This window comes from Shewanella metallivivens (genome assembly GCF_028750675.1).
GTDB lineage: Bacteria > Pseudomonadota > Gammaproteobacteria > Enterobacterales > Shewanellaceae > Shewanella > Shewanella metallivivens.
In genome coordinates, this window is the sequence record NZ_JAQQPZ010000003.1 from 1 (window position 1) to 57,671 (window position 57,671).

Genomic DNA, 57,671 nt, shown 5'->3' on the forward strand with positions numbered 1-57,671 from the left:
ATGCCTTACGCACCACACGAGAACAGCAGTGGTAGTAAGGTGTATCTTCCAGGCTAACGATTGTCTGTCTTGGTCTAGCCATCTTTAATTACCGTTTGTGAAAGGTAAATAAAGCGTAGTTGAGTGTTTATTATTTAGCCAGATAGAATGGGTGGCCATGATATTTTATAGAATGGGTGGCCATAATATTTTATCTTTAATTACCGTTTGTGAAAGGTAAATAAAGCGTAGTTGAGTGTTTATTATTTAGCCAGCTAGAATGGGTGGCCATGATATTGCTTGGAGTGGGTGGCCATGTTCTAGCTCTATGTTCTAGCTCTTGGGATAAGGACGCGGCTTCGCGCGGCCTATCCTTATTTGTTAGGAATATTATTCACTACAGCGGCACAAATTTGGGCTGTTGCTTCCGCATGCATTGCAAATAAAGCTAAAGGGCTTCTTCGTGGAAATTGAAGACATGTTTTTGGACTCTTCATTTTCCCTCCTTGATCTGGCTGCAGCTCGCTTCTGCAATAATTCTTCACGTGCTTTTGACCATTTGGCCCAAATAACTTCAGCTTCGGTTTTGGGTTGCTTTTCGCAACGTACAGATTTTAGGAATTCGGATTGTTTAGCTGTAATTGGGCTAATTCTTGAATTCGCAAGTGCATCTAACCATGCGCCATACTTGTTCAGATAAGATCTCTCACGTTCCGTAAATAAGTATCCAAGATGCGCCATATCTTCTGGTGGCTTTCCGATCAATGCTTTATGTTTAGATTTTTCCGACATTAGTTATTTCCAAATATATTCCTAACGCCCAAAGCAGCGGCGCGCGTTAGCGCGTCCAGCCCGTAGGGCGATGCTGCCTTTGCTTGTTATGTTTTTACTCGCTAAGCCCATTAAGAAAACCCTCTGGATCGTTCACGTACTTAGCTGCATTTGATTTAAGAATGTACTGTTTGAGCTCGAACACATTTGGGTTAAGGATTACCTTTTGCCCTGGAACAAACAACACACAATTTAGTGAAGTGGCTGCCTCACAGAGAGCAGACATAATACTTATGATGTTTTCTCTAAGGTCGAGCCTAAACCCAATTGAAAGTATTTCGCCTTCTTCGTGCCACACACTTATATCGTGCACTTTATCATTTCCCCAGAGCGATAAATCTTCATCCTTTGAATCTACTTTTGGCAATATAGGTGAGAATATAGTATCGAGGTCTTTAGTGGGCTGGTTCTCGATCCAAGCGCAAGTTGTATCGAAGCCATCCTCACCATAGAGAGATTCAACCTCAAAATTATTCTCTTCAGCCCACTTGGCAGGGACGAACTCAATAGGAACTTGCCAAACTGCCACCTAACTCTCCTGAAACATAAACAGCTTATTGAACGGCCAAATAAATTTAAATTCGGCAGCTTAAGTTATTGATTAATATCATCCTACATTTGCTATCTTACTGAAGTAAAGCAATTAATTTTGTTTAACAGACAAAAACAAACCAAGCTTGCGCGTAAAGTAGAATTCACTTTCACTTGACGAAAAATTAAAGATAACAATATCAGACAATTACAATTTCTTTATTTTTAAAACGATACAACTAAAGACCAATTTTTAATCATTCTTTAGCGTAAATCGATGAGAAACCATTATACCTGTACATAAAATTAGTACATGCCACATAAAAGTATTCATGCTGATGTTTTTTTAACACTTTTGATTTTTTCGCATGTGATGCTTGGAGTTAATATTCCCCCTTTGTGCGAGGTGATTCTGCCGCATCCATGAGCTGATATTTCTCTTCACATCTTTGCCGCTACACAGCCAGCAACGAAGATATTAAGCCTTAAGTTTAAGCGCGGCTGTGACCGTCCATGACATGGACGTCATGGCCGAGCTTACAAGGATGTACTTGCAGCGTGTTACAAAAGCGTTTGAACTTGAGGTGATTCAGCCGCATCCATGAGCCAATATTTTTCAACACTTTAGCGTCAATTCACAGTCAGCAACGCAGAGATAGAGCGTCGAGAGCAAGCGCGGCTGTGACCGTCCATGACATGGACGTCATGGCCGAGCTTACAAGGATGTACTTGCAGCGTGTTACAAAAGCGTTTGAACTTGAGGTGATTCAGCCGCATCCATGAGCCAATATTTTTCAACACTTTAGCGTCAATACACAGTCAGCAACGCAGAGATAGAGCGTCGAGAGCAAGCGCGGCTGTGACCGTCCATGACATGGACGTCATGGCCGAGCTTACAAGGATGTACTGGCAGCGTGTCGCAGAAGCGTTTGAACTTGAGGTGATTCAGCCGTATCCATGCGAGCTAGCGATATATTAAAAAGTGTCTTTAATACGCCAGTATAAAATTCTGGCGCAGTAACACTCCCTACACTATCGGTTGAAACGCGGTTAGCGAATCGAGCATAGTGGCATTACCTAACCCTTGCATTGGGGCTACGGAGGTAAATTGGCCTTGTTCGCCGTGTAATGCCATGTAATTAAGCAGTACCGTTTCCACTAATAAATTCACGTTATTGGCCGACGGGGCTGACGCGGTATCAACTGACGCATCAGAGCGCATAAAGCCAATTTGTTGTTTTTGCACCATTTGGTCGTCATTGCCGCCCATTAATTGGGGTTTTCCAGAAGGGTTATACACCAAAAAGAATGAGGCTCCGGTTGAAGAGTTATCACCCGTCCACTCGCCTTTACCACGGCCTTCTATTGAGTCATCAATACGGCCATTACTTGAAACTGAGCCATCACTGAACACATACAACATTAACGGCATATTGCGGCGCGACGCATACTCTAAGCATGCTCCCATACAGCGCCCTGCACGTAGGTCGCGTAACTCACCGGTTGCCCGCTCGCCAGTGTGATAATCAAACCCACCCATAGTGACCGTACCAGCGCCAGAAAAGCCGTTCACTACTAGCTTCATAATCGACGCCGTTTTTTGAAACTCTGACTCTGAGTCAAACTCGTTAATGCCAAATATGCCACCTGGGCCCACAATATCAGGGTCAAGTAACGGATTTAACGTTGATGGGTCGCCAAAGCGATCCGCTAAATCAGCGCTTTTAACATAGCCACAATTGACTAAATCTTTAATCACATCATCACGAGTCACCTGAGTATTTACCGCCGCCATTTTTTGTGCACTGATGCGCTGAATACTCTCCATTACCGCCACAGCATCACGTTGCGACAATAAACTGAATAAATCACCCACATCCACTAAGCCGGTCACATCTGATGGGCGGTCAATTTTCGTTGGACGTTTACTCAAATCAATAAAACTGGTGGGTGCCATTGAGTTGCCGCCCGAATCGGAGTTACGCGACCCGACCAACGGCATTAACGAACCATTCGCACCTGCCGCCGCAATGGCATACATTGGGTTATGCGGGTTGTTGCCGGTGTCGTTGTCTGAGCGATTGGGGATCACGGCGCCGTTTATGCGCGATGCAGTGTCGGGAGACACTTTTTCTAAAATACCGCGTAAAAATGCCGAGTCAGAATGAAATGCTAGGCCTAAATCGGTATTGATAAAATCAGACATCCCAGCATTAGGATTAGCAATCGATGGCGCCATATCACCGGGTAAGCCTAACTTGTTGTAACCCGCTGTAGATAAAAAGTCTTGCTGACCACCCGCGCCGCCAACTAATACATTTGAGCCGGCAATGTTAGCGCCGCCAGCCAAATCAAAACTAATAAACGGAATTTTACCTGCACCTTGAACGCTAATACCGCAAGAGCCCCTTAATGCTTCAAGATCTGGCGACAAAGCAGCATGCGCATTGTTAGGATTAGCAAACATGCTAAACATAGATAATCCCGCAACGGCGGCACCACCCTTGTATAACCCCGTTGAAATAAACTCACGCCTTGTCATGGGTTTACGATGATCAGCAAACAACAATGGACTGTCTGGATGAAAGTGCTTTGGCTTAGGCATTGTTGGATCCTTGTTGTATCAGTTTTACATTGTTATCTGCTGTTAAGCGCAATAGTGTCAGTCTTGGTTGTATACAGATTAATGGATTTATCATCTGCCCCCCTATTGCACTAACATAACAGCGCTGGCCAATACCGCTGCGCAGCTTGATTTGGCTATGGTGCGAGTGCGCTCGGCATTACAGGTCCCACTGCACACCGACAAACCAGTCACCAGACTATCTAACTCTGCATACACATCGCTTTGATTAGGTTGATTACCCAAAGATAACGGCATTAATTGATTAATTAATGGATTAAGTAAGTTACCCCTTTGCGCAGCACTTAATGCCACACCTGGCTCAACAGTAAAATCTACATCAGGGAACCAATTACTGCGTATGGTGTTATCTTCAATTGCCGTGTCACAGTAAGCAATCGCTAATTGGGTAATGCCCATCTGCTGCGCTGAAATAAAGGTTTCAATGTTCTCAATGCTGGGTAATTGACGTTTAACCAGCTCATAGGTGTCAAACACCTTACTTGATTGCTGAGCCACTCCGGTTAGTACGCTCATACTGTGATTAATTTCAGCGAAATTACGCACACCCACTTGAGCTGATTCTGTCGTGGCAGGCACCTCGGTTGGGGGAACAAATACCCCAGGTAACACTACATTACTGTGCTCGCCTAGTTGTTCAAAGCTTAAAAAAAACTCATCCTGACTTGCGCCTTTTTCAAGTGCAATAATGGTACCTAATGAAGAGATTGAAAACGGCTCTGCAATCGCTTGTCCCGCAGAAATAGACAGGTCAAGATTGACATAAGATTGACCCTGAGGGCTTTCTTTGCCATTGATGCCAATACGTAAGCCTTTTACCTCAAAACTGTCGCTCACTGGTGTGCCATCAATATTCACAATTGCAGCATTGCTGAATAGATAACTGTAATTATCAAATTGGCTTACCTCAAACATCACATAGGTATTAGGTAAATCGATGAGATGACTTATCGAAAACAGTAAAAAGAACTTTTCACCAACACCAACCTCATAGTTTTGCTGCACTTGTTCGGACGCTAATACGCGATTATAAATAGCAAGTAACCTAATATCACCTTGCCACACATGTTGGTTTGACGCTTCTCGGCCTAAAATTAATGCAAAACTGTCGTCCCAGTTTGCTAATGGCGCAATGTCCTCATCAACCACATCAATCAACTGACCATTGACATAAATACTGCGGCCGTTAGTGGCGTTATAGGTCATGACCACGTGTTGCAAAGTTGCTTGCAGCACTTCATCTGCATCTGGGGTGCTTAACGCCGGTTCGCCATTGCTGCTTGATGCGTCAGTTCTGAGCATAAAGTCATAATTATATTGGGTTTGTCCTAAGGTAAAATTACGAGCATCATCACCTGCTGAATACGTGACAATACGGGCAGGTCCCTCTTGAGTCACATTATTAGGGGTTACCCAGGCTTCAATCGAAAACTCACCGGTTGCAGTAATTAAGTCATGGATTTTTTTGCTGTTTGCAGTACTCGCCTGTGCTTTACCATTGGTAAACGACAATCCCCAACTTCCTAGCCAGTCTACATCGCCGCTGAGGGTTAAATTAGCAGCAGGCGAAATACCAGAGGTATCGTAAGCTATTGTGCCCTCACCTGTTTTAAATTGATAAAGGGCAATCACGTCGGTTTCAAAACGGCCGCCACTTGAGGCGGTAATGCCGTCGGTTAAGCGTAATGATTTAGACACCACCATATCTGGCGAGATTTCATCAAGCTCAATGCCTTCACTGAGCGCAATAATGGCATCACGCATTTCAATGCTGTTATCGACACAATTATCCCAGCAATTATGAAATTCAGAACCCAAACGTACAACAAGCCTAGATTGTGCTGGCTCATCTAAATTAATCACCCCTTTTGCTGCCTCGTAAGCCTGATCAATATCATTACTGGCAAAAAACGGCGACTGCGCAGCTGGCGCACTTTCGTTATGGCAAGACACACAATATTGATTCACGATTGGGTAAACGTGTTGGCTAAAGAGGCTACTGTCATCCGGAAAGTTTTTACTCGCACCAGGATCGCGGATCACCGGGGCAGTTAACTCAATGGTATTGGCAGTGCTGACACGTTCATCGGCCCACAATTTTATCCATTGGGTCATGGTTTCGCCGCAGGCTGAATCACTGGCAAGCCAACAATTATGGCCTCCAGCAACTTTAGTCACTAAGCGCGATGCTTTAGGATCGGTTAAATCAACCAACGGGTTGGTGGCGGCATAAGCATCGTTAACATCATTACGACTGGCAAAATACGGGGCTTGATTACCTTCTGTGTGGCAGGCTCCGCATTTATCTTGAGTTGATATGTTGTCCCATAACGACGTCTTGTATTTTTGAATGTCTGCGGTCGCGGCTGCAGGTCCGGTATAAACATCTGAGGTAGGGGTTTGCACCGCAGGTGGATTCTCTTCGACATCACCGCCGCCGCAAGCAGTCAATCCAACAAATAATGAGACAATAGCAAGGCGCTTAATCAATACATACTCCATGTCTATTCTCCCATACAGTAGTTGCCAACTTCAGCGAACACTCGCTTAAGTTGATACGCATTCTGCTTAAAAGAAGCGGTTGTTGCGTTAATTTGTGCAATGTCGGCTTGGCTTTCTGCATCACGCAAACAGACTGACTTAAAGACTTTTTTTACCTGGCATTGTGCAAACGCATTGCTGTTAGCCAGCTCTTGCCCTAAGGACTTTGCACCACTTCCTTGACCTGGCAAACCACTGTCCCAGCCCAGTTTTTGATTGGGGCCTTCACGCCAGTAGTTTTGCCAATCATCGTTTGGGGTCACAAAGCCATAGGGGAAACTGCTAGCATTAATGTGGTACTTACCTTGAACGCGAGTGCCGGTATCAGGATCGGTCTGGCCACTGGTGTTATAAACAATCGCGCCATTTTCACCGCTAGGATCTTGATCCAAATTAAACTCATACTGATAGTAAGCAAAGGCTTGGGCTAATGGGTCCATGCCGCTGTGACAACTTGAACAATTATTTATAAACAAGCGGCTGTCGCCACCCGGGCTGCGACTAACATCTTGGCGTATTCTATCCGTTGGACGAGTATTATCTTTTAGCGGCTCAAGATCTGTGCATAAATGGTTCATTAAGGTAAAGCGGAACATCGCGCGGTTTGTGCCTAAATAAAAAAACTCTTTTGCAGCCGCTCTGCTGGTTAACACGCCAGCGGTGGCAGATGAAGGCAACCCATTTAAACTCGATTGCGTGGTGCGTTCAAGCCCCTCTTTTAAATCAATAAACTGATCTTCTAAGGCTTGATAATGGTCGTTATTATTTCGATTATAAGCCGGTAAATTCAGGCTGTTTTTGCCCACATACACCATATCAGCCTGCAAGATTTCTCTAAAATCAACATCGTCTCTCACGGCCCCAATCACAGTGGCAGAATAGTCATTTAATGGCGCAAAAATATCTTGGTCAATATTGGTCCACGGCGTAGCAAATAGTTTCAGTGTGGTGGAGTAAAACGCAGGAGTTTCCATTGCCAAGTAAGCGGCTTCAATGGGTTTACCGTCATCGAGTAATGTCGCCATGCTTTGCAAGGTTGTTTCCGACGCGACAACACCGGCAATGCGGTCATGTAATTGTTTAGCTTGCTCTAAACTACCTGCAACCACATTGGCAGAGAGTAGGCTTAATGCCCCAACTGCCGATAGATTGATAAAATGCTTAACCTGCATGGTTTTTCCCAAATAAGATAATAAGCGCTGGCTTGTTACCGTACGAAGTCGATCCTTCATACTGTCTCCTTTTTCACACTGACTTCTTAGCCATATACTTGCTCTGGCGTAGATAGGCGCTCAGTTTTTGAACGTCAGATAACTTTAGCCGACGCTATTGAACACACTTGTCGTGAGTATTTTTTAAGCAATTGTTATCGCGAATGTTGCTGATTAAATCATTCAATGCGCCACATTAAAAGTTTTTATTTTGTTAATTTTTTTGACACTCTCAGCCAATTGATTGACGTCAAAAAAGTGCCTAAAACCGTCAAAAAAAAGTATTGAAACAATTTGCATAAAAGTCTTGAAACACTGAGCCTACAAGGCAATAATGTCAAGTGCAATCCGGTTTCACTAAGATATTTACAGTAGTCATTACAATAATAATAACCGTAAAGGAAAACAAATGAGGCCGACTTGGGGCTATAACATAATCGTGCTGACAGTAACTACATTGTTAATGGGGTGTAACACTGAAACAGCAATAAAAGATGAACAGCCTGATCCCGTTCTTGTTGAATATCCGGTAGCCTATATCGAGCGAAACTTAACTGCTGTCGAACAATCACCCGCACAATTTACTCCCCTCAACCCAGCTTTTTTTAATCCTGGTGCGCAACTATTAATTAAACGAAATGCCTTTGCCGACTCTCCTGCCACTAACTTAACAGCCAACTTATTTGGTGAAGATCAGCTTATTGATATTCGCGATCTTTCCGTTTCAGACGACGGCCAACAAATGTTAATGGCCATCCGCGCCCCAGAAATTGACAATGCAGACGATGATGAGCAACCCAAATGGAATATTTGGCGTTATCGCGTTGCAGATGAAACGCTAGAACGCGTCATAAGCAGTGATGTCACCGCAGAACAAGCCGATGACTTAATGCCAAGCTTTTTGCCTGACGGCAGAATTATTTTTGCCTCAACACGGCAGCGTTTATCACGTGCCATTTTACTCGATGAGGGTAAACCACAATATACCGCATTGGACGAAAACCGCGACAATGAAACCTTCAACATCCACGTTATGGATCCCGATGGCAGCGCCATCACACAGCTTACGTTCAATTTAAGCCACGACTTTTATCCACTGGTACTGCAAAGCGGTAAAATTTTATACAGCCGTTGGGACAGAATGGGGGCTAATCACGGGGTTAATTTATACCGCATGAACCCAGATGGCAGTGACAATGAGTTAGTATTTGGCTGGCATTCGCATCAACTCAGTTTAGATGGCCAAAACGAATCCATTGATTTTATCAAGCCGCAACAGTTACCTAGTGGTGAGATTTTGATGTTGTTAGCCTCGCAAGACGACAGTGTTATCCAAAAACGCCCCGTGCTGATTAATATTGATGACTATATTGATGCAGAGCAAGCCACTGCCACATCTGCAGCGCAAGCAAGTGCCATTACTGACGTTGAACTCGCCGACTTTAGCTTTTCATTTTCAACAGAACTTGCTCAAACGGGTCGGTTAAATCATCTATTTCCCCTCCCCGACACCAGTCAACGATACTTAATGAGTTGGGATTTATGCCGAGTGGTGATCAACGATATGGTCCGTGCTTGCGGTCAGTTAACCGCTGAGCAACTGGCCGATGAAAACCTGATTCAAGCTGATCCGTTATACGAATTATGGCTACTCGATAACGCCGAAAACACCCAACAGTTAGTTGCCACAACCGCTCAAGGAACCGTATTAACTGAGTCAGTAGTATTGCAACCAAGCTCGCAGCCTAAAACCTTTATTGCCGATAAAGTGGTCGGTAATGAGCTCGACTCGCAGCTTAGCCAAGAGTTAGCTGGCTCAATCCATATTCGCAGCGTGTATGACTTTGACGGGATCGACAGCACCGCCAATGCCGGTGGGATCAGTCAGTTAAGTGACCCATCACAAACACCTGCCGCTAATTTACCCGCACGTTTTTTACGCATTGTGCGTGGCGTGCCGATGCCGCCTGATGAGGTGCGCGACATTCCAAACACGGATTTTGGCCGCAGCAATAATCAACTTATGCGCGAGATTATTGGTTATAGCCCTATTCAACCCGATGGTTCAATTAAAATTAAAGTCCCAGCCAACGTGCCGTTAGCCATTAGCGTGTTAGATGCAGATGGCCAACGTATCGGCGGTCGTCATCGTCAATGGATAACATTAATCCCAGGTGAAACCTTAGAATGTATCGGCTGTCATACCTCAAACAGTCAGTTGCCTCACGGGCGATTAGACGCACAAGCAGACAGCATTAACCCTGGCGCGACCGGCGGTTTTGCTTACCCTAATGCCAGCAGCAACATCATTCCAGAGCAAGGGCAAACCATGGCCGAAGCCGATGAAATGGTCAATGGCCTTGCAGAGCTAACTGCAAGCATAAAATACACCGACATTTGGACAAACCCAGTGTTGTCTGCTGTAAATCCAAGTATCGAATACAGTTACAATAACTTAGCTACACCGGCACCCAATGGCAGTGAATGCTTTAACGATTGGACAGCTTACTGCCGCATACAAATCAATTATGTCGAGCACATTCAGCCATTGTGGGATTTAACCCGACCTGTTATTGATGCAGCAACCCAAACGGTTATTGCCGATAACACCTGTACCAGTTGCCACAATATTGTTGATGCCGACGGCGCAGCCCAGGTGCCAGCAGGGCAATTATCGTTAATGAATTCGGCGTCTAGCGATGAGCCAGCCCATTTAACCTCATACCGCGAGCTGCTGTTTAACGATGTAGAACAAGAAGAAGTCGACGGTATTTTAATCGACAGATTAATTGAAGTGCTCGATGCTGACGGCAACGTGGTGTATCAGGTTGACAGTAATGGCGAGCTAATTCTCGACGCAGATGGTAACCCTATTCCAGTGTTAACCACGGTCAATGTACCCGCTATTTTGTCGACTAACGGTGCAAACGCAAGCAGCACATTTTTTGAGGTGATGAACAACACCACACACCAAAATATGTTGTCGGCAGATGAGCTCAAATTACTCAACGAATGGTTAGACATTGGCGCTCAATATTACAACACGCCATTTTACTCACAGGACTAACAAAGCAAACGCCAACGTCTGGGTTGGCGCAATAAACTTTGCGATAGGGAATTATGCTGACATACATACGCAACACTTGCCTGCTACTGACATTATTGTGCCTAAGCCCAATAGTGCAGGCTAACGACAACCTGAGTTTACGTATCGACGTTCCTTTTGTTGAGCTGCATTCAGGGCCGAGTGCGGGTTATCCTGTGGTAGCAATCATTGAAAAAAACGAGATGGTTAGCGTATTGCTTAAACGCACCTCTTGGCTAAAAGTAAAAGACAAACGCGGCGTTGAAGGCTGGTTTCATGAAGATAATTTATTAGGCTTATCCCAAAACGATCAAGCCATTAGCACCACACAAATCACAGAACAAGACGTGATTAACCGTCACTTTGAAGCAGGGGTCATGTATGGCGACCTAGAAGGGGCAAACTTTTATAACTTGTTTGCCGGTTATGCCTTTACGCCTGTTTTTAGTGCTGAACTCTCAGCGGGTAAAGCTTTGGGCAGCATTTCTGACAGTGATGTACTTGAAGTCATGTTACTTAGTCACCCCATTCCCGACTTAACCGTAGTGCCTTACATCGGTGTTGGTGCAGGAGTCATTAATACCGAACCGCATAGTGTGTTAGCCGACACTGAATCACGTCGTAGCACACTCATGAGCGCTGCTGCAGGCGTTAAATACCACCTTGCCCGTAATTTTATATTACGCGCCGAATACAAACTCTCGTTAGCCTTAACCGACCGAGATGAAAATGAAGAGATCCAAACATGGAAAATAGGATTCAGCGTATTTTTTTAATGCCGTTATTCACCGCCAGTACATTGGCGTTGACCGCATTAACCCCAAGCTCAGCTGCCTTTGCCGCTGATGATACAGCTAGCACGGTTAAAGCCGATGTTGAGCGCCGCGATGTGCTTGACGACCTGCTCGACACAGAAAATTTTGAAGTGGGTATTCAAGGCGGCATCATGTCGATTGAAGATTTTGAGTCTAGCTCATGGCTTAGTGCGCATCTTGGGTATCACATCAGCGAACATTTTTATGTTAAAGCTCGCTACGCCCAAGCTAAAGCGGGCAAAACCAGTTTTGAAAAACTGGCCAATGCTGCACCGCTGCTAACCGATGACGAGCGCGAGTTAACGTATTACGGCTTAAACATTGGCTATAACTTGCTGCCTGGTGAAATCTTTTTCAGTAAAGACACAGTGTTTAATAGCGTGTTTTCAATTGAACTCGGTGGCGGGAACACCGACTTTGCCGGTGACGAGCAATTTACCGTTAACTTAACGGCCAACTATCGGGTGTTTTTAACGGACTGGATAGCATGGGATTTAAGCATGAGTGATTACCTATTTAATACCGAGGTCACTGGTGAATCTAAAACCACACACAATCTAAGCTTTGCCACCGGTGTGTCGTTTTATTTTTAAGTTTTACTGATTTCAAATCAGTACTTATAAGAAAAACCAATAAGGAAATACAATGTTGTTCAGTCGATTTAGCGGTAAAAGTCTTATTGCCTTAGGGGCATTGTTATTGTCGATGCAAATCGTGTCGATGCAAGCTCAAGCCCTCACAATTGGCGACGCGGCACCCGACTTCACCTTAAAAAATCAGCAAGGCACTAACCTTAATTTAGCTGAACAACGTGGTGAGATAGTCTTAATCAACTTTTGGGCATCTTGGTGCGGCCCTTGCCGTAAAGAAATGCCGGTACTGCAGAAGCTACAAGACAAGTATCAAGACCTAGGCGTGCAAGTGTGGGGCGTCAATGTTGAGCAAGAAAACCAGGCCGGTAAAGATTTTTTAGCCGATCTTGATTTAAGCTTCTCAATCTTTTTTGACCAAACCAACTCCTTGTCTAAAACCTATCAGGTTGAAGCCATGCCGACGACGGTGATGATTGATCGCAATGGCAAGGTTCGCTTTGTGTTTCAAGGTTATCAAGATGGTTACGAGCAAAAATACGCCGCAGCCATTAAACAGCTGATCAGAGAGTAAATCGATGCTGACATTCACAGTACCCACTCGCATTATCGCATTAACGCTTAAAGCTATCGCCCTACTCAGCCTTGTTGGCCTAAGTGGTTGCTCTAGCATGGGCATTGAACCCTGGGTTAAACCCTATGAGCGACAAAACCTGGCCGACCCGATTATGCGCCTGAATCGTCATCCAAGCGCGAGCATGCATGTGGCTCACGTACTTGAAGGCCGTGAATCGGCTCGTGGCGCAGAAGGCACCGGAGGGGGTGGTTGTGGTTGTAACTAAATGGCTTAATAACAGCGTTAAACTCTTCGCGACATTATGTTTAGCAATGAGTGGCTTAACGGCGCAAGCAGCGGTGCTAGATCCTGACCGCGCCGATGTGTTGTATCACAGCTACGAAGGTGGCGGCATGACCATTGATGGTCCGTCAGTCATGCTGCGAAAAAAGGCTTCTGAATCGGTGGCGATTACCGCTTACTATTATCTAGACAGTATCTCATCTGCGTCAGTCGATGTGATCAGTACCGCCAGCCCGTACAGCGAAAAACGCCACGAAGGCCAAATCGGAATTGAATACTTACACGACAAAACCTTAATGTCGCTTAATTTACGTCAAAGTAATGAAGACGATTATTTAGCCCAGTCATTTAGCATTAATGTGTCTCAAGACACCTTTGGCGACTTAACCAACCTTAATTTGGGGCTATCTTACGGCGATAACGAAATTAAACGCAATGGTGATGACATTTTTGAAGAACAAAGCGAGCAATATCGTATTCGTGCTGGTATCAATCAAATTTTAACTCGTAACCTCACCGCCAGCCTCAACGTTGAAGCCATTGCCGACAGTGGTTATTTAAATAATCCTTATCGTACTGTGCGTTATCTCGACAACAGCATTCCATCTGGAGTGGGATACCAAGCCGAAGTCTACCCAGAAACTCGCAATTCGTTTGCGGCAAAATTATCAGCCAGTTACTTTTTACCTTACCGCGCCGCGCTGTTTTTTCACTATCGCCATTTTAACGACAGTTGGGAAATCACCGCCAGCGATGTTGAAGTAGGTTACCGACATCCTATTGGTGACAGTTTAGAACTAGAGCTAAAAGTGCGTTACTACCAGCAAACTCAGGCGGAGTTTTACAGCGATTTATTCCCTTATCGTGACGCGCAAAATTATATGGCGCGCGACAAAGAGTTAAGTGACTTTAGCGACATTACCTATGGTTTAGGGATCACCTATATGCTGCCCGCGTCGATGTCATTTGGCGATATCCGCTCAGAGGCATCCTTACAATGGGATTATATTGACTTTCAATACAATAACTTTAGGAACCCTAATGCTGAAGGCGGAGTCGGTAATGAACCGTTTTATGGCTTCTCAGCCAATGTGGTTCGCGCCTTTATTAGCGTGTACTTTTAATGTGTGTATTTAACGTTATCGATAAAATATTGCTCCTACGACGCAATTACCAAGGCCTTACCCCTATGACTACAGTGCATAAATGTTATGCTTTTTCATCCCGTCTATTTGCCGCTACCCTGCTGCTTGCTGGCTTATTGTGCATGCCTGTTCACGCAGAAGATACCACCAAAGGCACGCTGGCATCTGAACTTGAAGACATTAAAAGTCAGGTATTAAAGCTCAATCGTGATTTGTTTATTTTGGAAGAAGATTTACTGTTTCCAGCTAGCACTCAAATTGCCGTGTTTGTGTCGGTTGATGTTGGGCGTTTTCTTAAGCTTGACAGTGTAGAACTTAAAATTGACGACAATAATGTGAGCGGTTTTTTGTATACCGAGCGTCAACGTAAAGCATTAGAACAAGGCGGCATTCAACGTATTTATCTGGGTAATATCAAAACTGGCCCGCACCTGCTAACTGCTGTTTTTACCGGTAACGATGCTGAAGGTCGCACAGTACAGCGCGCCATAACCCATAACTTTGATAAAACCGATGAAACCGTGATGATTGAACTTAAAGTAGAAGACAGTGAATCAAGCTATCGTGCTGATATCAAAGTCGAACAGTGGGCGTTGTAAATCATAATGGCCGTTATCTTTCAATCCGTGGCTCAACGAGCTCTCAGTTTTGGCCAACGTTTGCGCCCTATGAGCGCTACTGCGCTACTCACTTGCGCATTAACCTTGTTTGCCCAGCCTGCAGCCCATGCAGCAGAGCAAACAGAGGGGATCACTGCAGTAAAAACTGACTTAGAAGATAAATTCTATCGCCAAGCATTATACTTTTATTTTACCGGTGATTACGGCGCCGCATTAAGGCAAATTAGCCTTAACCGTCAACGTCAGGGGATAAATTCTGATCGTAGCCAACTGTTTGAAGCAGGGCTGCAAGTGGCTATTGGTTTACACGAGCAAGCCACACAAACCTTGGCACAATTTGAACAAAACCAAACAAACAGCAATCGCAGCCAAGCGACATCGGCCACATCACCGCAAGAATTATTGCTAATTGCCTTACTGCAATTAACCGAGCAACAAATTGATCAAGGCGACAACGTCAGCGCCCAGCTCACCTTAGGCAAAATCACTGCCGTTTTGCCTGAATATGTTGAGCAATACCATATATTAAGCCAATTAGCTTATTGGCCAGCGACAGCACCATTGACGGCACAAGTACAAAACTCAGCCATTGAAGAAGACGTAACACAGACTAATTCCTCTGCAGCCTACATCGCCTTAAACCAAGCATTACTTTACATGGAGCAACAACAATACAGCGCAGCTCAACCCATTTTAATTGAGCTTAAAAACCAGCAATGGCAAGCTCCAGAGATTAATTTTTGGCAAAAGCTGTTTAACCCATTTGCACAGCCCGATATTTTTGACGAAAACAACGAGCTCACCCCACAAGTACAAGATGCATTATTGCAACAGCAAGCGGTTAACGACTACGCCAAATTATTACTGGCGCAACTCTATGTTGCCAATCAGCAATATGATTTAGCCTACAGGGAGTTAGTTGATTTTCCCCAGCAAAGCCCTTATGCCGAATCGGCGCTCTTTTTGTTTGCTTATTCGGCCCAGCAGCAACAGCAATATGACATGTCGTTCAAATTGTTAACGCTATTGCAGCAACAATACCCCTATTCAAATTTAGCCTGGCAAGCCGCATTGCTCAGCGCCAAACAAGTGAGCGAGCAGCAATCGTTAGCACAAGCCTTAACCTTATATCAGCAAGCTGAGCAGTTGTATTTACAAAAAATTGCCGAGATAAAACAATTCGCTGGCTCCTTCAACGACAGCAAAAACATCATGGACTTTGCGACTAAGGCTGAAGATGAGCAACACCTGTTATTAACACCAAAGTCAGATGTGCTCGCGCTCATGTTAACCCAGCGCTTTAACACCGATGCCCCTTGGCTTAAAAAAGCCTTACAAGATCCTTTATTGGCAACCGACTATCAAACCCTGCTAAGCCTTGAGTTACTCAGTGACAATGTCAAAACCCAGCAAGCAAATAGCCAATGGCTTAAAGACACATTAACGTTAAACAATCAACGCCAGGCTAAAGTGATAGCACAACAAAAGCAGTTGGCTTACCGCGAAACAATTCAAAGCTTAACGGCGCAAAAACAGCGTATCGCGAATATTATCGCCCAAGCAGAAATCGAACAAAACCCACAGGTGTTTGCCAACCCAACGCAGCAACAATGGTTAAATCGTATCGATGCAAGCCAGTCCACGCTGAATAAATTAGTATCACAACGTCATATCGATGATGAACAACAGCGACTCAATAGAGTAAAAGGTGTGTTGCAATGGCAGTTACAAAGCACATTTCCACAACAGCTTTGGCAACATAAACAAAATCTTAAGCAATTATCTGAACAACTCGAGCTACTTGAGCTGCAAGCTAGTCGTTTTAGTGATTTATCCACGAACCCGCGCTTACTGTCTGCCTTTGACGAGCGCCAACAGCAAACACAAATCGACATCAACAAGATGACTCATAATATCGAAGCGTTGAGTCTCAAAACCAGCCGTGAAATCCGTGGCAAGATCAGTATCTTTACCCAGCAACAGCAATATACATTACAGCAATTATTACTGACGACACGTCATCAAATGGCCAATGTATTAGAGCAAATGTCGCAAGCAGGAAATACATCGACCCCAGCAGCTCTTGGTGTTGATACCGCTTCACAAGGAGCGCGCTAATGTCTGCCTCATCATATGCATCAAGCGTGTTGATTATCGTCAGTGGCATGCTGTTATCGGGTTGTTTTAGTAGTGGGAAAACTGATTATAACCAACAGGCCAAACGGGCCAGTTTGAGTGATTTAGCCAATAAAACGAGCAGCGAACAAGTCGCCGCCGTCGAAATGAGCCAACAGCAACGAAGCGCCGCTTTGGCCGGTATTTATCAACAATTATTGACCTTAGAACCCGATCCAGAAGTGCGCACGCATGTGGAATATCGTCTGGCGCAAATTAATACAGAATCCTTTGAAGCCCAATCTTATGCAGACTTAGGTGATGAGTTAACCGACCCAACACAAGCCGACAGTCAGGTAGTGGCCCAGCTCAGTAAAAATGATGCCGCATTACAACAATTGATTGAGCAATACCAACAGCTACTCCAACGCTATCCGCAGCGCGCTGAAAATGAACATTTACGCTACCAATTAGCTAAAGCGTTCGACTTACATGGCAATCTAGACGCTAGCTTGGCGCAGGTTGAATTACTATTAAGCCAATACCCACAAACCGATTATCTGGCTGAACTGAACTTTAGGCGCGGTGAGATTTACTACAATTTGCAAAATTACACTGCGGCTATTCAAGCTTATAAACAAGTATTAACAGCCAACAATAATCACAAATATCAGCTCAATAGTTTGTATATGCTCGGTTGGTCTGAATTTAAGCTCAACCGACTGGCCAATGCAGATAACGCTTTTTTACAAGTGTTTGAAGCACTGGTAGCTAACCAACAAAACACCCCACAAGTGGCCAGTTTAACCGCTGATGATTTTGCTTTTGAAAAGCTGGGCAGTCGCGCGCAAAACCTCGCCATTGATACGCAACGAGTACTGAGTATTTCATTAAGCCAGCAACTGCAATCACAGTCATTGGTGGCATTGGTTAATGACAATCAATCACTGCCCTATATTGGCTTATATCAACATGTGTTATTTGCCAACTTAGCCACCTTTTTACTCGACAAGAAGCTCAATCATGATGCTGAGCTCACCTATCAAGCTTACATAGATTTGGCCCCAGACAATATTTGGGCGGCGCGCTTTTCACTGGACTTGCTCGACCTGTTCCAGCAGCAGGGTAAATTTGCCGCCATGCATCAGCTCAAAAATGATTATGTCAACCAATACGGCTTAAACAGCGCGTTTTGGCTAAATGCTTCAACGGCACACCAAAGTGAATTACTACCGAATTTACTGAGCTTTAGTGACGAGCACAGCCGCCGTTTATATGCCAACGCACAAACCTTGCAAGGCAATGAGCGCATTAACGCCTTTGCCCACGCAGCCACTGCATTACACACTTATTTGCAACTGGCTCAATTACCCCTGGCTAAGCCATTACTCAGCAAAGATATTATTCACGACCAGTATCTTTTTGCTGACGCTAACTTTGAAGCAAAGCAATATCAAGCAGCCCTAGACAGCTATTACGTCATTGCGTATGACCCAACAGAAGCCGAAGTAACAATAGCCTTAAGCCAAATCCAGCAACAGTCGGCCTACGCCACAACCGTGACCATTCGTGAACTGATAACACAGCAAAGCCCCAATGCAACTGAGGTTGTCACACCATTGGTTAGCAAACGCAATCAATTAGATAAACAATTTATTAAGCAATATCCGCAAGATGAACGCGCCTTGCAATTGGCCAGTAATGCGGCGCAATATTCATTTGACAGCCAAGACTACGTTAGCTTGAAATACTTTACCGATTTTGTCTTGCAAGCTCACGGTATAACGCCTCTGACGGAAAACACTAGCACTGTACAAACAGCGAGCCCCTTATCAGACATTGCCCGTAAACAAGTTCAGTTTGTTAGCCAACTGTACGCCAATAGCCTGTATCAACAAGAACAATATGCACAAGCAGAAGACGCTTATGGGCTCGCGCTGCAATACACAAACAGCAGCACAACGGCCTGGAGTGAAATGCGCAACTTATTGGCCTCGAGTATTTACTTTCAGGCTCAATCCCTTAAACAAACTGAGCCTCTATTAGCGGTTAATCAGTTATTGCGCGTCGCTCAGGTGGTGCCAGAATCACAATATGCAGTAAACGCAGAACTGGATGCCGCTAACCTATTACTAGAACAACAGCGCTGGCAACAAGCCATTGATGTGTTAAAACCGTTTCAAAAACAATATCCAAACCATGAGTTTAGCGCGGCAATCCCGGCAAAATTAGCCCAATCATACGAAGCGTTAGGCCAGTGGGATTTAGCAGCCGAACAATTATTGATTATTGTCGCCAACGAACAACCAGGCCCATTAAAGCGTGAAGCACAATACACCGCAGCCGAATATTATTTAAAAGCAGGCGATCGCAACAACGCCCTCACCACATTCAGAAGTTATGCAAAAACCTACCCACAACCATTTGATGTGGCACAGGAAGTGCGCTTTAAAATGAGTGAGTTTTATCGCCAAAGCGGTGAGGCCAACAAACAGTATTACTGGTTTAGGCAAATACTCAGCTTTGATCGCCAGCAATGGCAAAGTGATGCCAACGCCATTCAAGCCCGCCAGGTCGAAATCGCCTCAATTGCCGCCTTTGCGTTAGGCGAAGCAGAGCAACGTAGCTTTGCGGCCATTAAGCTTAATGCGCCACTACAAAAAAGCTTAAAGCGTAAACAAGACGCCATGAAAAAAGCCATTGCTTATTATCAACAAGTACTCAATTTTCAATTAGCTAAATATGTGCCGCATGCCACTTATAATCTGGCAGAAATGTATCGCCAACTGGCTGCCGACATGATGAACTCTCAGCGCCCGAGTGACTTAGATGAGTTAGCTTTAGAAGAATACGAAATCTTACTTGAAGAGCTAGCTTATCCGTTTGAAGAAAAAGCCATCGACATCCACATGAGTAACACCCAGCGGGCGTGGGAAGATATTGTTGATCAATGGGTTGATAAAAGCTTTATTCGCCTGGCAGAGATGTCACCTGCCCTGTACCAAAAATCAGAATTAACACACGAGGTTATCGATGCGATTCATTAAATCATTATCAACCTCACCCATTAAGCAAAGTGCATTTATCGCCTTTTTCTGTGTGACGTTGTTAGCCAGTTGCAGCACAGCGCCAAATAGCAATGATGCAAATACGCCAAACCTTGCAGAGTCATCGGATACAGCCGAAAAAAACATTGTCGACATGGTTAATATCACTCACAAAGACGCCAATCATACTTTAACCGCTATTGCCGATAAGCAAGATCAGCGCAACGTGTACCTTGAACAAGCACCGCAACGCTTAGCTGAAGTCCCTGCCGCGGTATTAGCACAATATCAACAAGCCATTAATGCCATGAAAAATCAGCAATGGCAAAACGCTAACAGTCTATTTGATCATGTCATCGCAGCGCAGCCACAATTGTCGGGGGCTTACGTCAATAAAGCCATCATAGCGATTAACCAACAAGCTTTTGAGCAAGCAGATACACTATTAGACCAAGCCATTAAGGCTAATAGCAGTAACCCATATGCGCATCAAATTAAGGCGAACCTTGCTAGGCAACAAGGTCAATATGCCCAAGCCGAACAAGGCTACTTAACCGCACTAGCATTGTGGCCACAGTACCCTCAGGCTCAAATCAATTTAGCCATATTATTAGAGCTTTATCGCGGTAAGTTATTACAAGCAAGGCAGTTTTATTTGGCTTTCTTAGCCAATCAGCCCGATGATGAGCAAGCAAAACGCTGGCTTGCTGGTGTGGAAATTAAAATTCAACGAGCTGGGTTAACCCTCCCCGAAAACAGCAATGGAGCAGGCTAAGATGAACACAATAAAAGTGCTGCAACTCATTGCGGTTACATGGTGTTGGGCGGCGGCTATTCAATCAAGTTTTGCCAATGAAGCCGACAAGCCAAACACAACGGCAGTCAACAACAAGCCTGTGGTGATCGAAAGCCAGGTAACAGGCTCACAAGAGCAACCTAAAGTGCTGTATATCATGCCGTGGCAAGGGATCACCAATCCGATAGACATTAATAACAAAGACATGCGGCTTACCCTGCCTGAATTTAAACCCATTAACCCCAAAGCATTTAGGCAACAGGTGAGAGACTTTGCCAATAGCAATCAACAGACAGAGTAACCTCAATAAAATAAATACAGATAAATATCAGCATACACTCACAACCTGAGCCACAAGAACATTGTCCCCATGCAGCCATAAACATCTGGTGACAAACAACAAAAATAGAAGGAACATCACATGAGTTTTACCGACCATATCATTGCGTTTTTACAAAATGGCGGCCCATTTATCTACCCTATCGCATTAGTGCTAGTGGTTGGCTTGGCCATTACCATTGAACGCTGGTTATATTTAAGCTCAGCGCATCGCACTAACCAAAAAGCCTTTTCGTTGATTAAAAGTGCCCTCAAAACCGGCGACATCAATACCATTAGCCAACATGCACAAAATCATAAAGCGCCAGTGTTTGATGTATTGCAGTCAGGTATTGCCCGTATATCAAGTGCCAGTCGCCGCGAAGATGTTGAATACGCCATGGAAGAAACCGTAATGGAATACATGCTGCGCCTTGAAAAACGCACTCCCTTTATTGCCACACTGGCCAATATCGCAACGTTACTCGGGCTACTTGGTACCATCATGGGCCTCATTGCCGCTTTCTCGGCCGTAGCCAGCGCCGACCCAGCTGAAAAAGCCAACTTATTGTCATCGAGTATTTCGGTGGCAATGAACACCACCGCATTTGGTTTGATCACCGCTATCCCACTGATTTTATTTCACTCGAGCCTGCAAACTAAAACTGCCACCATTGTTGACTCAATTGAAATGGCAGGCATCAAATTGCTTAATTCGTTGTCATTTAACCAGCAAACGGATAACAACCGAGGCTAATGAGTATGAGACGCCACCGTCGCCCCAATACCCAAGATGCAGAACTGGATATCACCTCATTCATGAACTTGATGATTGTGCTAGTGCCAGTGTTACTGCTGAGTTTGGTGTTCTCACAAGTGCGTATTTTAAATCTGCAATTGCCAGTTTTGTCTGAGGCGGAGCAAGCCCAAGATGAGCAAGAACCTAAAATACTCGAACTTGTGATCACCCCTGCTCGCCTGGAATTAAATTACCCAGCAGGCATGTCGCTAAAACGCTTTGAAGTCACAGACGCAGGTTACGACTTTGCTGCACTGTCGGTGTACCTGCAAGACTTAAAGCTGACCTTTCAGCAGCAAGGTATCGATAAAAACGACATCGTATTACTGCTCGACCCAGCCATCGACTATCAAACCATAGTGTCGGCCATGGACACAGTGCGTTCGTTCAAAGCTGTGGTTGCGGCTAATTTAGTTGATGCTGAGTTGTTTCCAATGATCTCGCTTGGTGATGCTCCCGCGGCCAGCGACTCAGAGCCACAGGCCGCTATTGGACAAGCAGTAGGAGCCAAGCAATGATGAAGCAATCGGCCAGAAGCCGCAGATTAGTAAAACATCACAAACGCTTAAAGGCGGGTAGCAAGCTTAACCTTGTCGCCTTAATGGACATTTTCACGATTTTGGTGTTTTTCTTAATTGTGAACCAGTCTGAAGTGCGCGTATTGCAAAATATTGAAAAGATCAGCTTGCCGGTCTCTGTCGCTGACACCTTGCCCGTTGAAAACCTGGTCATCACCGTCATCGCCGACACTGTGTTAGTACAAGAGCGGGCGATTTGGCAAAAAAGTGAAAATGGACAAGGGTTAACTGAACAAGAAAACCCTGAGTTTATTAACACCTTAACCACCGAGCTAACCTATCAAGCCAGTAAACGTACCAAGCTGACGGAAACCGAACAACAAAACGGCCGAGCTGTCACTATTATTGGCGATGCAGCAACACCTTATGTGGTGTTAAAACAAATAATGGCCGCCTGTGCAGCAACGGGATACCGTGATATTTCGTTAGCGGTTGAACAACAAGCAAAGCAAGCTAATGGTGAGGGCTAATATGACAACAGCAACCTTTCACCCGCATCAAACTACTCATAGCTTTAATGATTTAGGCGACTTATTTAAACCCAGCAAACAAGACAAACTGTTTAAACTGATTTTGTGGGCCTTGCTGTTGGTTTATTTGGTGTTTGCCGTTGTGGTGCCCATGCTTGAACAAGTTGAACTGCCACGTGAAGTGAAAGAGCAGGTACCGCCGCAATTGGCCAAAATCATCTTGCAAGAAAAGCAGCTACCGCCACCAGTCAAACCTGACGTGAAGCCTCCAGAGCCGGAACCTCTGCCTGAGCCAGAACCCACTCCGCCAGAAGACAAGGTGGTAGAAAAGCCGATAGAGCCAGTGGTAAAACCTCAAGTGGTGCAACCCACAACCCGTGAGGCCGCCAAAGAAAAAGCCAGCACATCAGGCTTAGCCGCCATGAAAGATGAGCTATTTTCGATGCGCGACGCTTTTGATGTTACCCCAACGGCGCAGCGTAAGCTTGAGCAAACCACAAGCCAAGAGGTTAAAGTAAAACGTGACCTACTCGCCGGCGCGGCCAATAAACAAACCGACAGTTTGGCAAAATCAACCATAAGCCAAACAGTGTCATCTGGCTCACTTAGCGGTAACGAAACCCAGCAAATTCGCCTCGCAAAAGAAGAAGTGTTAGCCAGCCAAGGCGCAGCAGCAGAAAAGGCCAGTCAGGCAAGTCATGCTGGTCAACGTTCAGAAGCGGCACTGAGGAGAACATTAGAGGCTAATAAGTCGCGGCTTTATTCGCTCTACAATCGTGCGCTTAGAAAAGATCCGTTCTTAAAAGGTAAAGTGATGTTTGAAATTGTCATTCAACCTAATGGCAGTATTAGCAAGGTGACCATTAAATCAAGTGAGTTAAATGATGCAAAATTAGAGCGTCAATTAACCTTGGTGCTCCGTTCAATCACCTTCCCAGCTGAAAAAGTGGCGGTCATGACCACCATTTGGGCCATTGACTTTTTCCCAAGCTAAATGAGCATAAAACGTATACCAATCAGAATAAATAAGCGATCAGAGATTGCGTCGGAAAAATCGCTTAGCACAAGGCTGAAATTGCAGCGAGCGAGTTGTTCTAACGTCAACATGTCTAACGAGGTGATAAGCGATGTTAACCAGTAAGCATGATCACATTTTTTGTGCTGATTGCTATTAACAGCAGCAATAAAAGACCTGCTGTTAATAGCAGTGCTCATCACGAGCCAGCGCAATCATGTAGCAACCAGCTGCTGATTTGCCATCAATAAGGACAGAAAAGAGCGACCCAGTGCCAAGCTGTTTTAACGCCAAAAGGTCAATATATGGCCTTTAAATGCTTCTGGTAAATAGTCTGTGTGTAACGGTTTTTGTTGGGCAGCGCTAAAACCTAATGCAATCATTCTGGTCGACAGCTTATTTTTTTTGCCTCGGCCGGGGTCTACTAAAATCACTTCACAAGTATCATTTGCATGGGCATTAATAAAATTAGCTAACAACTCAACATGCTCATCTTCGTAGAGTAAATCGCTGCCAATAATTAAATCAAACAAACCTAAATGATCTTGACTACTGGCCCAATCAGCTTGTTCATAACTAATCGGTTTATCTTGATTGAGCTCAGTATTACGCAATAAAAACTTACCCACTTCTGGATGGTAGTCTGTCGCTGTTATGTCGGCATGCCTTTTATTCAATAACAAACTGCTCAGAGCCATGCCGCAGCCGATTTCAAGAATGCGTTTATTTCCAGTGTGGTACCCTCCAATATGATGAGCAAGCACCAAACTAGACGGCCAAACAACACCAAAAAGCGGCCAGGTAGCTGATGAAATGCCCAGTTTTTCAGCTACACCATCTGGATCAGAAAACTCTTGCTTATCGCGCAAAGTGCATAGATGAATATCAATTTTACCAAACTCAACCGTTTGGTAGCTTAAACGTAAATGTGTCATTGGGAGGCCTTGTTGTCATGCTCGGCCAAGTATCTGCAATAAGTGACAAAACGTAAGACTAACCAAGCTATAGTAATCTGACCAAAAGACAATCTATTTATATAATATCCCGCCAATTATAGAGTCACTAAATAAGTGCACTAAGGCACTTGCATCATCACTCAATCATTCTGTCACATTCTTTTTAGTCTCGGGTGATTGTATCGAAGTGAAACCTCAGGTAACCTGCTTGTTCTTAATACACATAAATGGATATTTTGCTAATTTGAGCAAGTCTCGAGAGCCAACGTCCCATTAGATTATTTGGAACCCCTGTCTAGATGACAAAAAAGATAAATTCACATCAAGAACCCAATCATAGTGGGGTTCGGCCACGTCCCAAAACGGTAAAACACCGTAATGCGACCACAACGCCACAGATGCGCCAATTTATTCAGCAATCCGAATATAGCGTGAGCCAATTAGCTAAAATCCTTAATATCAGTGAAGCCACTGTGCGTAAATGGCGTAAACGTGACTCAATTGATAATACGCCCAACACCCCGCATAAACTCAACACCACCCTAACGCCAATGCAAGAATATGTCGTGGTCGGTTTGCGTTATCAACTCAAAATGCCGCTAGACAGGCTGTTAAGCATTACTCAAAAATTTATTAACCCTAATGTGTCCCGCTCAGGCCTTGCCCGATGCTTAAAACGTCACGGCGTATCTAAACTCGACGAAGTAGATAGCGCATTTGTACCTGAGCGTTATTTCAATCAATTGCCCATTACCCAGGGCACTGACGTAGTGACCTATGCCGTCAACCCACAAACTCTGGCAGACACCTTAGCCATACCCAGTGTCGATAATGTGGTGCAAGTTGAGTCATTAAGCATTCCCAAGCAATACAGTCCAAAACAAGCTTATTCTGTATTGCTGGGCCTTGATGCAGACACAGACTGGGTCTACTTAGACATTTATCAAGACAGCCATACCCAAGCGAGCAATCGTTATATGGCTTATGTACTTAAGCACGGCCCGTTTCATTTACGAAAATTATTAGTACGTAACTATCACACTTTTCTTGCTCGTTTTCCCGGAGTAAGTCAGTCAGCTGCCAATGCGGCTGAATCCCAACATCAGATAGCTGAACCTCAGTTATCAAACGGAGACTCAAATGAGCCAATCCAGTCATCAAGATAAACGCCTCAACAAGCGCTTAAAAGACATGCCTGTCGCCATCGTCGGTATGGCGAGCATATTTGCCAATTCGCGTTACCTGAATAAATTTTGGGATTTAATCAGCGAAAAAATCGATGCCATTGTCGATATTCCAGACAGTCACTGGAACGCAGACGATTACTACGATGCCGATAAATCTGCGCCCGATAAAAGCTATTGTAAGCGTGGCGGTTTTTTACCTGAAGTTGATTTCAATCCGATGGAATTTGGCCTGCCGCCTAATATTTTAGAATTAACCGACACCTCGCAATTATTGTCATTGGTCGTTGCCAAAGAAGTGTTAGCCGACGCAGGCGTTGATGCACAATACGATACCGACCGCATCGGTATCACCCTTGGTGTGGGCGGCGGCCAAAAAATTAACCACAGTTTAAGCAGTCGCTTGCAATACCCAGTACTAAAAAAAGTATTCAAAAACAGCGGGATTAGTGACGCAGACAGCGAAATGCTGATTAAAAAGTTTCAAGACCAATACATCCACTGGGAAGAGAATTCATTCCCGGGGTCGCTTGGTAACGTGATTGCTGGACGTATTGCTAACCGTTTTGACCTAGGCGGCATGAACTGTGTTGTCGATGCCGCTTGTGCAGGCTCACTTGCTGCCATGCGTATGGCGATTACCGAACTGGTTGAAGGGCGCAGTGACATGATGATCACTGGCGGTGTGTGTACCGACAACTCGCCGTCAATGTACATGAGCTTTTCAAAAACCCCAGCGTTTACCACTAACGACACTATTCAACCTTTTGATATCGACTCAAAAGGCATGATGATCGGCGAAGGTATTGGCATGATCGCCATAAAGCGCCTTGACGATGCTGAACGTGATGGCGATAAAATTTATGCGGTAATTAAAGGTATTGGCTCATCATCTGACGGTAAATTTAAGAGCATTTATGCACCAAGGCCAGAAGGCCAGGCTAAAGCATTAAAACGCGCTTACGACGACGCAGGCTTTGCGCCGCACACCGTCGGCCTTATTGAAGCACACGGTACAGGCACCGCAGCAGGTGATGTGGCTGAGTTTAACGGCTTAAAGTCAGTATTTGCTGAAGATAATGACGCCCAACAGCATATTGCACTTGGCTCGGTCAAGTCTCAAGTCGGTCACACTAAGTCTACCGCTGGCACAGCCGGAGTCATTAAAGTGGCCTTGGCGTTGCACCACAAAGTATTGCCACCAACGATTAACGTCAGCAAACCACACCCTAAGCTGGGCATCAGTGATTCACCGTTTTATCTTAATACCGAAACGCGTCCTTGGTTACCTCGCACTGACGACACCCCACGCAGAGCAGGTATCAGCTCGTTTGGCTTTGGTGGCACTAACTTCCACATTGTATTAGAAGAATATCGCCAAGATCATGCCCGCAATGACAAATATCGTCAACGCACGGTGCCGCAAAGCTTGCTGATAAGTGCAGATAACAAGGCTGAACTGCAAGGTAAACTGACTCAATTGCAAACAGAGATTAATGCGATTGATATCAGCCAGGCGAACGCCCAAGAGTTGGCACTGCAAAAACTTGGGCAACGTTTTGCTATTGCTCAAGTTGCGCCAACATCGGCCCGATTAGGCTTAGTTGTGGCCTCAATTGCCGACCTAACTGTGCAGCTCACTCAAGCCCTTAACCAGTTAACCAACAATGATGCCGATAACTGGCAATTACCCTCTGGCGCAAGTTATCGCAGTGCAAGTTTAGGCGATAACAATACCGCACCTAAGGTGGCAGCCTTATTTGCAGGCCAAGGGGCACAATACGTTAACATGGCGACTGAGCTTGCGTGTTTTTACCCTGAAATGCGCCAGCAGTTAATGCAGGCAGACAAGGTGTTTGCCCAGCATAAACAAACGCCATTGTCGCAAATTATGTACCCTATTCCGGCTTTTGAAGCTCAAGACATCGCCGCACAACAAGCGGCACTAACTAATACCGCTTATGCCCAAAGCGCCATTGGTGCCGTCAGCATGGGCCAATATGCACTATTCACTCAAGCTGGTTTTAGCCCTGACATGGTCGCCGGCCACAGTTTTGGTGAGCTATCGGCCTTGTGTGCAGCGGGGGTGATTAGCCAAGCTGATTATTATCAATTGGCCTTTGCTCGCGGTCAGGCCATGGCAGCCACACCCGCCGATCAAGACCCAGGCACCATGTACGCTATTATTGTGCCGCCACAAGCAACTGAGCAAGGTGTAAACCAGCTTGAAAGCTGCATTAGTGCCTTTGATGGCGTAAAAGTGGCTAACTACAATGCGCCAACGCAATTAGTGATTGCTGGCCCAACAGAAGCTTGCGCAGAGGCAGCTAAAGCCGTTACAGCTGAGTTAGGGTTTAAAGCCATTGCGTTGCCGGTATCAGGCGCATTCCATACACCATTAGTGGGCCATGCTCAGCAGCCTTTTGCCAAGGCCATTAGCAAGGTTAAATTTGCTAAGCCTAAAGTGGCGTTGTTCGCCAACGGTACTGGCAAGCTTCACCCAGGTAATGGCAAAGCCATTCAAACCGCCTTTAGCGAGCATATGCTGCAGTCGGTACGCTTTAGTGAGCAATTGGTTGCCATGTATGACGCTGGCGCCCGAGTATTTGTTGAGTTTGGACCAAAAAATATTTTACAAAAACTGGTTGAGGCAACGTTAGGTAACAAACCAGAAACTGTCAGTGTTGTTAGCCTAAACCCTAACCCTAAAGGCAGCAGTGATACTCAATTACGCCAAGCAGCAATCCAATTAGCAGTATTAGGTTTACCACTGTCTGAGGTGGATCCTTATCAAGCACCTATAGCAGAGCTGGCCAACGTGTCGCCAATGAACGTTAAGCTGACAGCACAAAACTACATCAGCCCTGCCACCCAAAGTAAAATGCAAAAATCATTACAACAAGGCCAAGTAACCAGTAAGACGGTGGAAGTGCCTGTTGAGAAAATTGTGGAAAAAATAGTGGAAAAACAAGTGATCAAAACCGAATATGTTGAAGTGGCGAGTACGCCTACGGCATCTGCGCAAGCGCCTATTGCTCAAGCGACTGTTGCACAGCCAGCACACGCTAGTCAAACAAGCGCACAAGCTAATAACGCCGTCAGCAATGACAATTTAAGTGCTTTTTTTGCCGCCCAGCAACAAGCCGCGACGTTGCATCAGCAGTTTTTAGCCATTCCTCAACAATATGGCGATACGTTTAATAGCTTGATGACAGCCCAGGCGCAAATGGCATCATCTGGAGTTGCGATCCCAGAAAGCTTGCAACGTTCGATGGAGTTATTCCACCAGCATCAGGCGCAAACACTGCAAAGCCACACCCAATTTTTAACGCTACAGGCGCAAACGAGTCAGGCAGCATTGGCGATGTTACAAGGACAAGCATCTGCAACCCCTGCAACGACGCTTACCAATACCCTTGCAGCTCAACAGATGGTAGCAGCGCCACAAACACCCGTGATGACTCAAGCTGCGCCAGCGACTGTCACGCCAGCACCGACACCAGCGCCAGCTGCTTCAGTGCCTATTGCTCAGGTCGCTCAACCTACAGCAGTTAGCAGTGCATCAACAGGTTTATCAGCAGAAACCGTGCAGCTAACCATGATGACAGTAGTAGCCGATAAAACCGGTTACCCAACCGAAATGCTCGAGCTCACCATGGACATGGAAGCCGATTTAGGTATCGATTCAATCAAGCGCGTGGAGATTTTAGGCACAGTGCAAGATGAATTGCCGGGCTTACCTGAACTCAGCCCAGAAGATTTAGCTGAATGTCGCACCCTAGGCGAGATTGTTGATTACATGCAATCAACCCTATCAGCTTCAACTGTGTCAGCAGCGCCAGTGACTGCACTTGTCCAAGCGTCTAATCAAACATCAGCGCCAACATCATTGCCAACATCAGGCTTAAGCGCACAAACTGTGCTCAATACCATGATGACAGTAGTGGCCGATAAAACCGGTTACCCAGCCGAAATGCTCGAGCTCACCATGGACATGGAAGCCGATTTAGGTATCGATTCAATCAAGCGCGTGGAGATTTTAGGCACAGTGCAAGATGAATTGCCGGGCTTGCCTGAACTCAGCCCAGAAGATTTAGCTGAATGTCGCACCCTAGGCGAGATTGTTGATTACATCCAATCAACCCTATCAGCTTCAACTGCGTCAGCAGCGCCAGTGACTGCACCTGTCCAAGCGTCTAATCAAACATCAGCGCCAACATCATTGCCAACATCAGGCTTAAGCGCACAAACTGTGCTCAATACCATGATGACAGTAGTGGCCGATAAAACCGGTTACCCAACCGAAATGCTCGAGCTCACCATGGACATGGAAGCCGATTTAGGTATCGATTCAATCAAGCGCGTGGAGATTTTAGGCACAGTACAAGATGAATTGCCGGGCTTACCTGAACTTAGCCCAGAAGATTTAGCTGAATGTCGCACATTGGGCGAGATTGTAGATTACATGCAATCAACCTTGTCAGCTTCAACTGCGTCAGCAGCGCAAGCAAAAGAAGCAGCACCTGTCCAAGCGTCTAATCAAACATCAGCGCCAACATCAGGCTTAAGCGCACAAACTGTGCTCAATACCATGATGGCAGTAGTAGCCGATAAAACCGGTTACCCAGCAGAAATGCTCGAGCTCACCATGGACATGGAAGCTGATTTAGGTATCGATTCAATCAAGCGCGTCGAGATTTTAGGCACTGTACAAGATGAATTGCCGGGCTTACCTGAACTCAACCCAGAAGATTTAGCTGAGTGTCGCACCCTAGGCGAGATTGTTGATTACATGCAATCTACCTTATCAGCTTCAACTGCGCCAACAGCGCAAGCAACAGAAGCAGCACCTGTCCAAGCGTCTAATCAAACATCAGTGCCAACATCAGGCTTAAGCACACAAACTGTGCTCAATACCATGATGGCAGTCGTGGCCGATAAAACCGGTTACCCAGCCGAAATGCTCGAGCTCACCATGGACATGGAAGCTGATTTAGGTATCGATTCAATCAAGCGCGTGGAGATTTTAGGCACAGTGCAAGATGAAATGCCGGGCTTACCTGAACTCAATCCAGAGGATTTAGCCGAGTGCCGCACATTGGGCGAAATCGTCAGCTATATGCAAGGTCAACTCAGCATGCCCGCTGCGAGCATCACTACTGCGCCAACGCCAAACCCTTTCGACACATCAGCATTACCACCACACAGTGGGGTCGCGCTAAAAAAGTTGCCAGCGGCGGATAAACTAGAAGCATGTTATTCAACAGACAGCTGCATTGTCATCACAGATGACGGTCATAATGCCGGTGTACTTGCTGAAAAACTCCATGCCAAAGGCTTAACCGTCGCTGTTATTCGTAATCCAGACACCATCAGCGTTGCTCACTCACCATTAAGCAGCGACATTAGCAGTTATACACTTAGCAGCATTGATGATGCCGAAATCGCCAAGGTCATTAAGGCAATTACTGCAACGCACCCTATTGCGGGCTTTGTGCATTTACAACCGCAGTTTAACGCAAACAGCAAAGATTTAGTCAGTTGCAATGTGGCAGCAAAAGCCGCTGTTGATAACGCCTTTTTGTGGGCGAAACATCTGCATGCTGAATTTTCAAAACCACTGCAATCACGCTTAAGCTACGTTACCGTAAGCCGTATTGATGGTGGCTTTGGCTACCTTAATAGCGCAGCACTCAGCAAAGCAGAATTAAACCAAGCAGCCTTGTCTGGGCTAACCAAAACACTAAGCCATGAATGGCCAAATGTATTTTGCCGCGCGCTTGATATCGCCAATGACATTGACGCCAAAACCTTTGCCAATGCCATTATTGCTGAGCTGTTTGATGTTAATGCTGCTGCGCCCAATGCTAAACGGCTTACCGAAGTGGGCATAAGCCCGCAAGGGCGCGCAACATTGGTTGCAGCAAAAACCGACACCTCGCACTACCCTGCTGCAGTGTTAACCCAACAAGACACACTATTAGTCACTGGTGGTGCAAAAGGTGTCACGTTTGAATGTGCACTCACCTTAGCCAAGCAATGCCAATCGCACTTTGTACTTGCCGGTCGCAGTCAGCACCTAGGTAAAGACATGCCAGCTTGGGCCCAAGGCAAACAAGCCTCAGAGCTTAAAGCTGCCGCCATTAGTTACATTCAATCCCAAGGCGAAAAGCCCACACCAAAGCAAATTGATGCCTTAGTGTGGCCAGTACAAAGTAGCTTAGAGATTGACCGAGCCTTAAGCGCATTTACTGAAGTGGGCGCCAGTGCCCAATATGTGGCAATGGATGTTAGCAACCCAGATGCCGTTAAAGCCGCACTTACAGCATTAACTGATACTAACGGTAAAAACCGAGTCATTAATGGCGTCATTCATGGCGCGGGGGTATTGGCAGATAAACACATTCAAGACAAAACATTGGATGAACTAAATCGGGTGTATAGCACCAAGGTGACTGGCGTAGCAAGTATCATTAACGCACTTGATCCACAGCACATCAAGTTAGTCGCCATGTTCTCATCGGCGGCTGGGTTTTATGGCAACACAGGTCAAAGCGACTATGCGATGTCGAATGAAATTCTCAATAAAACCGCATTAAAATTGGCCGCCCAATTACCGCAAGCCAAAGTCATGAGCTTTAACTGGGGCCCGTGGGATGGTGGCATGGTGAGCTCAGCGCTGAAAAAGATGTTTGTTGAACGTGGTGTATACGTAATTCCACTGCAAGCAGGCGCTAACTTATTTGCTCATAGCTTATTAAGCCCGCAAAGCGTGCAGATGCTAATTGGTTCAGACATGCAAGGCTCGGCCACACAGGACACAACTGCAAAAAAGCCTAATGCGAACACTTTGCCACACGCAGAGGGTTCGCTGACGTTTTCTGCGCCTTATTGGGCTGCTGACACCCAAACCGTGACGGTGACTCGGGTACTGCAACCAAGTGAGCTTGTATTTGTAAACGATCACCGCATTGCCGGCAACCCAGTGTTGCCAACAGTGTGTGCGATTCAGTGGATGCGTGAAACCGCGCAAACCTTGTGCCATGTGCCAGTGAGTATTGCTGACTATAAATTGCTTAAAGGGATTATTTTTGACACCGATCAATCCCACTTACTGCAACTGCAACTCACCCAAACTGGCGCGGGCTTGAACGCGCTAATCTCAAGCAGGGCGTTAAATGAGCCAGACGCAGCGATGAAGCCGCAATATCAGGCAAAATTAGTCGTCAATGACGCGCTAACGCCCACCGCTGTTGCTCAGTCATCGTTACCGGCAACCGTGCTGCAAAAGCTCGCGCAGATACCCGCAATACACGCTGGCAACACCTTGTATCAAAACGGCACCTTGTTCCATGGGCCGCGTTTGCAGGGTATTAAGCAAGTATTGAGCTTTGATGATGAGCAACTGGTGTGTCAGGTTAAGTTAGCGCAAATTAACCCTAACGACTGCCCAGGCTTTGCACCGTCGGCAGTGTCCGGTGGTAGCCAAATATTTGCCGAAGACTTGCTATTGCAGGCCATGTTGGTTTGGGCAAGGCTTAAATACGATGCCGCCAGTTTGCCATCATCAATGGGGCAATTTATCACTGTGGCACCATTTGCTAGCGGCGATCAGGGCTACATTCAACTTGAGGTGATAAAACACAGCGGCAGAATGCTCGTGGCCAATGTGAGCTTGTACCATCAAGATGGACGTTTAAGCTGTCAAATGCGTGAGGCTAAAATCACCATTAGCAAAACGCTGAATCAGGCCTTTATTAATCAGCATGAGAATCAACATGAGAATCAACATGAGAATCTGCCTGCAAACCAGCACAGCAAGGACAGTGTGTGACCCTTTCAGTCAATGCGATGTCCGCAGACCAACAAGCAGCGTTAACAGCTGATCTCAAACAGCAACAAGCCAAGCCAATGCGCTTGGCCTTGTTGTTGGCTGCGCCTAATACCAAACCAGCAAACTATTTATCCCTCTCAAAACTGGCGGTAGAGGATCAAGCGATAGGCACTCAGACGTTAGAAGCTGTGCTGATCAACGCGGCAAGCCTGCTTGGCAATCAGCAGTGCGATATTGTAAGTTTGGGCAATAAACTGTGGATTATGCAGGCAATCACTGCGGCTAAAAACGGCTTACATGCTCATGCTTATTTAAACGCAATAGGCTGTGGTGACAACAGCGAACAAGCGATTAATCAGGCACTGGCTCATGCCAAAAGACAACATACTCAACCTCAAGTGGTAGAGTTAACTCAGGCTAATAATGCACTCAATGCACTCATCGCACTGATTAACGACATTACCTGTAGACGTATACCCAACAGTCAAGACTATTGGTTTACACCAGCCCACCAAAGTCGCGTGGCCAGCTTGTGTTACCCAAGTAACATCGGTGTACTCGCACTCGTGTTCACTCAGGGCAGTCAATTACTGAGTGCTAAACCATTATTGGCCGCAAACCGCTTAATGTTGCCACTATCAGCACAAAATATTGCCCAGTTACACACACGATTAACGTCCCTTTGCGACGCATTAAGCAAGCCATGCGATGAGCTAGGCCTGCTTAAATTTATCCACCAACAATGGCAACAATACCAATCGCAAGCGCCTTATGCCTTGGTATTAATGGCGACAAGTCAAAGCGGTTTACAGCAAGAAGCATCTGCCATGCTTGAGGCACTTGATACTCAACAAACTCAAAACGCCTCAACGCTTAACAACACAAACTTTCACTACAAAACACCTGTAGGCAGTTGCTTTACCGCTTCACCATTAGGTGCCAAAGGGCTCAGTTTTGTCTACCCAGGTGTCGGCACGGTTTATCCGCAGATGTTTAGCCAGCTCGGTCATGTGTTCCCTCACGTTTTTGCTAAGTTAGAGGCTGAGGGCAACCTCCCCGCAATGCTGCAAACTCAAGCCATTTATGCCACGCAAGAAAAAACCAATAGCCACATGAGCCTGAGCGAGCTTGCCATTGCCGGTGTGGGCGCAAGTTATATGCTCAGTAAAATATTGCAGGATGAATTTGCCATTACCCCAGCATTCGCCCTTGGGTACTCAATGGGCGAAGCCGCCATGTGGGCCAGTTTAGGGGTATGGCATGCACCACACCACTTAATTAACGCCACCCAAAACAGCAGTATTTTTAATCAAGACATTGCTGGCGAACTGCGTTGTGTCAGACAAGCCTGGCAATTAACCAATGATCAACCCATAGTGTGGAACAGCTTTGTGACCCGCGCCTCGGTTGCCGAAATCAGGCCGCATTTAGCCAATTACCCACGTGTTCATATTGCCATTATTCAGGGCGACAGCTTAGTGTTAGCTGGCTGCGAAGAAAGCATTAAAGCCTTACTAAAACAAGCCGGCAAACGCGGTATTGCCGCCAATCGAGTCACTGCAATGCATACCCCAGCAGCACTTAATATTGTTGACGATGTAAAACAGTTTTACTTACAGCCTCTAGCCGCAGCCTTGCCGACAGCCACTCAGTTTTTATCGGCCGCCCAAACACAGCCCGTTGAATTAACATCCCATGCTATTGCCAAGTCAATTGCCGACACCTTTTGCCATCCACTGGATTTTAGCCAGCTTATCAAGCAGTCGATTAGTCAAGGGAGTCGCTTATTTGTTGAGGTCGGTGCCGACAGGCAAACCGCCACCTTAATCGATAAAATTATTGGCCAACAAACAAGCCAGGTGCCAGCGCAGGCATTAGCCGTTAATGCTAAAGGCGCTGACGACATCAGCAGTTTATTAAAATGTTTAGCCCAGTTAATGACCCACAGAGTGCCGATGTCATTAACCCCGTTTATTCAAAGTCTACAAGACGTAATTAACGACACATTATTCATCGATACCAAGCATTCACCTCTTGGTTTTAGTGACACTTTATCAGAAGGAGAACCTCATTGAGTTCTCAAGCTACTCCCAAAATAGCCATTGTAGGCTTAGCCAATCAATACCCTGATGCCGATACTCCAGCAAGGTTTTGGCAAAATTTAATTGATAAAAAAGACTCTCGTAGCCAAATTAGTGCGCACAAACTCAATGCATCCCCAAGCGACTATATTGGTGTTCAAGGGCAGTCTGACCGTTTTTATTGTGATAAAGGCGGCTATATTCAAAATTTTAGCTTTAATCCCAATGGTTACCGTATCAACAGCAGTGCCTTTGAAGGCCTAGACGACAGCTTTTTATGGGCTACCGATACCGCACGTAATGCCTTAGCCGATGCCGGGATTAACGACCTTAACCACCCCTGTTTGCAGCGCACCGGCATTGTCATGGGCACCTTGTCGTTCCCAACGGCAAAGTCAAACCAATTGTTTGTGCCGCTGTACCACAGCGTGGTCGAAAAAGCCTTACAAACCAAATTACAGCAACCTCATTTTGTGCTGCAAGATTTTGGCTTGTCGCCCCAAACAGAGCAATACAATTGGCGCAATGGCGCAGTGGCTCACAATGCCTCTAAGCTAGTGGCTGATGCCCTAGGGCTTGGCGGCGCGCAATTAAGCCTAGACGCAGCTTGCGCAAGTTCAGTTTACGCATTAAAACTCGCCTGTGATTATTTGCACACGGGCAAAGCCGACATCATGCTGGCTGGCGCAGTTTCGGGCGCAGATCCCTTTTTTATCAATATGGGATTTTCAATTTTTCATGCCTATCCAGACCATGGCATTTCTGCACCGTTTGACAGCAACAGTAAAGGCTTGTTTGCCGGTGAAGGCGCTGGTGTATTAGTGCTTAAGCGCCTTGAAGATGCCCAGCGCGATGGCGACCATATCTATGCCCTCGTAAGCGGCATTGGTTTATCAAACGACGGTAAGGGCCAGTTTGTGCTCAGCCCCAACAGCAAAGGCCAAGTACAAGCCTTTGAGCGAGCCTACCGCGAAGCTGCGGCATTTGACTCAAGCATTACCCCTGCCAGCATTGAAGTGATTGAATGCCATGCCACAGGAACACCATTAGGCGACAAAGTTGAATTAACCTCAATGGAGCGTTTTTTTGAAGGCAAACTCAATGGCAGTGCCACACCGTTAATTGGCTCGGCTAAATCAAACCTCGGGCATTTGCTTACTGCTGCGGGCATGCCTGGTATCATGAAAATGATTTTTGCCATGCGCGAAGGTGTACTACCACCGAGTATTAATATCAGCGCACCTATCACCTCACCTAATGGTTTATTTGGTCAGGCAACCTTGCCAAGCGAGGTGCAACCTTGGCCAGATAAAGCAGGTAACAATTCACGCCATGCGGGTGTATCAGTATTTGGCTTTGGTGGCTGTAACGCGCATTTGCTATTAGAGTCCTACTCTGACACAGCGGTAACATCGTCAACGCCAACGCAATTAGTTAACGCCAGTGAGCAACCCATGCACATTACCGGCATGGCAGCTCATTTTGGCCAATGCAGTAGCATTAATCAGCTGGCTGAGCGTATTCGCGCCAAGCAACACTTGTTTACACCATTGCCCACTCAACGCTGGAAAGGCATTAACAAGCATCCAGAGTTGTTGGCCAAATACGGTTTAGAGCAAGTGCCACAAGGGGCTTACATTGATCAATTCGATTTTGACTTTTTACGCTTTAAAGTGCCGCCTAATGAAGACGATCGATTAATTTCGCAGCAGCTGTTATTAATAAAAGTCGCCGACGAAGCCATTGTAAACGCCAAACTTAATCCAGGCAGTAAAGTGGCCGTGTTAGTGGCCATGGAAACCGAACTTGAGCTACATCAATTTCGTGGCCGCGTGAACTTACACAGCCAGCTTGCGCAAAGCCTAGCCGCCCAGGGTATTGAGCTCAGTGACGATGAATACCAAGCCCTAGAAGCCATCGCCATGGACAGCGTGCTCGATGCGGCCAAACTAAACCAATACACCAGCTTTATTGGTAATATTATGGCGTCGCGGATTTCGTCATTGTGGGACTTTAACGGCCCCGCCTTTACGATTTCGGCCGCTGAACAATCGGTTAATCGCTGTATTGATGTGGCGCAAAACTTATTTGCCATGGGCTCACTGCAAGAGCCTCTCGATGCAGTCATTATTGCTGCGGTTGATTTGTCTGGCAGTATTGAAAACGGTTTGCTTAACAGTGCTAATCTTAAATTAGCAGGCTTACAAACCAATAACGTTCAAATTGGTGAAGGTGCTGGCGCCATTGTATTACAGCAAACGCACCTCAACGACAGCTACGCCAGTATTAATAGCGTGCAGTTTGCTAAGCAAGAACAGGTCACACTAAAGCAAGCCTGCGATATCAATGAACTCAATATTGCTCCGCTTTGCCAACAGTCAGATTTGGGGCAGCAGTTAACTCGCCAATTGGCTCAACTTGCTGACGCCAGCAGCATATCAAGCGTACAACCTTTGCTTGGGCACACGTTTGCCGCCTCTGGCATGGCAAGTTTGCTCAATGCACTTATCCAAAGCCAGCAACTACAACAAGCTGACATCAGTGCGCAGGTGATCAGCGCCAGTGAAAACCAATACTCTCGCATTGGTTTATCGCTTAATACCTTACAGCAACAGGCCCTTGCTAACCGCTTAACCCAGCCGCTTACAGAGCAACTGACAAAAAGCGCCAAGCTGAGTTTAATTAAACAAGTGAGTTTAGGTGGCCGCGATATCTATCAACATATTGTCGACACGCCAGTTGCCGCCATCGACAAAATGATTAACCAATGCGCGTCGATTAAGCGCGAAACCGTGCAACAAGCCCCAACAAACATGAATATAAACGAGCCGACTATGCCCGCAAGCCATTTTGCACCAATCCCTGGCACGCCGGGGCAAACACCAAACAACACTCATTCGACTCAAGCAATTAGCCAGGCAATTCCACCTGCACACTTAACGGCTTTTGAGCAAAACCAATGGCTGGCACAACAAGCCCACCTCGCGTTTTTAGCCAGCCGTGAGGCAGGCTTAAAAGTCGCCGATAACTTGTTAAAATCACAACTTGCCTCAATAACGTCAGTTGCAACAGCGCAAAAAATAGCACCCGCGTTAACTGCCAAAGTGCCCGCTGAGCATTACGTTAAACCACAATCGGTACTGGCAGAACGTAAACCTAACTATGCGCAAGTTCCGACTTATATAGCCCCCACTCCGGCAGATAAACCCTGTATTTGGAACTATGCCGATTTAGTGGAATATGCCGAAGGCGATATCGCCAAGGTGTTTGGCCCAGACTACGCCATTATCGACAGCTACTCGCGGCGCGTGCGCTTACCCACCACCGACTATTTACTGGTGTCGCGAGTCACCAAACTTGATGCAACCATAAATCAATACAAACCTTGCTCAATGACCACAGAGTACGACATCCCGGTTGATGCACCGTATCTGGTTGATGGTCAAATCCCTTGGGCAGTTGCAGTTGAGTCGGGCCAGTGCGATTTAATGTTAATTAGCTATTTAGGCATCGATTTTGAAAACAAAGGCCAGCGGGTGTATCGTTTGCTTGATTGCACGCTTACCTTCTTAGGCGATTTACCACGCGGCGGCGATACCTTGCGCTATGACATTAAAATCAACAACTTTGCCCGCAATGGCGACACCTTATTGTTTTTCTTCTCGTACGAATGCTTTGTCGGCGACAAGATGATTTTAAAAATGGATGGCGGTTGTGCGGGCTTCTTTACCGACAAAGAATTAGCCGATGGTAAAGGGGTTATCCAAACAGAAGATGAAATTAAGCTGCGTCAGCAAGTGCTTAACAACCCAAATAAACCGACGTTTACTCCTTTGCTACACTGTCAGCAAACAGCGTTTGATTATGGCCAAATTCATCATTTATTAACCGGCGATATTGGCAGCTGCTTTGGCGGCGCACACGTGAGCCACCAGCTGCAAACGGGCATGCAAAAGTCGCTGTGTTTTGCCTCAGAAAAGTTCTTAATGATCGAGCGCGTAAGCAACTTACAAACCCATGGCGGCACCTGGGGCCTAGGATTAGTTGAAGGCCACAAACAATTAGCGCCAGACCATTGGTACTTCCCGTGTCATTTTAAAGACGATCAGGTGATGGCTGGCTCATTAATGGCTGAAGGCTGTGGCCAATTATTGCAGTTCTTTATGTTGCACATTGGTATGCATACCTTAGTTGAAAACGGCCGTTTCCAGCCGCTCGAAAATGCCTCACAAAAAGTACGTTGCCGTGGCCAGGTATTACCACAACACGGTGAATTAACTTACCGGATGGAAGTCACCGAAATCGGTACTTCGCCGCGGCCATACGCCAAAGCCAATATTGATATTTTGCTCAATGGCAAAGTGGTGGTCGACTTCCAAAACCTTGGGGTGATGATAAAAGAAGAAGCCCAATGCACTCGCTATTTAAGTCATTCGAGCACGAATGCCAACACAGGCTCGAGTATCAAGCCAACTAAAGTGTCTGGCACCGACGTCAATAACGCTGTCAGCCAGCAAGATGCCGCCCCGTTAATGGCGAAAATTGCCGACACCAGCGCGCCAACCAACAAAGGGGTTATTCCGCTTAAACACGTTGAAGCGCCGCAAGTCAGTGCTGATTCTAAATACGCAAACCGCGTGCCTGATACCCTGCCATTTACGCCGTATCACATGTTTGAGTTTGCCACTGGCGATATCGAAAAGTGCTTTGGGCCAGACTTTAGCATCTATAAAGGCTTAATCCCACCGCGCACCCCATGCGGTGATTTACAGCTGACCACTCGGGTAATCAACATTAACGGTAAACGCGGCGAGCTGAAAAAACCGTCATCCTGTGTGGCTGAATACGAAGTGCCCGCAAATGCATGGTATTTTGCTAAAAACAGCCACCCAGCGGTGATGCCTTATTCGGTGTTAATGGAAATATCATTGCAACCTAATGGTTTTATTTCAGGCTATATGGGCACTACACTAGGCTTCCCTGGGCAGGAGTTGTTTTTCCGTAACCTAGATGGTCACGGCACCTTGTTACGCCATGTGGATTTACGCGGCAAAACCATTGTTAATGACTCACGCTTATTATCTACCGTGATTGCAGGCAGCAATATTATTCAAAACTTTACCTTTGATTTAAGTGTCGATGGCGAGCCGTTTTACACTGGCGGCGCTGTATTTGGCTACTTTAAAGCTGACGCGCTTAAAAACCAGCTTGGCATTGATAACGGTAAAATCACTCAGCCCTGGCATGTCGACAACAATGTTGCCGCCGACACCATTGTCAATTTACTCGATAAGCAATCGCGGCTGTTTAATGCGCCAGTGCACCAACCACATTACCGCTTAGCCGGTGGCCAACTTAACTTTATCGACACCGCTGAAATCGTTAACAATGGCGGTAAATACCAACAAGGCTATTTGGCGGCCTCGCGCACCATTGACCCAAGTGATTGGTTTTTCCAATTCCATTTCCATCAAGATCCGGTAATGCCGGGTTCATTAGGCGTTGAAGCTATCATCGAGTTAATGCAAACTTACGCGATTACTAACGACTTGGGAGCGGGTTTTGCCAATCCTAAATTCGGCCAACTATTGTCTGACATAAAATGGAAATACCGTGGCCAAATTAACCCACTGAACAAACAAATGTCGTTAGATGTGCACATCAGTGCCGTCAAAGACGAAAACGGCAAACGCATCATTGTTGGTGACGCCAATTTAAGTAAAGATGGTTTACGCATTTACGAAGTAAAAGACATCGCTATTTGTATTGAAGAAGCCTAGCTTTTCAAGGAAAACATAATGACAACCCAATTAAAAAACGAAAAGCTTTCTCCATGGCCTTGGCAAGTGAGCCAGCAGCACGTTAGTTTTGACCCAACTGGGATCAACAAAAAGCTTAAAGACTTGTCGCAAGCCTGTTATGTGGTCAATGATGCTCAGCAAGGTTTAGGCGTTGCACAGCAAGCACAAGTGATGACAGATACCATCACCAATGCTCACGCCCTGCCCGTTAGCGCCTTTGCCCCAGCCCTTGGCACCCAAAGTTTAGGTGACAGTAATTTTCGCCGTGTGCATGGGGTTAAATACGCCTATTATGCTGGAGCCATGGCCAATGGTATTGCCTCTGAAGAGCTGGTTATCGCATTAGGTCAGGCGGGTATTTTATGCTCCTTTGGCGCCGCGGGACTCATTCCCTCGCGCGTTGAGCAAGCCATTAAGCGCATTCAAGCTGCCCTGCCAAATGGGCCCTATGCGTTTAACTTAATCCATAGCCCAAGTGAACCCGCGCTTGAGCGCGGTAGCGTTGAGCTATTTTTAAAACACAAAGTACGCACCGTTGAAGCCTCAGCCTTTTTGGGCTTAACACCGCAAATTGTCTATTACCGCGCAGCAGGGTTAAGCCGTGATGTTCAAGGTGATATTCAAATAGACAACAAAGTTATCGCTAAAATTAGCCGTACCGAAGTGGCAATTAAGTTTATGCAGCCAGCCCCGGTAAAAATACTGCAACAACTGGTGGATGAAGGTCTTATTACGCCAGAGCAAATGGCGTTAGCACAATTAGTGCCGATGGCGGATGACATTACCGCTGAAGCCGATTCTGGTGGTCATACCGATAACCGTCCATTAGTGACCTTATTACCCACTATTTTGGCGCTTAAAGATGAAGTACAAGCCAAGTACAATTACAAAACACCTATCCGCGTAGGCGCCGGTGGTGGTGTCGGTACGCCCGATGCTGCACTAGCAACCTTTAACATGGGCGCAGCATTTATTGTCACAGGTTCAATTAACCAGGCTTGTGTAGAAGCCGGGGCCAGTGAGCATACGCGTAAATTATTGGCCACCACAGAAATGGCCGATGTCACCATGGCGCCAGCAGCCGATATGTTCGAAATGGGTGTTAAACTGCAAGTGGTCAAACGCGGCACCTTGTTCCCGATGCGCGCTAACAAGTTGTACGAAATTTATACTCGTTATGAGTCAATAGAAGCCATCCCGAGCGATGAGCGTGAAAAACTTGAAAAACAAGTGTTTCGCTCAAGCTTAGATGATATTTGGGCCGGTACAGTGGCACATTTTAATGAGCGAGACCCTAAGCAAATCGAGCGCGCTAAAGATAACCCTAAGCGCAAAATGGCATTAATTTTCCGCTGGTACCTTGGGCTATCAAGCCGTTGGTCAAACACTGGGGAAACAGGCCGTGAAATGGATTATCAAATCTGGGCCGGACCTGCACTTGGTGCATTTAACGCCTGGGCAAAAGGCAGTTACTTAGACGATTATACTCAACGACATGCTGTCGATTTAGCAAAACACTTAATGCATGGCGCAGCTTACTTAGCACGAGTCAATCTACTTGCCGCACAAGGTGTGAGCCTGCCCGTTGCATTACAACGTTGGCGCCCAGCGGATCAGGTGAAATAGCCATAAATAGGAAGCATAATGAGCGACACACAAAAACTCGATTTTTCAGCGGTAAATGACACCACATTAGCGTCATTCAACCAGCAAAAAAACCTGATAAAACGCATGCTAAAAGGCAACAGCGCCACGTGTGCCGACTGCAATAAGCCACTCACATTGCAATTGCCACCCAACAGTAAAAATGCCAAGCCAAGCGCAAAAGCGCCTGGCATTTATTGCGCGAAAGGCTGCACTGATATCGAGCTTGATATGGAAGCCGTTGCATTACTGAAATAATGCCAAACTGTACGATGAATGAAAAAAGACCCTCTTTGCTAAGAGGGTCTTTTTGAAAGCATTAATACCATTGCGCGTGAGTAAGTGATCTCTCAACGAGAATTTAAAAGGGCTTAAACAAGGCGAATGACTGAATCTTTCGACGTCATGCAACGCAGTATAAGTCCTTTTAAAACTCGCCTAAAAGGAATGCCCCAGCCGCTTTTGCTTTACGTTCTCGCTATTTGAAAGGGAACAACCATGACTGCATAGCGACGCCTTAATCAAACACCGCTGGACGCATTCTGAGTAGTCACTTATTAATGCGCAATGGTATAAAGATTAAACGGCTTGCCACTGCTTAACTAACATGGCTTGACCACACAGTTCTACCATCGATTTATCACCAGACAGCGCTGTTTCAAATACCTCAAACGGCACATTTGGCCACAGACTAATTTCAAACGATGTATTGGCCAAAACAACACCAACGCCTTTTGGGGTACCGGTCATCACAATATCGCCGTCGTTCAAGCTCATAAACTCATTGATGGCAGTAAACATGGCTTGGGGCTGGTAAGTCATTAACTGCTGATGCCCAAGTTGAGTCACTACGTTATCAATGGTTAATTGAAAACACCAATCTTGCTGCGCTGGTGTGATGGGCATAAATTCGCTAAACAATGCAGAACCGTCAAACGCTTTACTGCGCTCCCACGGTAAGCCCTGCTTTTTAAGTTTGCCCTGTAATTCACGCTTGGTCATATCCAGTCCAACACCAACGGCGCTAAATTGACCATCCTTTACCATAAAACACAGCTCGGCTTCATAATGCAGGGGTTCACCCAACTCACTGTTTAAGGTGTCTGTGATGGCCGAATTAGGTTTTAAAAACACCACCATGTCATCGGGAATGTCATTACCCAACTCATGAATATGGTCAACGTAATTACGCCCAATGCAAACAATTTTGGATGGCGTGACGGCTAAAGCCTGGTTAGCTTGTTTTAAGACTACATTGGGTAAATTCACATTAACCTCATCGAAAATGAAACACTTAAATTAACCTGAGCTCAGGTTAATTTAGAATAAGGGTTACACAAGGCATTGAGCAATTAAAATTTTTAGTTCTCAAGAAAATATGAGATGAGGGGGTGGGAATCTATAAAGCAGATAAAATCCAATAGCAGAAACCAAAATAGATTAAAAACATGCCAATGATAGCGATAAAGATGAATAACATGAGCACACATGTTATCCATCTTTTTACACTAATGCGTTAAGCGTATTCCTGCATAAAATCATCGAGGTTATCGTTGATGATTTCAATTTCGTCACCGGTAAATTGAGCGATATGAAATAACGCTTCACCTTCATTGGTCACCGGAATGTTACTGTTACCAATAATAATGCCATCTGACGGCGCTAAAAGCGGGCATGGCTCTCCGCCTAAAGGGTTAACAATATTGGCTAACACTTGCCCTTTCGACACCCGCTCACCTAATTTGAGCTTAATATTAACCAACCCGTCAGCTTCACTGCGAACCCAATAGCTGCGGCTTGCATTGACACTGGTCGTCGCCTTAACTTTACCTTTTAGCATGCCAATACAACGCATCACATTAATGACGCCATTGAGGCCTGACTTAATCGACATATCACTAAAACGTAATGCTTCACCCGCTTCGTATAAAATACACGGAATATCAAGGCTGTTAGCGAAACCACGCATCGAGCCTTCGCGCGCTTTTGATGACATCACCACAGGCGCACCAAACGCATTAGCCATAGCCAACATGGTTTCATTATCGGTATCACAACGAATTTGCGGTAAATTTTCGCGGTGAATCGCCCCTGTATGTAAATCAACAATGTGAGTTGCACGTTTAACTAACGTGCTACTAAACAAATGCGCTAAACGACTGGCCAGAGCACCTTTAGCCGACCCAGGAAAGCAGCGGTTTAAGTCACGGCGATCAGGCAGATAACGTGATTGTTGAATAAAGCCAAACACATTGACAATCGGCACCACTAATAAGGTTCCAGTTAAGGTTTTAGCATTCACACGACCGAGCAAGCGTCGACATATCTCAATGCCATTTAACTCATCACCATGAATAGCTGCGCAGACTAATAATGTCGGCCCAGGCTTAGTGCCGTGGAAAACTTCCACATGCAAATCCATTGGCGTATCGTTATACAGTTTTGCAGCGGGCAATTTTACACTCAATTGAGTGCCTGCCTTTACGCTTACATCACCAATAACAAACGGTTCGTGCTTTTTTACCATTAACCGACTCCTTTAGTCTTCGAGCTAGTAGGCTTAACGTTTTTTTCAATAAATTGAATAATTTTTTCTGCCACATCAATACCAGTGGCTTTTTCGATACCTTCAAGACCGGGTGAAGAGTTAACTTCCATCACTAACGGGCCATGTTTTGAACGTAAAATATCAACACCAGCAACATTTAATCCCATGGTTTTAGCTGCGCGAAGTGCTGTTGAGCGCTCTTCTGGAGTTAATTTTACAATGCTGGCAGAGCCGCCACGGTGCAAGTTTGAACGAAACTCACCGGGTAATGCTTGACGTTTCATGGCAGCAATAACACGATCACCAATCACAAAACAACGAATATCTGCACCACCAGCTTCAGCGATGTATTCTTGTACCATAATGTTGGCTTTTAAGCCCATAAAGGCTTCAATGACTGACTCTGCAGCTTTGCGAGTTTCGGCTAACACCACACCAATGCCTTGCGTTCCCTCTAGCAATTTAATCACGCAGGGTGCACCACCAACCATATCCAATAAATCAGGCACATCAGCTGGCTGGTTTGCAAAACCCGTTACGGGTAAACCAATGCTTTTGCGAGATAAAAGCTGTAAAGAACGCAGTTTGTCGCGAGAACGAGTAATGGCAACGGATTCGTTTAACGGGTGAGTGCCCATCATTTCAAATTGACGAAGTACCGCAGTACCATAAAAGGTCACAGATGCGCCAATACGTGGGATCACCGCGTCAAATTTAGGCAACTCTTCACCGCGAACATGAATGCTAGGCGCATTCATGTTGATATTCATATAACACTTTAATGGATCGATAATTTTAACTTCATGACCACGAGCTTCAGCGGCTTCTTTTAGTCGACTAGTCGAGTAAAGGTTGCGGTTTCTCGACATAATGGCGATTTGCATGTTGTTATTCTCCTGCTAAAAACGACTCTGCCGAATTAACTAAAAAACGCCCTTCTAACGCGCGTCTGCCGAGTAACATTCTAAATTTCATGTGGTCTCGATTAGTTAACGTCAGCTCAATATCAAATTGTTGTTTGCCGATAATAATCGGCGTTTTTATCACGTAGCGGTTAGTCACATGACCACCAGAGTCACTGACTGCTCGGCGATCAAATACAGGGAATTCGCACACTACTTCTCGGACTGAGTCTTGCTCTGGGTGAAGCCAGACTCTAACCCACTTTTGTTTTTCTTTTTGAAAAGGCTTTATTTTAAACGCATGTAAACAGGACGTTTTTGCGCCAGTATCCACTTTGATTTTGACTCTTTCGTTGCCAATCTCAGGAAAAGTGCCCCACTCTCGCCAACCCACAATACCGAGGGAGTGTTCAGTCATGGTCAATCCTTTCTTGTAGAGGAATTCTCATTCCAGAGTGTAATCTATCAATATAATCTATGTTCGATTATCTACTGTTATATCGCTAATCTGTGACTTAATTGTCATCATTGTGACTCTGCTCAATATATTCTGATACAGTTTCACGCTCAGTTATTACACTAACATGTTAATCCATCACAAGGTGATAGGAGTCAGTGAATAGCGTTACATATGAGAAAATAGAGAAATAAAAAGTCACAAGAGAAGGGATAAAACAACCTTTGAGTTAATTTTACCATTAACGCTTTATTTATATCAAACTAACATTGAGCCTATGTTAAAAATAAATCAAAAACTCAGCAAGTTATAGGCACAATGAGCCAGACAAAAAAGCACCAAAAATATACATTAACTTTTAATATGTGACGACTAACACCGCATTAAAAATAAAAAAACTAAATTTTGTCCACATTTAAGACCGGGTAATGAGTAACGTCAGTGTCACTCATTAATCAGATTGATTATGATGTGGCATTATTCAATATGTCATGCATTTCATAAAAGGTATTTTATGTTTAGCCAACAAAGCTTTGATTTTTTAGCCCTTCTCACCGCTAATAATGACCGAGAATGGTTCAAGATAAACCAGTCGCAATATGAAGACAGCGTTCGCACCCCTGCACTGAATTTTATTGAAGCCATGCAAGGCCCCATTTTAGCTCTCTCGCCTCGGTTTACCGCAATACCTAAAAAAGTCGGTGGCAGTTTAATGCGCCCACAACGGGACAGCCGCTTTAGTAAAGATAAAACACCGTACAAAACCAATGTCGGTATTCAATTTAGGCATTTTCAAGCAAAAGATGTGCATGCACCGGGCTTTTATGTGCATGTGGCCAATGATGAATGTTTTATTGCTGCAGGTATCTGGCACCCCGAATCCCAAGCATTAAACGCCATTAGACACTGCATTGATGAAAACCCTAACGGCTATAAAAAAGCCTTAGCGACATTAAAGCAAGCTGGGTTTGAATTAACGGGTGACAGTTTGATCAGACCGCCACGGGGATTTGACAGCCAACACCCATTAATTGATGAGCTTAAACGTAAAGATTTTATCGCCATTAAGCCCGTCACTAAAGCACAAGTTTGCAGTGACAACTTTGTCGAATTTTGCAGTAACGAGTTTGAGCAAACGCGCTCATTGATGGCCTACTTGTGTTTTGCATTGTCTTTAGATTTTTAATGCAAACAACATTTTTAGCCGCAGCAACTAACACAGCAGACCTATGCGGTTTTCGCCTAAAGGCATGGTAAACTAACGGCATATTGCATTAAGTTGCACCAATACTTTTGCTATTTTGCCACATCAGGTTATTTAATGAGTCAAACACATTCTGCTAAACCCTTTCTGTCAGTATTTAATGACAGCATTGTTATTGATGCCAGTACTCCCGCGCAAAAACGTGCACTGAGTTATGCCACCACTATCGAAATGCTGTTTAACCAAGTCATGAACAGCAAAATGCCTGCCGATAGGATTATTGGCCAATATTTTCGTGAACACAAAAAACATGGTTCAAAAGACAGACGTGTCATCCGTGAGAGTTTATTTGGTTTGTTTCGTTGGTGGGGCTGGTTAAGTCAGTTACAAAGCGAGCAGCCACACGTAACTTGGTTTAGACAGTTAAGTGCTTGCGCCGCACTTGAGCAACACGCTTGGCACGATATCACTCAAGCATGGGACACGATAGCCGCATGGACGCCAACAGAAATACCGCCTACAAACAGCGACAGTATTAATGACAAACTCGCGTTATTTATGTCGTTATCAGGCCTAACCGCCTGTCAACTTAGCGATTTGCTGCCCAACTGGTTCTGGCAAACGTGTCCTGTTGTTTCAACAGATCAACTCGCCGTAGTTGAAGCAATGACCAGTCGCCCGCCAATATGGGCTCGTGTGCAGAGCATGAAGACCACCGCTGCCATTGCACAACTGAATAAAGCCGGTGTTGACGCCATGGCCAGTCAATACTTTGCAGACGCCATTAGCTTGGGTCATAAAAGCATTAACCTCAATGAAATTGACACCTACAAGCAAGGGCACCTTGAGATCCAGGACTTAGCCTCGCAAGTCATTGGCCAAATCTGTCAACCTCAAACCGATCACATCTGGTGGGATGCGTGCAGCGGCGCAGGAGGTAAAACCTTACAGCTACGCTCGTTAATGTTACAACAAGATCCACAAAGCACTGGCACGATTACCGCGTCTGATATCCGTAATAAGCCATTAGAAGAACTCAACAAACGAGCTAAACGCGCGGGCTTTAACAACATTAATGTCGCTCCGTGGAAATCTGATGCCTTACCGGTAAGTGCAGACACATTTGACGGTGTGCTAGTTGACGCTCCTTGTAGTTGTACAGGGACCTGGCGACGCAATCCTGATATGCGCTGGTTAGATGATGCAAGCGCGGTGACCGATAAGCCAGCGCTACAATTGGATATTTTAACTCGCAGTGCTGCTGCCGTGAAATCGGGAGGGCAATTAGTGTATGCAACCTGCTCATTGTCACCAAGCGAAAACGAGCACGTGGTTGAGGCATTTTTAGCACAAACCAATGAATTTGAATTAGTGCCTGTGATCCACCCATTTACAGGTGAATCGTGCAGCATGCTCACTATATGGCCGCAAGTTGCAGACAGTGATGGTATGTTTGTCGCTAAAATGCACCGCAAGTAGATACTGAATCATCGTGAAATAAAAACGCCATCAAATTTGATGGCGTTTTTATTTCACTCGTTGTAATGATTATTTTCTATGCAGTCGCAAAATCAGTTCAGCTTCTGCTTTAGGTAACTCGCACTCTTGCATTAACTCTTCCACACCAGCCCCTAAGCCCACCATTTTAACAGCGCGAGAATATAACTTAGCTTGTGGATCTTGTTGGCTGGCTTCTTCAAGCATCTCTGACTGTTGAGATAGCCTTTTTTCTAATTCAACAACTCGACGGCCAACTCCGATAGTACCGCTGCGGAGCTCATGCAATTCACGCTTTACAGCTTCACGCTGACGATCGCTTTCTTTAACTAATACCGTTATCGCATCGACTTTATTTTTCAGTTTTCGGGATTGTTTTTGTAAATAAAGCACAAAGCCAAGACAAGCAATAACGCCAACTAAAGCTGCAATTAAAAATTCATCACCCATTAACATACCTTTATTGCGCTATTGGCTAAGCAAAAGCCAACACATGATTAGGCTGGCTTTTTGAGACAAGGTTATGATTAAAGCTGAGTTAATTCAACCCACTCTTCGTCAGATAATAATTTATCAAGGTCAACCAAAATCAATAGCTCATTGTCGCGGTTGCTCACACCTTGAATAAACTTAGCACTTTCTTCAGTGCCTACATTAGGGGCGTTGTCGATTTCTGAACGACGTAAATAAACCACTTCAGCAACGCTATCGACCAAAATACCAATCACTTGTTTTTCAGCTTCAATAATCACGATACGAGTTGAATCATCAAGCTCTGCAGACTGCAAACCAAAGCGTGAACGAGTATCAATCACCGTGACCACGTTACCGCGCAAGTTAATAATCCCTAATACATAATGCGGTGCACCTGGCACTGGAGCAATTTCGGTATAACGCAATACTTCCTGAACTTGCATCACATTAATGCCGTAGGTTTCATTGTCTAACTTAAATGTTACCCACTGTAATACTGCATCGTCTTTACCTGCAGCAACCGCTGCTACACTTCTAGAATCGCTCATAGTTAACCTCGGTCAATCGAATCCTGACAGCCTAAACCTGCATCAAGCATTTCGATTAATGCTTGAACATGCAAAATGCCACACATTTGTTGTTTTACTACCCCAGCAAGCCATGGGCGCTTACCCGGTTTTTCACGCCAATTGACGTGTGATTTATCTATTTTAACGGCATTAACCAGTGATTCACATGTTAATCCCCAAGCACTGTCTTCTAACATAACAAGATATTGATAATCTACTGTTTCAGCCAGCTCCGGTGTATATTTTTCGGGCATAACCCAAGCACAAGTATCAACCACATTAATTTTACTGTCACGGTGTGTCTGCACACCTTTAAACCATGATGGACGGCCAATAATGTGATTAATTCTGTCGATCTTGATGATACCGCCTAAACTAACCAGTGGCACCGCTAAGGTTAACCCTGCAACATTAAAGAATAACACCTGAAACTCATCGTCTAATACTTCTTGTAGATTATGAGTAATACTTGGCGGTGTTGCCCCTGTTTGGGTTTGCGCCTGTTGCTGTAATGCCTTCTCTTCAGCAAGCTTATCATGCTTAATAATAGCTTCTTTTAGTTCAGCTAGCTCGCTATTGTCAGTTTTTATATCGACTAACGGTTTGATTTCTTTATTCGTTAGTGATTTATTTTGTAAGTTTGCACTATCTGTCGCAGGTTTCTCAAGGGTTTTGATCTCAGTTTGACTAATTGCCTGACGAACACGTTCCGCACTGGCCTTTATTTGCTGCTTTATATCTACATTTGGAGTTGCAGGCTTAGAAACCACTGACAATAGTTTTTCAAGTGCGAGTTTATCCACAACAGATGCTGGTTCGGCAAAGTCTCTGTTTGTGGTTGATTGAGTAATCGATACTTGTGCACTAGTGACTAAAGCCGATTGATTACTGCTACGCGGTGTATCAAGTGTTCTTTTATCTGGAGTCGTCGGTTTAGCTTGTGCTGCGTTAACCTTTGCCGATTGAGATAAAGCTTCAGCATCGGCAACAGATTCCGAATGCTGACTCGGCTCCTGTAATAAAAGACTGAAATAATCAAAAACAGTTTCATCAACCGATTTTGACATGGGCAAACTCCCGAGCGTATAAAAAATCAAGCAGGCGATTATATGCTTTCACCCCACGGCTTGTCGCAGAATAATGCGATGCAGGTAAATGCGCTAAGCTGGCATCTCTAAATTTAGTGTCAACGGGTATCACATCATTAGGCCACAGGGTTTGGCCGTATTTATCTTGTAAGAACTGTAACGCAATGGGAGATGCTTTAGTGCGCTTGTCATACATTGTGGGTAAAACAGTATAGCTATAACGTGTTTTTTTAGAGCGCCCCATGATTTCCATGGTTTTTACCATTCTTTCTAAGCCTTTAATCGCCAAAAACTCGGTTTGCACTGGAATAATAATATGTTGGCTTGCAGCTAATGCATTCACCATGAGTACGCCAAGTACGGGAGGACAATCAATGATTGCGACATCGTACTTATCTTCCACTAGCGCCAATAAATTACGTAACACCAAACCCATGCCTTCTTGATGCCCTAATGAGCGGTCTAACGTCGCCAATGCCATGTTAGCAGGTATGATGTCTAAACCTTCGATTTGCGTGGGTATGACATTTTGCAATATTAATTCTTGGGTTAATGCTTGATGATTTAAAAATACATCGTAGAGAGAACCTGGCACTTCTTCTGAATCAATGCCTAAATAATAGCCTAAAGAGGCATGCGGATCGGTGTCAATCATTAACACCCGTTGACCACGTTTGACTAACGCTCCCGCGAGGCTTGCAACTGTGGTGGTTTTACCCACACCACCTTTTTGATTTGCTACCGTCCATACTTTCAAAAAAAGCCTCTCAACTTATCATTATGTGATGGAATGTTTATTGCTGTTTATCATCACGGGTGGTCACCCGTATACCGCCATTAGGTAAGCTTATCACTTTAACCCCTTGCGCATTTTCGGACACTATAACTTCTTGAGTTTGAAATGTCTGTGCGCTGTCAGGCGATTGTAGCAAGTGGCTATCTTGAGACTCGGCGGCATTATTAACCCCAGGGCCAATTAACACACTTTGCGCTTCATCTTGAGTACCGGTTTCAATAATAGCTTGAGTCTGTTCAGGATGTTGGCTTAACCAACTAGCAATATTAGCAGCTTGTTCTTCAGGCACCATCAATAACACTTGTGATGATTTTAACTGCTCAATTTCTTGAGTCATTAATGCCATTTTACGTCTAGAATCAACATACAAGCTTGCCAATACTATGATAGTAATACAGCATAAAAACAATATTAGCATCAGCTTAGTCGAAAAAGCACTGGTTGACTTAGCCACGACTGGTCTCTTTTAAAATAGCATCAGCCATGTGCTCAAGCGCAATCGAATGAGTCACCAGACCAGCTGACGCAACTGCTTGCGGCATACCATAAACCACGCAGCTTGCTTCATCCTGGGCCCAAATGGTTGCTCCGACGGACTTGAGCATTCTGGCCCCTTCGCGACCGTCGGCGCCCATGCCGGTGAGCACCACTGCCAACACATCACTGCCAAAAGCTTTTGATGCTGAGGCAAAAGTAATATCGACCGAGGGTTTATAATTCATGTCGCTGGTACCTGAGACAACCTTTAAGCGTCCAGCGCCCCCATTACGTTCAATCATCAATTGCATTCCGCCGGGCGCAAGATAAGCACAGCCAGGACGCATCACATCGCCGGTTTCGGCTTCTTTGACATTGATTTTACACAGCGTATTTAATCGTGCAGCAAAAGCTGGAGTAAACGCAGCCGGCATATGTTGAATCAACACAATAGGATGCGGGTAATTAGCAGGAAACTCAGTTAACACTTTTTGCAACGCTACCGGGCCGCCAGTAGATGTACCGATTAACAAGGCTTTATATTGCTTGCCGCTAGCACGAATGCTAGAGGTAGACGCGGGAACTGAACTCGGACGCTCTACCCCAGTCGGTATACCACGGCGAGCTGTTAACGTTGCACTAGGGGTTGTCGATGCCACATCAGAGTTAGATCGGGATGTTAATGGTCGACGAGCTGTAGTTGGCGTTGAATGAACCAAAGCACTTACCCGGCGAGTGTCTATTGAGCTTGGCGTAGACGCACTAACCGGACGGTACATTCGTCTACGTCCCAACGCTTTAATACGTTGTTGTAATTGACTAATAGCTTCGTCTTTATTGGTGGCAATATCTTCAAAACGTTTAGGTAAAAAGTCGAGCGCCCCTGCTTCTAATGCATCAAGCGTTGCTTTAGCACCGTCGTGGGTTAATGAAGAAAACATCAAAATAGGGGTTGGATTGCTTGCCATGATTTCACGGACAGCACTGATCCCATCCATCACTGGCATTTCGATATCCATAGTGATGACTTGAGGCTTTAGCTTTGCAGCCATCTCAACGGCTTCTTTGCCATTGACAGCAACAGCAACGACTTCGAGATCAGGATCTTGATTAACAATCTCACTGACTCGACGTCGAAAAAAGCTAGAATCATCTACAACTAATACTTTTATGGCCATTTAATTCCTTAAATAATGGAACTTTTATTTTTATTTTTTGTTTTTGGCGTAATGTTTTAGTAAACCAGGAATATCCAGAATAAGGGCAATACCACCGTCAGAAGTAATCGTTGCGCCTGCCATACCAGGAGTACCTTGCAACATGCTGCCAAGCGGTTTGATAACCACTTCTTCCTGACCAATTAATGCATCAACGACAAAACCAATTTGCATTGTACCTAATTGCACAATCACAACATGACCATGTTTTTTATCGCCATGTTTAAAGGTCGTCTTTTTACTGTGCAACCATTGCTCTAAGTAAAATAATGGTACGGCTTTATTGCGGAAAATCACCGTTAATTGACCATCTACAATATTGGTTTTGCTTAGATCTAAATTAAAGATCTCATTAACACTTGATAATGGTAAGGCGAAAACTTGTTTCGACACATCAACCATTAAGGTTGGCATAATAGCTAAAGTTAACGGTACTTTGATCTCAAGCACAGTGCCTTTGCCCTTCATGGAGTCAATATGCACGGTACCATTTAACTGGTTAATACGTGTTTTAACTACATCCATGCCAACGCCACGCCCTGAAATGTCGGAAATCTCAACCTTAGTTGAGAAACCCGGCGCAAAAATCAGGTTATAGGCTTCGTTGTCTGTCATTCTCGCAGCGGCATCTTCATCCAATACCCCGCGGGAAATCGCAATTTGTTTCAATTTATCAGGGTCCATACCGGCACCATCATCCTCGATTTTAAGCAGGATATGGTCGCCTTCTTGGCTGGCAGATAAAGTAATAGTCCCTGAACGAGGTTTACCATTCGCCTCACGCGTAATTGGCATTTCAATACCATGGTCAACGGAGTTTCTCACTAAGTGGACTAATGGATCGGCTAACGCTTCAACTAAGTTTTTATCAAGATCGGTATCTTCACCAATCATGATTAAATCGATCTCTTTATTTAAGGTTCGTGCTAAATCTCGAACAACCCGCGGGAAGCGACCAAATACTTTCTTAATTGGCTGCATACGGGTTTTCATTACGGCGCCTTGCAGATCAGCCGTCACCAAATCAAGGTTGGCTAACGCTTTAGACATTTCTTCGTCTTCGCGAGTAATACCAAGGCTCACTAAACGATTACGAACTAACACTAATTCGCCAACCATGTTCATGATGTCGTCAAGACGAGCGGTATCAACACGAACGGTTGTTTCACCTTGTGGAACTGCTGGTGCTTTAGCAGGAGCGGGGGCTAATGCTTTATCTTTAGCCGCTTCAGCTTTAGGGGCTGGAGGAGTCGCTTTCACTGGGGCGCTAGTTGGCGCTGCAGGTTTAACGATTTCAGTCGCTTTAGGTGGCGCAGACGCATTGTTTGATGCTGGCGCTGGTGATTTGCCAACGGCTGGAGCGGCACCTTTGCCATGCAACTCATCTAATAAACGCTCAAACTCGTCATCCGTGATTTCATCAGAATCAACCAAAGGTTCAACAACGGGTTCAGCCGGTTTTGGTTTTTCTGCAGCCGGTTCATCTTTGGTTTTAAACGAACCAGAACCATGTAATTCATCAAGTAAGGCTTCAAATTCGTCGTCGGTTATTTCGTCACTACTTGACGATGCCGCTGATGAAGGCGTTTCGATTGTTGCTGATGATGCATTTGATGTGGGGCTTTTACCTGTGCCATGAAGCGCATCGAGCAGTGCTTCAAACTCAGACTCATCGATCTCATCAATACTTGATGTTGACTCTGAAACTTCAGGGTTAATGTCTTCAACGTATTCAGGTTCGACAACGTCGATCGCTTCTTCAATAATCTCAGGTGCTACAGCGGCCTCGCCCATTTCTGAAGGTAATGGCGCGCCAGAACTTAATAGTTTTAATTTTGAGAGTAGTTCAGCATCTGCAGGATCTTGCTGTTGGCCCTGTTGTGTTTGAGCAAACATTGAATTAATTGCATCAACGGCTTGCAAAATAATGTCCATTAATTCTGCATTGACGCCGCGCTTACCTGTACGTAACAGATCAAATGTGTTTTCAGCTTCGTGACAAACGTCAACCATTGGAGTCAAACTTAAAAAGCCTGCGCCCCCTTTTACCGTGTGAAAGCCACGGAAAATGGCATTTAATAAATCACTGTCATCAGGATTATTTTCAAGAGCAACTAACTGCTCTTGTAGAAGCTCTAAAATCTCACCAGCTTCAATTAAAAAGTCCTGGAGTATCTCTTCATCAACATCAAAGGACATTAAATTGACTCCTAATTAGAAACCCAGACTTGATAGCAGATCGTCAACTTCATCCTGACCCGTGACCACGTCTTCGCGCAACTCAGCGTTCATGATTGGGCCTTCTGCCTCTATCTTATTATCGTTAACGTTCGGTAATGATTCAGCTGTATGCTCACCAAATACAGTTAGCATGGACACTAAATTACTTTCTACCTCGCGCACCAATTCAATCACACGACGTATCATCTGACCGGTTAAATCTTGGAAGTCTTGCGCCATCAAAATTTGATTAAGCAATTCACGCAGTCGGTTAGAGTCGTGCTCACTGTTTGACATAAATTGTTGAACGTCGTAACAAAGTGATTTGAATTCACCTAGCTCAATATCACGGCGCATCAATTTATCCCACATTGGAGTCACTGATTGAATGTTACTAATAATGGTATCGGCCAAAGGCAGACATTCTTCAACTGCATCCATGGTTTTATTTGCAGCTTGTTCTGTCATATCAATAACGTAGTTTAATCTTTCTTTGGCGTCTGGAATTTCAGTGTTAGCTAATTCAGACAAACGGTTATCGACTTGAAAATCCTTGAGTGCACTGTGCAATTGGCGTGTCAGTTTACCGACTTCTTCAAACAGCTCGCGCTGAAGCGGAGAAGCCAGTTCTCTAATGACTTCGTCAGCTTGTTCTTGCATTCCCGCAGAAAGCAGTTCAACAAGTTGCTGGGCCTGTTCGAGAGTGATTAACCCCGATAATGATGCCTGCATG

General features: G+C 45.3%; 41 protein-coding genes and 1 pseudogene. 23 read left to right on the plus strand and 19 right to left on the minus strand.

Annotated features, from left to right (window positions below):
• The 6 genes and pseudogenes from PQR79_RS05315 to PQR79_RS05340 form a co-directional block, all read right to left on the minus strand.
• Nucleotides 1–82: pseudogene (locus PQR79_RS05315) on the minus strand (Mobile element protein); the annotation flags it as partial.
• A gap of 287 nt (nt 83–369) precedes the next feature.
• Nucleotides 370–771: a DUF413 domain-containing protein gene (gene maoP / locus PQR79_RS05320; protein ID WP_238106148.1), complete on the minus strand. Its 402-nt coding sequence runs from the start codon at nt 769–771 to the stop codon at nt 370–372.
• A 94-nt stretch (nt 772–865) separates the two neighbouring features.
• Entirely contained in the window at nt 866–1,339 is a 474-nt protein-coding gene (locus PQR79_RS05325) for a hypothetical protein (RefSeq protein ID WP_238106149.1), read from the minus strand.
• Nucleotides 1,340–2,368: 1,029 nt separating this feature from the next.
• Nucleotides 2,369–3,946, minus strand: a complete 1,578-nt coding sequence (locus PQR79_RS05330) for a general secretion pathway protein GspF (protein WP_238107177.1) — start codon at nt 3,944–3,946, stop codon at nt 2,369–2,371.
• Between the two features lie 102 nt (nt 3,947–4,048).
• A complete protein-coding gene (locus PQR79_RS05335; protein ID WP_238107176.1) occupies nt 4,049–6,487 on the minus strand; it encodes a LamG domain-containing protein in 2,439 nt (812 codons plus the stop codon).
• A gap of 2 nt (nt 6,488–6,489) precedes the next feature.
• Nucleotides 6,490–7,758 carry a hypothetical protein gene (locus PQR79_RS05340; RefSeq protein ID WP_238107175.1) on the minus strand — a complete coding sequence of 423 codons (1,269 nt, stop codon included), beginning with the start codon at nt 7,756–7,758 and terminating at the stop codon, nt 6,490–6,492.
• Between the two features lie 388 nt (nt 7,759–8,146).
• Between PQR79_RS05340 and PQR79_RS05345 the strand changes: the two genes are divergently transcribed.
• The 15 genes from PQR79_RS05345 (at nt 8,147) to PQR79_RS05415 (ending at nt 23,968) form a co-directional block, all read left to right on the plus strand.
• Nucleotides 8,147–10,804 (plus strand): HzsA-related protein, encoded by a 2,658-nt coding sequence (locus PQR79_RS05345; RefSeq protein ID WP_238107174.1) that lies wholly within the window; start codon nt 8,147–8,149, stop codon nt 10,802–10,804.
• A gap of 53 nt (nt 10,805–10,857) precedes the next feature.
• On the plus strand, nt 10,858–11,598 hold the full coding sequence (locus PQR79_RS05350) for an outer membrane beta-barrel protein (protein ID WP_274408406.1): 741 nt from the start codon (nt 10,858–10,860) through the stop codon (nt 11,596–11,598).
• On the plus strand, nt 11,568–12,230 hold the full coding sequence (locus PQR79_RS05355) for an outer membrane beta-barrel domain-containing protein (protein ID WP_238107172.1): 663 nt from the start codon (nt 11,568–11,570) through the stop codon (nt 12,228–12,230). Before PQR79_RS05350 ends, PQR79_RS05355 begins: the two co-directional genes overlap by 31 nt.
• A gap of 52 nt (nt 12,231–12,282) precedes the next feature.
• Nucleotides 12,283–12,801, plus strand: a complete 519-nt coding sequence (locus PQR79_RS05360; RefSeq protein WP_238107171.1) for a TlpA family protein disulfide reductase — start codon at nt 12,283–12,285, stop codon at nt 12,799–12,801.
• A 4-nt stretch (nt 12,802–12,805) separates the two neighbouring features.
• Nucleotides 12,806–13,069: a DUF4266 domain-containing protein gene (locus PQR79_RS05365; RefSeq protein ID WP_238107170.1), complete on the plus strand. Its 264-nt coding sequence runs from the start codon at nt 12,806–12,808 to the stop codon at nt 13,067–13,069.
• Nucleotides 13,056–14,210 (plus strand): DUF3570 domain-containing protein, encoded by a 1,155-nt coding sequence (locus tag PQR79_RS05370; RefSeq protein ID WP_238107169.1) that lies wholly within the window; start codon nt 13,056–13,058, stop codon nt 14,208–14,210. Before PQR79_RS05365 ends, PQR79_RS05370 begins: the two co-directional genes overlap by 14 nt.
• 65 nt (nt 14,211–14,275) lie before the next feature.
• A complete protein-coding gene (locus PQR79_RS05375) occupies nt 14,276–14,830 on the plus strand; it encodes an AraC family transcriptional regulator (protein WP_274408407.1) in 555 nt (184 codons plus the stop codon).
• A gap of 6 nt (nt 14,831–14,836) precedes the next feature.
• Entirely contained in the window at nt 14,837–16,969 is a 2,133-nt protein-coding gene (locus PQR79_RS05380; RefSeq protein WP_274408408.1) for a tetratricopeptide repeat protein, read from the plus strand.
• The gene (locus PQR79_RS05385; protein WP_238107166.1) at nt 16,969–20,013 is read left to right on the plus strand and encodes a tetratricopeptide repeat protein; all 3,045 of its coding nucleotides are present in this window, start codon (nt 16,969–16,971) and stop codon (nt 20,011–20,013) included. Before PQR79_RS05380 ends, PQR79_RS05385 begins: the two co-directional genes overlap by 1 nt.
• A complete protein-coding gene (locus PQR79_RS05390; protein WP_238107165.1) occupies nt 20,000–20,788 on the plus strand; it encodes a tetratricopeptide repeat protein in 789 nt (262 codons plus the stop codon). The genes PQR79_RS05385 and PQR79_RS05390 overlap by 14 nt, the downstream gene beginning before the upstream one ends.
• Before the next feature lies 1 nt (nt 20,789).
• Nucleotides 20,790–21,110: a hypothetical protein gene (locus tag PQR79_RS05395; RefSeq protein ID WP_238107164.1), complete on the plus strand. Its 321-nt coding sequence runs from the start codon at nt 20,790–20,792 to the stop codon at nt 21,108–21,110.
• A gap of 120 nt (nt 21,111–21,230) precedes the next feature.
• Entirely contained in the window at nt 21,231–21,884 is a 654-nt protein-coding gene (locus tag PQR79_RS05400; protein ID WP_238107163.1) for a MotA/TolQ/ExbB proton channel family protein, read from the plus strand.
• A gap of 5 nt (nt 21,885–21,889) precedes the next feature.
• Nucleotides 21,890–22,444 carry a biopolymer transporter ExbD gene (locus tag PQR79_RS05405; protein WP_238107162.1) on the plus strand — a complete coding sequence of 185 codons (555 nt, stop codon included), beginning with the start codon at nt 21,890–21,892 and terminating at the stop codon, nt 22,442–22,444.
• Nucleotides 22,441–22,974 carry an ExbD/TolR family protein gene (locus PQR79_RS05410; protein ID WP_238107161.1) on the plus strand — a complete coding sequence of 178 codons (534 nt, stop codon included), beginning with the start codon at nt 22,441–22,443 and terminating at the stop codon, nt 22,972–22,974. Before PQR79_RS05405 ends, PQR79_RS05410 begins: the two co-directional genes overlap by 4 nt.
• Nucleotide 22,975: 1 nt before the next feature.
• Nucleotides 22,976–23,968, plus strand: coding sequence for an AgmX/PglI C-terminal domain-containing protein (locus PQR79_RS05415; RefSeq protein WP_238107160.1), 993 nt, complete (start codon nt 22,976–22,978; stop codon nt 23,966–23,968).
• A 305-nt stretch (nt 23,969–24,273) separates the two neighbouring features.
• Here PQR79_RS05415 and PQR79_RS05420 read toward each other — a convergent pair whose 3' ends face one another.
• Nucleotides 24,274–24,924, minus strand: a complete 651-nt coding sequence (locus PQR79_RS05420) for a class I SAM-dependent methyltransferase (RefSeq protein WP_238107159.1) — start codon at nt 24,922–24,924, stop codon at nt 24,274–24,276.
• Nucleotides 24,925–25,244: 320 nt separating this feature from the next.
• Here PQR79_RS05420 and PQR79_RS05425 point away from each other — a divergent pair, with 320 nt between their 5' ends.
• From PQR79_RS05425 to PQR79_RS05450, 6 genes are read left to right on the plus strand one after another with little or no spacing between them, the layout of a single operon-like run.
• Nucleotides 25,245–26,111, plus strand: coding sequence for a transcriptional regulator (locus PQR79_RS05425; RefSeq protein WP_238107158.1), 867 nt, complete (start codon nt 25,245–25,247; stop codon nt 26,109–26,111).
• Nucleotides 26,086–33,963 carry a type I polyketide synthase gene (locus PQR79_RS05430; protein WP_274408409.1) on the plus strand — a complete coding sequence of 2,626 codons (7,878 nt, stop codon included), beginning with the start codon at nt 26,086–26,088 and terminating at the stop codon, nt 33,961–33,963. The genes PQR79_RS05425 and PQR79_RS05430 overlap by 26 nt, the downstream gene beginning before the upstream one ends.
• The gene (locus PQR79_RS05435; protein WP_238107156.1) at nt 33,960–36,038 is read left to right on the plus strand and encodes a PfaB family protein; all 2,079 of its coding nucleotides are present in this window, start codon (nt 33,960–33,962) and stop codon (nt 36,036–36,038) included. The genes PQR79_RS05430 and PQR79_RS05435 overlap by 4 nt, the downstream gene beginning before the upstream one ends.
• Nucleotides 36,035–41,824, plus strand: a complete 5,790-nt coding sequence (locus PQR79_RS05440; protein ID WP_238107155.1) for a hotdog fold thioesterase — start codon at nt 36,035–36,037, stop codon at nt 41,822–41,824. Before PQR79_RS05435 ends, PQR79_RS05440 begins: the two co-directional genes overlap by 4 nt.
• A gap of 18 nt (nt 41,825–41,842) precedes the next feature.
• Nucleotides 41,843–43,471 (plus strand): eicosapentaenoate synthase subunit PfaD, encoded by a 1,629-nt coding sequence (gene pfaD, locus PQR79_RS05445; protein WP_238107154.1) that lies wholly within the window; start codon nt 41,843–41,845, stop codon nt 43,469–43,471.
• An 18-nt stretch (nt 43,472–43,489) separates the two neighbouring features.
• Nucleotides 43,490–43,747: a hypothetical protein gene (locus PQR79_RS05450; RefSeq protein WP_238107153.1), complete on the plus strand. Its 258-nt coding sequence runs from the start codon at nt 43,490–43,492 to the stop codon at nt 43,745–43,747.
• Between the two features lie 321 nt (nt 43,748–44,068).
• Here PQR79_RS05450 and PQR79_RS05455 read toward each other — a convergent pair whose 3' ends face one another.
• The 4 genes from PQR79_RS05455 to PQR79_RS05470 all read right to left on the minus strand — a co-directional run bounded on the left by PQR79_RS05455 (nt 44,069) and on the right by PQR79_RS05470 (nt 47,357).
• A complete protein-coding gene (locus PQR79_RS05455) occupies nt 44,069–44,758 on the minus strand; it encodes a fumarylacetoacetate hydrolase family protein (RefSeq protein ID WP_238107152.1) in 690 nt (229 codons plus the stop codon).
• A gap of 247 nt (nt 44,759–45,005) precedes the next feature.
• Entirely contained in the window at nt 45,006–46,016 is a 1,011-nt protein-coding gene (locus PQR79_RS05460; protein WP_238107151.1) for a succinylglutamate desuccinylase/aspartoacylase family protein, read from the minus strand.
• Nucleotides 46,016–46,921 (minus strand): 30S ribosomal protein S6--L-glutamate ligase, encoded by a 906-nt coding sequence (rimK, locus tag PQR79_RS05465; RefSeq protein ID WP_238107150.1) that lies wholly within the window; start codon nt 46,919–46,921, stop codon nt 46,016–46,018. The genes PQR79_RS05460 and rimK overlap by 1 nt, the downstream gene beginning before the upstream one ends.
• A 4-nt stretch (nt 46,922–46,925) precedes the next feature.
• Complete coding sequence (locus PQR79_RS05470; RefSeq protein WP_238107149.1) at nt 46,926–47,357, minus strand: ATP-dependent zinc protease family protein; 432 nt, start codon at nt 47,355–47,357, stop codon at nt 46,926–46,928.
• Nucleotides 47,358–47,910: 553 nt separating this feature from the next.
• Between PQR79_RS05470 and PQR79_RS05475 the strand changes: the two genes are divergently transcribed.
• Both PQR79_RS05475 and PQR79_RS05480 read left to right on the plus strand, forming a co-directional pair.
• Nucleotides 47,911–48,582, plus strand: a complete 672-nt coding sequence (locus PQR79_RS05475) for a DUF2461 domain-containing protein (protein WP_238107148.1) — start codon at nt 47,911–47,913, stop codon at nt 48,580–48,582.
• Nucleotides 48,583–48,717: 135 nt separating this feature from the next.
• The gene (locus PQR79_RS05480) at nt 48,718–50,079 is read left to right on the plus strand and encodes an RsmB/NOP family class I SAM-dependent RNA methyltransferase (protein WP_238107147.1); all 1,362 of its coding nucleotides are present in this window, start codon (nt 48,718–48,720) and stop codon (nt 50,077–50,079) included.
• Nucleotides 50,080–50,148: 69 nt separating this feature from the next.
• Here the strand turns inward: PQR79_RS05480 and PQR79_RS05485 are convergent, their stop codons facing one another.
• The 8 genes from PQR79_RS05485 to PQR79_RS05520 all read right to left on the minus strand — a co-directional run bounded on the left by PQR79_RS05485 (nt 50,149) and on the right by PQR79_RS05520 (nt 57,670).
• Complete coding sequence (locus PQR79_RS05485) at nt 50,149–50,547, minus strand: DUF2802 domain-containing protein (protein ID WP_238107146.1); 399 nt, start codon at nt 50,545–50,547, stop codon at nt 50,149–50,151.
• 77 nt (nt 50,548–50,624) lie between these two features.
• Entirely contained in the window at nt 50,625–51,119 is a 495-nt protein-coding gene (locus tag PQR79_RS05490; RefSeq protein ID WP_188923600.1) for a chemotaxis protein CheW, read from the minus strand.
• A gap of 2 nt (nt 51,120–51,121) precedes the next feature.
• Nucleotides 51,122–52,207: a chemotaxis protein CheW gene (locus tag PQR79_RS05495; RefSeq protein ID WP_238107145.1), complete on the minus strand. Its 1,086-nt coding sequence runs from the start codon at nt 52,205–52,207 to the stop codon at nt 51,122–51,124.
• Nucleotides 52,191–52,985, minus strand: coding sequence for a ParA family protein (locus PQR79_RS05500; protein WP_238107144.1), 795 nt, complete (start codon nt 52,983–52,985; stop codon nt 52,191–52,193). Before PQR79_RS05500 ends, PQR79_RS05495 begins: the two co-directional genes overlap by 17 nt.
• A 37-nt stretch (nt 52,986–53,022) precedes the next feature.
• A complete protein-coding gene (locus PQR79_RS05505; RefSeq protein ID WP_238107143.1) occupies nt 53,023–53,478 on the minus strand; it encodes a membrane anchored protein in chemotaxis locus in 456 nt (151 codons plus the stop codon).
• Nucleotides 53,471–54,679 carry a protein-glutamate methylesterase/protein-glutamine glutaminase gene (locus PQR79_RS05510; protein WP_238107142.1) on the minus strand — a complete coding sequence of 403 codons (1,209 nt, stop codon included), beginning with the start codon at nt 54,677–54,679 and terminating at the stop codon, nt 53,471–53,473. Before PQR79_RS05510 ends, PQR79_RS05505 begins: the two co-directional genes overlap by 8 nt.
• Nucleotides 54,680–54,709: 30 nt before the next feature.
• Complete coding sequence (locus PQR79_RS05515; RefSeq protein ID WP_238107141.1) at nt 54,710–56,917, minus strand: chemotaxis protein CheA; 2,208 nt, start codon at nt 56,915–56,917, stop codon at nt 54,710–54,712.
• A 15-nt stretch (nt 56,918–56,932) separates the two neighbouring features.
• Nucleotides 56,933–57,670 carry a protein phosphatase CheZ gene (locus PQR79_RS05520; protein WP_238107140.1) on the minus strand — a complete coding sequence of 246 codons (738 nt, stop codon included), beginning with the start codon at nt 57,668–57,670 and terminating at the stop codon, nt 56,933–56,935.
• Nucleotide 57,671: the final 1 nt, after the last annotated feature.

What these genes read in the sequence shown, in the direction of transcription:
- PQR79_RS05375 (WP_274408407.1), top strand. Translation starts at nt 14,276, where the DNA reads ATGACTACAGTGCATAAATGTTATGCTTTTTCATCCCGTCTATTTGCC.
- PQR79_RS05335 (WP_238107176.1), bottom strand. Translation starts at nt 6,487, where the DNA reads ATGGAGTATGTATTGATTAAGCGCCTTGCTATTGTCTCATTATTTGTT.
- PQR79_RS05360 (WP_238107171.1), top strand. Translation starts at nt 12,283, where the DNA reads ATGTTGTTCAGTCGATTTAGCGGTAAAAGTCTTATTGCCTTAGGGGCA.
- PQR79_RS05475 (WP_238107148.1), top strand. Translation starts at nt 47,911, where the DNA reads ATGTTTAGCCAACAAAGCTTTGATTTTTTAGCCCTTCTCACCGCTAAT.
- PQR79_RS05390 (WP_238107165.1), top strand. Translation starts at nt 20,000, where the DNA reads ATGCGATTCATTAAATCATTATCAACCTCACCCATTAAGCAAAGTGCA.
- PQR79_RS05510 (WP_238107142.1), bottom strand. Translation starts at nt 54,679, where the DNA reads ATGGCCATAAAAGTATTAGTTGTAGATGATTCTAGCTTTTTTCGACGT.
- PQR79_RS05485 (WP_238107146.1), bottom strand. Translation starts at nt 50,547, where the DNA reads ATGGGTGATGAATTTTTAATTGCAGCTTTAGTTGGCGTTATTGCTTGT.
- pfaD (WP_238107154.1), top strand. Translation starts at nt 41,843, where the DNA reads ATGACAACCCAATTAAAAAACGAAAAGCTTTCTCCATGGCCTTGGCAA.
- PQR79_RS05345 (WP_238107174.1), top strand. Translation starts at nt 8,147, where the DNA reads ATGAGGCCGACTTGGGGCTATAACATAATCGTGCTGACAGTAACTACA.
- PQR79_RS05350 (WP_274408406.1), top strand. Translation starts at nt 10,858, where the DNA reads ATGCTGACATACATACGCAACACTTGCCTGCTACTGACATTATTGTGC.
- PQR79_RS05365 (WP_238107170.1), top strand. Translation starts at nt 12,806, where the DNA reads ATGCTGACATTCACAGTACCCACTCGCATTATCGCATTAACGCTTAAA.
- PQR79_RS05425 (WP_238107158.1), top strand. Translation starts at nt 25,245, where the DNA reads ATGACAAAAAAGATAAATTCACATCAAGAACCCAATCATAGTGGGGTT.
- PQR79_RS05395 (WP_238107164.1), top strand. Translation starts at nt 20,790, where the DNA reads ATGAACACAATAAAAGTGCTGCAACTCATTGCGGTTACATGGTGTTGG.
- PQR79_RS05400 (WP_238107163.1), top strand. Translation starts at nt 21,231, where the DNA reads ATGAGTTTTACCGACCATATCATTGCGTTTTTACAAAATGGCGGCCCA.
- rimK (WP_238107150.1), bottom strand. Translation starts at nt 46,921, where the DNA reads ATGCAAATCGCCATTATGTCGAGAAACCGCAACCTTTACTCGACTAGT.
- PQR79_RS05385 (WP_238107166.1), top strand. Translation starts at nt 16,969, where the DNA reads ATGTCTGCCTCATCATATGCATCAAGCGTGTTGATTATCGTCAGTGGC.
- PQR79_RS05515 (WP_238107141.1), bottom strand. Translation starts at nt 56,917, where the DNA reads ATGTCCTTTGATGTTGATGAAGAGATACTCCAGGACTTTTTAATTGAA.
- PQR79_RS05480 (WP_238107147.1), top strand. Translation starts at nt 48,718, where the DNA reads ATGAGTCAAACACATTCTGCTAAACCCTTTCTGTCAGTATTTAATGAC.
- PQR79_RS05495 (WP_238107145.1), bottom strand. Translation starts at nt 52,207, where the DNA reads ATGTCAAAATCGGTTGATGAAACTGTTTTTGATTATTTCAGTCTTTTA.
- PQR79_RS05380 (WP_274408408.1), top strand. Translation starts at nt 14,837, where the DNA reads ATGGCCGTTATCTTTCAATCCGTGGCTCAACGAGCTCTCAGTTTTGGC.
- PQR79_RS05410 (WP_238107161.1), top strand. Translation starts at nt 22,441, where the DNA reads ATGATGAAGCAATCGGCCAGAAGCCGCAGATTAGTAAAACATCACAAA.
- PQR79_RS05415 (WP_238107160.1), top strand. Translation starts at nt 22,976, where the DNA reads ATGACAACAGCAACCTTTCACCCGCATCAAACTACTCATAGCTTTAAT.
- PQR79_RS05470 (WP_238107149.1), bottom strand. Translation starts at nt 47,357, where the DNA reads ATGACTGAACACTCCCTCGGTATTGTGGGTTGGCGAGAGTGGGGCACT.
- PQR79_RS05460 (WP_238107151.1), bottom strand. Translation starts at nt 46,016, where the DNA reads ATGGTAAAAAAGCACGAACCGTTTGTTATTGGTGATGTAAGCGTAAAG.
- PQR79_RS05340 (WP_238107175.1), bottom strand. Translation starts at nt 7,758, where the DNA reads ATGAAGGATCGACTTCGTACGGTAACAAGCCAGCGCTTATTATCTTAT.
- maoP (WP_238106148.1), bottom strand. Translation starts at nt 771, where the DNA reads ATGTCGGAAAAATCTAAACATAAAGCATTGATCGGAAAGCCACCAGAA.
- PQR79_RS05405 (WP_238107162.1), top strand. Translation starts at nt 21,890, where the DNA reads ATGAGACGCCACCGTCGCCCCAATACCCAAGATGCAGAACTGGATATC.
- PQR79_RS05520 (WP_238107140.1), bottom strand. Translation starts at nt 57,670, where the DNA reads ATGCAGGCATCATTATCGGGGTTAATCACTCTCGAACAGGCCCAGCAA.
- PQR79_RS05430 (WP_274408409.1), top strand. Translation starts at nt 26,086, where the DNA reads ATGAGCCAATCCAGTCATCAAGATAAACGCCTCAACAAGCGCTTAAAA.
- PQR79_RS05420 (WP_238107159.1), bottom strand. Translation starts at nt 24,924, where the DNA reads ATGACACATTTACGTTTAAGCTACCAAACGGTTGAGTTTGGTAAAATT.
- PQR79_RS05355 (WP_238107172.1), top strand. Translation starts at nt 11,568, where the DNA reads ATGGAAAATAGGATTCAGCGTATTTTTTTAATGCCGTTATTCACCGCC.
- PQR79_RS05330 (WP_238107177.1), bottom strand. Translation starts at nt 3,946, where the DNA reads ATGCCTAAGCCAAAGCACTTTCATCCAGACAGTCCATTGTTGTTTGCT.
- PQR79_RS05490 (WP_188923600.1), bottom strand. Translation starts at nt 51,119, where the DNA reads ATGAGCGATTCTAGAAGTGTAGCAGCGGTTGCTGCAGGTAAAGACGAT.
- PQR79_RS05450 (WP_238107153.1), top strand. Translation starts at nt 43,490, where the DNA reads ATGAGCGACACACAAAAACTCGATTTTTCAGCGGTAAATGACACCACA.